The organism is Acidobacteriota bacterium, from assembly GCA_039028635.1.
Taxonomy (GTDB): domain Bacteria; phylum Acidobacteriota; class Thermoanaerobaculia; order Multivoradales; family JBCCEF01; genus JBCCEF01.
This window is the reverse complement of the sequence record JBCCHV010000031.1, coordinates 1-57,470: the sequence shown is the minus strand read 5'-3', so window position 1 is coordinate 57,470 and position 57,470 is coordinate 1. Positions and strand designations below refer to the sequence as shown.

At 66.4% G+C, this 57,470-nt stretch carries 48 protein-coding genes and 1 riboswitch (1 of these 49 running past the window's edge); of the genes, 26 read left to right on the top strand and 22 right to left on the bottom strand.

The window, feature by feature from the left end; genetic code table 11:
• The 6 genes from AAF604_13865 to AAF604_13840 form a co-directional block, all read left to right on the top strand.
• Positions 1–820, top strand: the 3' portion of a protein-coding gene (locus tag AAF604_13865; GenBank protein MEM7050748.1) for a DNA-directed RNA polymerase subunit alpha. Its footprint begins 167 nt before the window's first position; only the last 820 of its 987 coding nucleotides appear in the window; the start codon falls outside the window, past its left edge; it ends in the stop codon at positions 818–820.
• Between the two features lie 9 nt (positions 821–829).
• Entirely contained in the window at positions 830–1,213 is a 384-nt protein-coding gene (rplQ, locus tag AAF604_13860) for a 50S ribosomal protein L17 (protein ID MEM7050747.1), read from the top strand.
• A 4-nt stretch (positions 1,214–1,217) separates the two neighbouring features.
• Positions 1,218–2,618: a sulfatase gene (locus AAF604_13855; GenBank protein MEM7050746.1), complete on the top strand. Its 1,401-nt coding sequence runs from the start codon at positions 1,218–1,220 to the stop codon at positions 2,616–2,618.
• Positions 2,619–2,760: 142 nt separating this feature from the next.
• Positions 2,761–3,378, top strand: a complete 618-nt coding sequence (locus AAF604_13850) for a hypothetical protein (GenBank protein ID MEM7050745.1) — start codon at positions 2,761–2,763, stop codon at positions 3,376–3,378.
• 331 nt (positions 3,379–3,709) lie between these two features.
• Positions 3,710–4,321 (top strand): hypothetical protein, encoded by a 612-nt coding sequence (locus AAF604_13845; protein ID MEM7050744.1) that lies wholly within the window; start codon positions 3,710–3,712, stop codon positions 4,319–4,321.
• 351 nt (positions 4,322–4,672) lie between these two features.
• On the top strand, positions 4,673–5,278 hold the full coding sequence (locus AAF604_13840; GenBank protein MEM7050743.1) for a hypothetical protein: 606 nt from the start codon (positions 4,673–4,675) through the stop codon (positions 5,276–5,278).
• Between the two features lie 138 nt (positions 5,279–5,416).
• Here AAF604_13840 and AAF604_13835 read toward each other — a convergent pair whose 3' ends face one another.
• Positions 5,417–6,136 carry a site-2 protease family protein gene (locus AAF604_13835; protein ID MEM7050742.1) on the bottom strand — a complete coding sequence of 240 codons (720 nt, stop codon included), beginning with the start codon at positions 6,134–6,136 and terminating at the stop codon, positions 5,417–5,419.
• 88 nt (positions 6,137–6,224) lie between these two features.
• A complete protein-coding gene (gene fusA, locus AAF604_13830; protein ID MEM7050741.1) occupies positions 6,225–8,306 on the bottom strand; it encodes an elongation factor G in 2,082 nt (693 codons plus the stop codon).
• Between the two features lie 213 nt (positions 8,307–8,519).
• On the opposite strand from fusA, the gene AAF604_13825 reads away from it, so the two are divergent.
• Positions 8,520–10,451 carry a serine/threonine-protein kinase gene (locus AAF604_13825; GenBank protein MEM7050740.1) on the top strand — a complete coding sequence of 644 codons (1,932 nt, stop codon included), beginning with the start codon at positions 8,520–8,522 and terminating at the stop codon, positions 10,449–10,451.
• Between the two features lie 4 nt (positions 10,452–10,455).
• Here the strand turns inward: AAF604_13825 and AAF604_13820 are convergent, their stop codons facing one another.
• Positions 10,456–11,814, bottom strand: coding sequence for a pitrilysin family protein (locus AAF604_13820; GenBank protein ID MEM7050739.1), 1,359 nt, complete (start codon positions 11,812–11,814; stop codon positions 10,456–10,458).
• Complete coding sequence (locus tag AAF604_13815; GenBank protein ID MEM7050738.1) at positions 11,811–13,091, bottom strand: pitrilysin family protein; 1,281 nt, start codon at positions 13,089–13,091, stop codon at positions 11,811–11,813. The genes AAF604_13820 and AAF604_13815 overlap by 4 nt, the downstream gene beginning before the upstream one ends.
• A gap of 141 nt (positions 13,092–13,232) precedes the next feature.
• Between AAF604_13815 and lexA the strand changes: the two genes are divergently transcribed.
• Positions 13,233–13,859, top strand: a complete 627-nt coding sequence (lexA, locus tag AAF604_13810) for a transcriptional repressor LexA (GenBank protein MEM7050737.1) — start codon at positions 13,233–13,235, stop codon at positions 13,857–13,859.
• Positions 13,860–14,261: 402 nt separating this feature from the next.
• Here the strand turns inward: lexA and AAF604_13805 are convergent, their stop codons facing one another.
• Positions 14,262–14,792, bottom strand: coding sequence for a methylated-DNA--[protein]-cysteine S-methyltransferase (locus AAF604_13805; protein ID MEM7050736.1), 531 nt, complete (start codon positions 14,790–14,792; stop codon positions 14,262–14,264).
• 146 nt (positions 14,793–14,938) lie between these two features.
• On the opposite strand from AAF604_13805, the gene AAF604_13800 reads away from it, so the two are divergent.
• The gene (locus tag AAF604_13800; protein MEM7050735.1) at positions 14,939–16,408 is read left to right on the top strand and encodes a PilT/PilU family type 4a pilus ATPase; all 1,470 of its coding nucleotides are present in this window, start codon (positions 14,939–14,941) and stop codon (positions 16,406–16,408) included.
• Here the strand turns inward: AAF604_13800 and AAF604_13795 are convergent.
• Positions 16,405–17,676 carry a hypothetical protein gene (locus AAF604_13795; GenBank protein ID MEM7050734.1) on the bottom strand — a complete coding sequence of 424 codons (1,272 nt, stop codon included), beginning with the start codon at positions 17,674–17,676 and terminating at the stop codon, positions 16,405–16,407. The two genes, AAF604_13800 and AAF604_13795, sit on opposite strands and share 4 nt — an antisense overlap.
• Positions 17,677–17,861: 185 nt before the next feature.
• On the opposite strand from AAF604_13795, the gene AAF604_13790 reads away from it, so the two are divergent.
• Together AAF604_13790 and AAF604_13785 are read left to right on the top strand one after the other, a co-directional pair.
• The gene (locus AAF604_13790) at positions 17,862–19,565 is read left to right on the top strand and encodes an N-acetylmuramoyl-L-alanine amidase (protein ID MEM7050733.1); all 1,704 of its coding nucleotides are present in this window, start codon (positions 17,862–17,864) and stop codon (positions 19,563–19,565) included.
• 170 nt (positions 19,566–19,735) lie between these two features.
• Positions 19,736–20,416, top strand: coding sequence for a DNA alkylation repair protein (locus AAF604_13785; protein MEM7050732.1), 681 nt, complete (start codon positions 19,736–19,738; stop codon positions 20,414–20,416).
• A gap of 787 nt (positions 20,417–21,203) precedes the next feature.
• Here the strand turns inward: AAF604_13785 and AAF604_13780 are convergent.
• The 4 genes from AAF604_13780 to AAF604_13765 all read right to left on the bottom strand — a co-directional run bounded on the left by AAF604_13780 (position 21,204) and on the right by AAF604_13765 (position 25,136).
• Positions 21,204–22,208, bottom strand: a complete 1,005-nt coding sequence (locus AAF604_13780; protein ID MEM7050731.1) for a sigma-54 dependent transcriptional regulator — start codon at positions 22,206–22,208, stop codon at positions 21,204–21,206.
• Between the two features lie 263 nt (positions 22,209–22,471).
• Positions 22,472–23,773, bottom strand: coding sequence for a fumarylacetoacetase (gene fahA, locus AAF604_13775; GenBank protein ID MEM7050730.1), 1,302 nt, complete (start codon positions 23,771–23,773; stop codon positions 22,472–22,474).
• Positions 23,770–24,639 carry a hypothetical protein gene (locus AAF604_13770; GenBank protein ID MEM7050729.1) on the bottom strand — a complete coding sequence of 290 codons (870 nt, stop codon included), beginning with the start codon at positions 24,637–24,639 and terminating at the stop codon, positions 23,770–23,772. Before AAF604_13770 ends, fahA begins: the two co-directional genes overlap by 4 nt.
• Positions 24,640–24,686: 47 nt before the next feature.
• The gene (locus tag AAF604_13765; protein ID MEM7050728.1) at positions 24,687–25,136 is read right to left on the bottom strand and encodes a MarR family winged helix-turn-helix transcriptional regulator; all 450 of its coding nucleotides are present in this window, start codon (positions 25,134–25,136) and stop codon (positions 24,687–24,689) included.
• A 228-nt stretch (positions 25,137–25,364) separates the two neighbouring features.
• On the opposite strand from AAF604_13765, the gene hppD reads away from it, so the two are divergent.
• The 5 genes from hppD (at position 25,365) to AAF604_13740 (ending at position 31,355) form a co-directional block, all read left to right on the top strand.
• Entirely contained in the window at positions 25,365–26,498 is a 1,134-nt protein-coding gene (gene hppD, locus AAF604_13760) for a 4-hydroxyphenylpyruvate dioxygenase (protein MEM7050727.1), read from the top strand.
• 120 nt (positions 26,499–26,618) lie between these two features.
• Complete coding sequence (locus AAF604_13755; protein MEM7050726.1) at positions 26,619–27,785, top strand: homogentisate 1,2-dioxygenase; 1,167 nt, start codon at positions 26,619–26,621, stop codon at positions 27,783–27,785.
• A gap of 5 nt (positions 27,786–27,790) precedes the next feature.
• Positions 27,791–29,788: an acetoacetate--CoA ligase gene (locus tag AAF604_13750; GenBank protein MEM7050725.1), complete on the top strand. Its 1,998-nt coding sequence runs from the start codon at positions 27,791–27,793 to the stop codon at positions 29,786–29,788.
• Positions 29,789–30,007: 219 nt separating this feature from the next.
• On the top strand, positions 30,008–30,451 hold the full coding sequence (locus AAF604_13745; GenBank protein ID MEM7050724.1) for a biopolymer transporter ExbD: 444 nt from the start codon (positions 30,008–30,010) through the stop codon (positions 30,449–30,451).
• Positions 30,452–30,509: 58 nt separating this feature from the next.
• Complete coding sequence (locus AAF604_13740) at positions 30,510–31,355, top strand: DUF6544 family protein (GenBank protein MEM7050723.1); 846 nt, start codon at positions 30,510–30,512, stop codon at positions 31,353–31,355.
• Between the two features lie 33 nt (positions 31,356–31,388).
• Here the strand turns inward: AAF604_13740 and AAF604_13735 are convergent, their stop codons facing one another.
• Positions 31,389–32,738, bottom strand: a complete 1,350-nt coding sequence (locus tag AAF604_13735; GenBank protein MEM7050722.1) for a hypothetical protein — start codon at positions 32,736–32,738, stop codon at positions 31,389–31,391.
• A 198-nt stretch (positions 32,739–32,936) separates the two neighbouring features.
• Here AAF604_13735 and AAF604_13730 point away from each other — a divergent pair, with 198 nt between their 5' ends.
• Together AAF604_13730 and AAF604_13725 are read left to right on the top strand one after the other, a co-directional pair.
• Positions 32,937–33,110 carry a hypothetical protein gene (locus AAF604_13730; GenBank protein ID MEM7050721.1) on the top strand — a complete coding sequence of 58 codons (174 nt, stop codon included), beginning with the start codon at positions 32,937–32,939 and terminating at the stop codon, positions 33,108–33,110.
• Positions 33,111–33,147: 37 nt separating this feature from the next.
• A complete protein-coding gene (locus tag AAF604_13725) occupies positions 33,148–34,125 on the top strand; it encodes a carbon-nitrogen hydrolase family protein (protein ID MEM7050720.1) in 978 nt (325 codons plus the stop codon).
• 20 nt (positions 34,126–34,145) lie between these two features.
• Here AAF604_13725 and AAF604_13720 read toward each other — a convergent pair whose 3' ends face one another.
• Complete coding sequence (locus AAF604_13720; GenBank protein MEM7050719.1) at positions 34,146–37,310, bottom strand: error-prone DNA polymerase; 3,165 nt, start codon at positions 37,308–37,310, stop codon at positions 34,146–34,148.
• Between the two features lie 154 nt (positions 37,311–37,464).
• Between AAF604_13720 and AAF604_13715 the strand changes: the two genes are divergently transcribed.
• Entirely contained in the window at positions 37,465–38,898 is a 1,434-nt protein-coding gene (locus AAF604_13715; GenBank protein MEM7050718.1) for a tetratricopeptide repeat protein, read from the top strand.
• A gap of 44 nt (positions 38,899–38,942) precedes the next feature.
• Here the strand turns inward: AAF604_13715 and AAF604_13710 are convergent, their stop codons facing one another.
• Positions 38,943–39,218, bottom strand: a complete 276-nt coding sequence (locus tag AAF604_13710) for a hypothetical protein (GenBank protein ID MEM7050717.1) — start codon at positions 39,216–39,218, stop codon at positions 38,943–38,945.
• 123 nt (positions 39,219–39,341) lie between these two features.
• The gene (locus tag AAF604_13705; protein ID MEM7050716.1) at positions 39,342–40,070 is read right to left on the bottom strand and encodes a metallophosphoesterase family protein; all 729 of its coding nucleotides are present in this window, start codon (positions 40,068–40,070) and stop codon (positions 39,342–39,344) included.
• A gap of 289 nt (positions 40,071–40,359) precedes the next feature.
• Between AAF604_13705 and AAF604_13700 the strand changes: the two genes are divergently transcribed.
• On the top strand, positions 40,360–42,909 hold the full coding sequence (locus tag AAF604_13700) for a TonB-dependent receptor (protein ID MEM7050715.1): 2,550 nt from the start codon (positions 40,360–40,362) through the stop codon (positions 42,907–42,909).
• A gap of 354 nt (positions 42,910–43,263) precedes the next feature.
• Positions 43,264–44,274, top strand: a complete 1,011-nt coding sequence (locus AAF604_13695; GenBank protein ID MEM7050714.1) for a 1-aminocyclopropane-1-carboxylate deaminase — start codon at positions 43,264–43,266, stop codon at positions 44,272–44,274.
• 243 nt (positions 44,275–44,517) lie between these two features.
• Here AAF604_13695 and AAF604_13690 read toward each other — a convergent pair whose 3' ends face one another.
• Both AAF604_13690 and AAF604_13685 read right to left on the bottom strand, forming a co-directional pair.
• Positions 44,518–44,985 (bottom strand): DUF3465 domain-containing protein, encoded by a 468-nt coding sequence (locus AAF604_13690; protein ID MEM7050713.1) that lies wholly within the window; start codon positions 44,983–44,985, stop codon positions 44,518–44,520.
• A 2-nt stretch (positions 44,986–44,987) separates the two neighbouring features.
• Positions 44,988–47,435 carry a prolyl oligopeptidase family serine peptidase gene (locus AAF604_13685; protein MEM7050712.1) on the bottom strand — a complete coding sequence of 816 codons (2,448 nt, stop codon included), beginning with the start codon at positions 47,433–47,435 and terminating at the stop codon, positions 44,988–44,990.
• Between the two features lie 344 nt (positions 47,436–47,779).
• Between AAF604_13685 and AAF604_13680 the strand changes: the two genes are divergently transcribed.
• The 3 genes from AAF604_13680 to AAF604_13670 all read left to right on the top strand — a co-directional run bounded on the left by AAF604_13680 (position 47,780) and on the right by AAF604_13670 (position 49,686).
• A complete protein-coding gene (locus AAF604_13680; GenBank protein MEM7050711.1) occupies positions 47,780–48,052 on the top strand; it encodes a DUF4190 domain-containing protein in 273 nt (90 codons plus the stop codon).
• A 220-nt stretch (positions 48,053–48,272) separates the two neighbouring features.
• Positions 48,273–48,659, top strand: coding sequence for a RidA family protein (locus AAF604_13675; protein ID MEM7050710.1), 387 nt, complete (start codon positions 48,273–48,275; stop codon positions 48,657–48,659).
• A 187-nt stretch (positions 48,660–48,846) separates the two neighbouring features.
• On the top strand, positions 48,847–49,686 hold the full coding sequence (locus tag AAF604_13670) for a transglutaminase-like domain-containing protein (GenBank protein ID MEM7050709.1): 840 nt from the start codon (positions 48,847–48,849) through the stop codon (positions 49,684–49,686).
• Here the strand turns inward: AAF604_13670 and AAF604_13665 are convergent.
• Together AAF604_13665 and AAF604_13660 are read right to left on the bottom strand one after the other, a co-directional pair.
• Complete coding sequence (locus tag AAF604_13665) at positions 49,679–50,311, bottom strand: methyltransferase domain-containing protein (GenBank protein ID MEM7050708.1); 633 nt, start codon at positions 50,309–50,311, stop codon at positions 49,679–49,681. The genes AAF604_13670 and AAF604_13665 overlap by 8 nt on opposite strands.
• Positions 50,312–50,379: 68 nt before the next feature.
• Positions 50,380–51,033 (bottom strand): alpha/beta hydrolase-fold protein, encoded by a 654-nt coding sequence (locus AAF604_13660; GenBank protein MEM7050707.1) that lies wholly within the window; start codon positions 51,031–51,033, stop codon positions 50,380–50,382.
• A gap of 36 nt (positions 51,034–51,069) precedes the next feature.
• On the opposite strand from AAF604_13660, the gene AAF604_13655 reads away from it, so the two are divergent.
• The gene (locus tag AAF604_13655; protein MEM7050706.1) at positions 51,070–51,501 is read left to right on the top strand and encodes a hypothetical protein; all 432 of its coding nucleotides are present in this window, start codon (positions 51,070–51,072) and stop codon (positions 51,499–51,501) included.
• A gap of 9 nt (positions 51,502–51,510) precedes the next feature.
• Here the strand turns inward: AAF604_13655 and AAF604_13650 are convergent, their stop codons facing one another.
• Positions 51,511–52,836, bottom strand: coding sequence for a saccharopine dehydrogenase C-terminal domain-containing protein (locus tag AAF604_13650; GenBank protein MEM7050705.1), 1,326 nt, complete (start codon positions 52,834–52,836; stop codon positions 51,511–51,513).
• Between the two features lie 191 nt (positions 52,837–53,027).
• On the opposite strand from AAF604_13650, the gene AAF604_13645 reads away from it, so the two are divergent.
• Positions 53,028–53,621, top strand: coding sequence for an outer membrane beta-barrel protein (locus tag AAF604_13645; GenBank protein ID MEM7050704.1), 594 nt, complete (start codon positions 53,028–53,030; stop codon positions 53,619–53,621).
• 57 nt (positions 53,622–53,678) lie between these two features.
• Here the strand turns inward: AAF604_13645 and thiC are convergent, their stop codons facing one another.
• From thiC to AAF604_13630, 3 genes are all read right to left on the bottom strand, one after another.
• A complete protein-coding gene (thiC, locus tag AAF604_13640; protein ID MEM7050703.1) occupies positions 53,679–55,115 on the bottom strand; it encodes a phosphomethylpyrimidine synthase ThiC in 1,437 nt (478 codons plus the stop codon).
• A 67-nt stretch (positions 55,116–55,182) separates the two neighbouring features.
• Positions 55,183–55,289: riboswitch (TPP riboswitch) on the bottom strand.
• Between the two features lie 55 nt (positions 55,290–55,344).
• On the bottom strand, positions 55,345–56,415 hold the full coding sequence (locus tag AAF604_13635) for a prephenate dehydrogenase/arogenate dehydrogenase family protein (GenBank protein ID MEM7050702.1): 1,071 nt from the start codon (positions 56,413–56,415) through the stop codon (positions 55,345–55,347).
• 129 nt (positions 56,416–56,544) lie between these two features.
• Positions 56,545–57,087: a hypothetical protein gene (locus AAF604_13630; protein MEM7050701.1), complete on the bottom strand. Its 543-nt coding sequence runs from the start codon at positions 57,085–57,087 to the stop codon at positions 56,545–56,547.
• Positions 57,088–57,470 lie beyond the last annotated feature (383 nt).

Here is a 57,470-nt window from a genome sequence, read left to right as displayed (position 1 = left end):
GACGGCCCTGCACATCGAAGGGGTGCTGCACGAGTTCTCTTCGATTCCGGGAGTCGTCGAGGACGTCACCGACATCATCCTCAACGTCAAGCAGGTGCCGATTCGTCTGCACGCCGACGAGTCCAAGATTCTCACCCTGGGCGTCACCAAGAGTGGCGACGTCACGGCCACCAGCCTGGACGAGGATCCGCAGGTCGAGGTGATGGACAAGGATGTCCACATCGCCACCCTCAACGAGGAAGGCACCCTCAAGCTGCAGCTCCAGGTCAAGGCCGGAAGGGGCTACGTCAGTGCCGATCGCAACTTCGACGAGTCGATGGGCATCGGTTGGATTCCGCTCGATTCCGCCCACAGCCCGGTGCGGCGCGTCAACTACAAGGTGGAAGCGGCCCGTCTCGGCCAGACCACCGACTACGAGCGTCTGATTCTCGAGGTCACCACCGATGGCACGGTCACGCCGGAGGAAGCGGTGGCGCGAGCCGCGATGCTGCTCAAGGATCATCTCGGCATCTTCATCGACGCCGAAGAGAGCATCCGGGATACCGGTGAGGAGGCTCCCAACGAGGAGCTCGCCGGCATGGATGCGCTGTTGGCCCAGGCCATTGACGAGCTCGAGCTCTCGGTGCGTTCCGCCAACTCCCTGAAGAACGCCAACATCCACACCCTGCGCGATCTGGTCCGCAAGAGCGAGAAGGAGATGCTCGAGACTAAGAACTTCGGCAAGAAGTCGCTCGAAGAGGTGCAGGAAGTGCTCGGCGGTCTGGGCCTGTCCTTCGGGATGGATGTTCCGGAGGCACCGTCCGTCGGAGTCGGATCCTAGGAGAGCCCCATGCGTCACGGAATGAAGAATCGTAAGCTGGGGCGGACGAGCGCGCACCGTCGCGCCATGTTCCGGAACCAGCTCCACGCTCTGATGGAGCACGAGCGCATCATCACCACGCTGCCGAAGGCCAAAGAGCTGCGTCGCTTGGCCGAGCGGGTGGTCACCCGCGGCCGTACCGACTCGGTGCAGGCGCGGCGCTGGGTGCGCACCTGGATCGACGATCGGACGGTGGTGAAGAAGGTCTTCGACGTCATCTCGCCGCGATTCGAGGATCGTCCCGGTGGCTACACCCGCATCATCAAGCTCGGGCCTCGCCAGGGCGATGGTGCCGAGATGGCGGTGCTCGAGTTCGTCGACTACGACGAGACTCGGGGCGAAGCCGACAGCTAGGACGTTGGCGAAGGAGTTTTACCGCGGCGGGCTTTCGAGCCCGCCGTTTTTGTTTCTGCTGTTGGCCGTCTTGGCCTTCTGGCAGTGTGCTCCTCGGCCGGAGGCCGAGCGCACGTCCGTCGTCTTGGTGATCATTGACACCCTCGGCGCCGAGAACGTCGGTGCCTTCGCCGGCTCCTTCCCTTCGCCAACGCCGCGGCTCGATCGCCTCGCCGACGAAGCAGTGCTTTTCCGGCGGGCTTACTCTCCGGCCCCTTGGACCCAGCCGTCGGTGGCTTCGCTGCTGACCTCACGGCTACCGTCGGAGCACGGCGTGCTGCGGCTATTCGATGTTCTGGCGGAGGACCGACTCACCCTCGCTGAGGTGCTGACGCAGGTCGGCTATCGCAGCGGCGCGATCGTCAGTCACCGCCTCTTGTCTGCGGATCTGGGTTTCGGCCAGGGCTTCTCCCATCACGACGACTCCTTGGCCGGTGGTCATCGCACCATCACCTCCGAGGCGGTGACCGCGGCGGCCCTCGCCTGGCTCGATGAGCAGCCCGACGGGGCCCCCTTCTTCCTGCTGGCTCACTACTTCGATCCCCACTACGTCTACCAGCATCGGCCGGAGTTCGATCGCACCTCCGGCTATGGCGGTGCGCTGGTGCCGGACATGCCGATCTGGGATCTGCGGAATGCCGGTGCCGACTTGTCCACCGCCGACGTCGCCTACCTCGAAGGACTCTACCGGGAAGAGGTGGCGGCGACCGACGCCGCCGTCGGTGCCCTCGTCGACGGCCTCGTCGAACGCGCCCTGGTCGATCGCTCGCTGCTGGTGGTCACCGCCGACCACGGCGAGGAGATCCTACGTCGCGGCTGGCTCGGTCACACCCGCACCCTCTACGAGGAGCTGATTCACGTTCCGCTGCTGATGCGCCTGCCGGGCGGCGGCGCCCAGTCCTTCGACGAGCCGGTTTCTCTGATCGATGTCGCCCCGACGATTCTCGACCTGGTGGGAGTGGCGCGTCCCGAGGGCTTCGCCGGCAGGTCCCTCGCCGGCTGGATTCGCGGCCTAGAGGAGCCGACCAGCCAACCGGTTCGTGCCGAGGTGGCCTTCGACGATCTGACGGCGGCCGCCGGGCGGGCGGGGCGGAAGACGGCCTTCAAGACCGCCGTCGTGGACGGCTCCTACAAGGTGATCCACGATCTCATCGCCGACCGCTGGGAGCTTTACGACCTCGCTTCGGACCCGCTCGAGGAACACAACCTGGCGGCCGATGAGGCCGCCGAGAGCCATCCCGAGGAGCCGCGTCTCCGGCGCTACCTGCTGCGCTGGGAGCAGGCCCGTGGCGAGCTCTCCAATCCGCGAGCGAAGCCCTCGGCGGAAGCGCTCGAAGAATTGCGCGCCCTCGGCTATCTGCGCTGATCGCCCCCCACCCCAGCGCAACACGGACTCCTCGGCCCAGTGATTTTCTGCGCAACTAATTACTATTGATTATTCGAAATAATTGTATATAGTGATCGGCGAGTGGGGAATGAGCCCCCTCAGCTCTCCGAAAGGAGCTCTCATGAAGCGCCTCTCCCTTATCGCCGCCATCGCCCTTCTGGGGGTCGTCGTGACCACCCCCGCCTTCGCCTGCATGCAGTCCTGCTGGCCGTTCTGTATCAATGAGACCATTCCGACCGCAACTATCATGTTCCCGGAATCGGGCAAGGCGATGATCTCGATCACCGGCTACGAAACGACCGACGTCGAACCGAACAACAGCTGCATCGTGGCGTTGCCGCCGGTGGACGGGGTGCTGGCAGTCGAGACCGTCGTCAACTACGACAGCACCACCGGCCAGCCCTTCGATTGGGTCGACTTCGGAGCTGCGAAGATTCCGGGCCGCGAGCTGGCTCGTCTCGCCGAGGATCAGGGCTTGGTACCGGATGACACGTCCTGGCACGGCTTCCTCACCCGAGTCACCGCCTCCATCGAGGCCGGTACGCCGAATCACTTCATCCTCGAGGTGACGCTCGATCCTCGAGTGTCACCGTGGGATTTCGTCCAGGCTCTGCGCTCGGACGGTATTTTCGCTACCAGCTCGTCCGATGCCATTGGCAACCCTACGTCGGACCACAACCATTTCGTGCACGTCTCCAGTCTGGAGCTGGTCGTGATCTTCCCGCCGGTCCAGCCGTAGCCATCCTCTCTTCGGAGCCGGAGTGTCCGTCGAGGGGCACCTCCGGCTCCACCCCCAAAACTTGCCAGGACTGACTCGAGGATGGACGGCACGAGGCCGATGACCCTCGAAGGGATGTGCACTCCTCCCGGCCAGCTGCAGGTGCCGCGAGGCGACGGGCAAGAGCCCTCGTGCACGCTCTCCTATGCCCCGTGAGGCCCTGCTTCCTTGGTCGCGGAATCCGGGCCACCGGGAGGGCTATCTTTATTTATGCATTATTGACATTTCGAAAAATCTGGATATTATTTCGGCGAGTGGGAATGAGCCCGCTGCTTTTGAAAAGGAGAGATTGATGAAGTCACTCATCCGCACCGCCATCGCCTGCGCCATCGCCCTCTTCGCTGCCCCCTCCGCCTTCGCCTGCATGATCATCATCATCATCATTCCCACCGAGGGTGGAACTCCGACGACCACCGTCAACTTCGTCGAGCCGGGCAAGGCGCAGATCTCCTTCAAGGGCTACGAGACCACGGAAGTCGAACCCAACGACTCCTGCATCGTGGCCTTGCCGCCGGTGGACGGCCTGTTGGCGGTCAATCGCGTGATCAACTATGACACCGCCACCGGTGAGCCCCTGAGCTGGGTCGACTTCCGGTCCTCCAAGACACCCGGTCGCGAGATCGCCGACATCGCCGAGGATCTCGGCCTGGCCGCCGACGACACCAACTGGCACGGCTTCCTGACCCGCGTGACCGCCTCCGTCGAAGCCGGTTCACCGAACCACTTCGTCCTCGATGTCACTCTCGATCCGGATGTCACGCCTTGGGAGTTTGTCCAGTCGCTGCGCGAGGATGGAGTCTGGGCCACGAGCTCGTCCGACGCGCTCGGCAATCCGACCCCGGACCACAACCACTTCCTGCGGGTTGCGGATACGGAGCTGGTGGTGACCTTCCCGCCGAACTGAGGCTGTGGCGACTTCATGAAGTCGACCCAAGTGCCGGACTTCTGCTGAGATTCCAGCAGAGTCAGGTCGCCGAGGGCCGCCCGCGGGCGGCCCTTTTTCGTTTCCCACGCCGCGTCGCCGGGATTGAAACGGTCACCGACGGAGCCCGATTGGGGAGCCCTTTCTGATCATTCAGGCTTCTGGCGGAGGCCGTCGTTTGCTGCCCCTCGTGCAGTGCTCGTCGAGCGTGGGCGGCCTGCCGGATCGCCGGAAATGCGAATTCGTTTAAACAGTTACTATTGACGTTTTAAAAATTATGTATATCCTTTTGATAGGTGGGAATCTCCCCACTCGATTCAAAAGGAGAGACTGATGAGTTTATTCACCCGCATCGCGATTGCTTCCGCCATCGCTCTCTTCGCTGCTCCTGCCGTCTTCGGCTGTATGGGACCTGTGATCGACCCAAATGGGTTCACAGGCACCACGACGGTGGAGTTCGATGGGCCGAACAAGGCGAAGATCGTCTTCAAGGGCTATGAAACCACCGAAGTCGACCCCAACGACTCCTGCATCGTGGCCTTGCCACCGGTGGAGGGACTGCTGGCGGTCACCCGCGTGATCAACTACGACACCGCCTCCGGTGAGCCCCTGAGCTGGGTGGACTTCCGGTCCGCCAAGACCCCCGGTCGTGAGATCGCCGATCTCGCCGAGGACCTTGGATTGGCCGCCGACGACACCAACTGGCATGGCTATCTGACGCGCGTGACGGCCTCGATAGACGCCGGTGCATCGAACCATTTCGTCCTCGATGTCACCCTCGATCCGGAGGTCTCGCCGTGGGACTTCGTCCAGGCACTGCGCAAGGACGGCGTTTGGGCGACCAGCTCGTCCGACGCCCTCGGCAATCCGACCCCGGACCACAACCACTTCGTACGGGTTGCGGAGACTCGGCTGGTCGTCGTCTTGCCGCCGGGCTGAGGTTCTTTTCTGAGCTCGTAATGCCGACCAGAGTGCCGGACCGCCGCTGAAGCTCGAGCAAGGTTCGGCTTCTGAGGGCCGCCTGCGGGCGGCCCTTTTTCGTGGTCGCTGCGGCTCGAATCAGAGGCGGGCGCCGGTCTACTGGTAGTCGACGCCGGGGTAGAGCAGCTTGAGGGCGATGAGGAAGACGCGATCGAAGACCGGGTTGAACAGGCGCCAGGCGATGAGCAGTCCGACCAGGGCGAGGCCCGGCTGACCGGCGAGGAAGTCGCGGTAGCGCATGGCCGTTTCCTCCGGCATCAACAGCGTGATCACCGAGCTGCCGTCGAGGGGTGGCAGCGGGATCAGATTGAAAACGAAGAGCAGAAGGTTGAGGCCGAACAGGATCGACAGCACCATCGCCGCTCCCGATGCCAGGCCGGGGGAGGCGGCTTCGGTGAGCATGCCGAAGGTCACCGACTGCGGTGCCACGAACCAGCCCATCGCCAAACCCAGCACGATGGCGGTGCCGGCGAGCAAGACCAGCAGCAGATTGGCCAGCGGGCCGGCGAGAGCCATGATCGCTTCGCGCCGCGGGTAGCGCCGTGCCCAAACCGGGTCGTAAGGCGCGCTGGCCCAGCCGATCATCCAGCCGCTGGTGGCGAAGACCAGCAGGGGCACGATCACCGTGCCGAAGGGCGATCGCCGTATGTGGGGCACCGGATTGAGGGTGACCTGACCACCGTGATAGGCGGTCGGGTCTCCGAGGCGCAAGGCGGCGAAGGCGTGGGCGGCTTCGTGCAGCGTCAGGGAGAGCAGGAAGACCGCGTACCAGGCGACCCCGAGCATGATCTGTTCTTGCAGGGCCGGGTCCATCATCGGATCTCCATCGGACGGCAACGCAAAGATCCCGCGCCACTCGCGCAGCGCGGGATCGAAATCGGCGAGCCAGCCATTCGGCTCGGAGTCAGCCTTCCGCTTCCTCTTCGCGACGGCGCTCGGCGATCAGCTTCTCCTGCTCTTGATGGGGCAGCTCTTCATAGTGCGAGAAGTCCATGGTGAAGCTCGATCGGCCTTGCGTGATGGCCCGCAGGGCGCGGGCGTAGTCGAGCATCTCGGACATCGGCGCCACCGCCTGGATCACCTGCTTCTCGTTCTTGACGTCCATCCCCTGGGGGCGGCCACGGCGCTGCGAGAGGTCGCCGATGACGTCGCCGGTGAACTCTTCGCTGGTGGTGATCTCGACCGACATCATGGGCTCGAGGATGGTCGCCTTGGCCTTGCTCATGGCGTCCTTGTAAGCCAGCGAGCCGGCCACCTTGAAGGCCATTTCGGACGAATCGACATCGTGGTACTGGCCGTCCTTCAGGCGAACCCGGAAGTCGACCATCGGGAAGCCGGCGAGAAATCCCTTGTGGCGCGCTTCCTGAATACCCTTTTCGACCGCCGGGCGATAGTTCTGAGGGATCGCCCCACCGAAGATCTCGTCGATGAAATCGAAGTCGTCGCCGCGCTCCATCGGTTCGATGCGGATCTTGCAGTCGGCGAACTGACCGCGCCCACCGCTCTGCTTCTTGTGGCGGCCGTGGCCATCGGCCGGCACCTTGATGGTCTCGCGATAGGGAATCTTGGGCGGATGGAGGATCACCTCGACGTTGAAACGGCTCTTCAGCTTGGCGACGGTGATCTCCGCATGGCGGCCGCCGGACCCCGAGAGCAGGAACTCGTTGGTCTCCGAGTCCCGCCCCGCCTGCAGGCTGATGTCCTCCTCTTTGAGGCGGTTGAGGGCTTCTCCGATCTTCTCCTCGTCACCCTTGGCCTTGGGCTCGATGGCGAAGGACATGGCGGGAATCGGCAGGCGGATCCAGGGCAGGGTCAGGGGCTTTTCCTTGGCGCAAAGGGTGTCGCCGGTGACCGAATTCTTGAGCTTGGCGACGCCGCCGATGTCGCCCGCCACCAGATGGGGAACCTGGGTGCCCTGCTTGCCCTGGAGGCTAAGTAGATGGCCGACCTTCTCCAGACTCTCGAGGCGCGGATTCCAGTAGGGAGAGTCCGAATGCAAGGTTCCGCTGGCCACTCGCAGAATCGAGATCCGGCCGCTGAAGGGGTCCGAGAGGGTCTTGAAGACCAACACCGAAACGGTCTCGTCACCGCCGCTGATCTCGATCGTTTCGCCGCCAACGTCCTTGGCTTCGAAGGTCCGGCTCAGCGGCGATGGGGCGAGATCGACGACCGTGTCGAGCAGCGCCGACGGACCGATGCCATGGGCGCCGGAGGTCATCGTCAATGGAAAGATCGAACGGTTTTTCACCGCCGAGCGCAGACCTTTGACCAGCTCCTCCTCGGTGAGGGTGCCCTTCTCGAAGAATTCCTCCATCAGGAACTCGTCGGTTTCGGCAATGGCCTCGATCAGCTGGTTGCGCCATTCTTCGATGGCGTCGGCGAGCTCTTCCGGCGGATCTTCGACTCGTCCCTTGCCGTTGCCGTCGCGATCGAAGTAGTGAGCCTTGCCGGTCAGCAGGTCGACGACGCCGGCGAAATCGTGCTCTTTTCCGATCGGGATTTGGATCGGAGCGACGCTGCGGCCGAAGCTTTTTCGCAGGTCTTCCACGACCTCTTCGAAGTTGGCTCGCTCGCGGTCCATCTTGGTGAGATTGATCAGCACCGGCCGCTCGTGATCGGCGGCCTTGGCCCACACCTTCTCGGTGGTCACCTCGACGCCGCCGACGGCGTTGATGCAGAGCAAGACCGCATCGGTGGCCGCAATGGCGGATCGGGTCTCGGGGAAAAAGATGCCGTAGCCGGGGCAGTCGATGAGGTTGATCTTGTGTTTTTGCCAGGGGACGAAGCAGGGGGCGAGGGAGATGGAGATGCCGCGTTCGATCTCTTCGGAATCGAAGTCGGTGACGGTGTTTCCGTCTTCGACCTTGCTCATGCGGTTGACGGCGCCACCGGCATAGAGCAGAGCGCTGATCAGGGTGGTTTTGCCGGTGTCGTTATGGCCTGCTACAGCGAGATTTCGAATCTTCTCCGAGCTGTCGACCTGCATTCCGCGCCTCCTCGTGGTTCCCCAGACGGCCTCTCTTCAGCGAAAGTAAGAGGCCAAGCATATACCACCCTGGAGGGCCTTTTTGACGGTCCCGGTGGGGTGCATCTAAGCACTGACTCTGCATGGATTTACGTGTTGTTGAGCGGGGCTTTCGGGTTTGACGCGAGGGACCTTCGCCCCCTACAATCGGATGTTCCCTCCCGAACGCTGAATATGTCGTCTTCATCGAATCGTCTCGGCCGGTACGAGGTCCTGCGGGAGCTCGGTCGCGGTGCCATGGGTGTGGTTTACCTGGCGAAGGATCCGCTGATCGGTCGCCTGGTGGCCCTGAAGACTTTTCAGCTCAGCTACGCTGCCGATTCGGAGGAGCTGCGGCAGCTACGCTCACGCTTCATCCGCGAGGCCCAGAGCGCCGGCATCCTGTCGCAGCATCCGGGCATCGTCACCATCCACGACGTCGCCGAAGCCGGCGGCGGAGGTGGTGCCTTCATCGCCATGGAGTATGTCGAGGGCACCAATCTCAAGGACATTCTGCGGCGCGGTGATCCGGTCGATCTGCCGTTCATCGGCGACATCGTCGGCCAGATCGCCGATGCCCTCGACTATGCCCATTCGAAAGGGGTGGTGCATCGCGACGTCAAGCCGGCCAATGTCCTGATCACTCCGGACAAGCAGACCAAGATCGCCGATTTCGGGATTGCGCGCATCAACACCTCGAACCTGACCCAGGACGGCCAGATGCTCGGCACCCCGAACTACATGGCTCCGGAGCAGGTTCAGGGGCAGGAGGTCGATCATCGCGCCGACATTTTTTCCCTCGGGGTCATCGTCTACGAGCTGCTGACTCGCAAGAAGCCCTTCCAGGGAGAAAATCTGACCACCGTCACGCACCGCATCGTGTACGACGAGTTCACGCCCCTCGAAGAGCATGTCGCGGGCCTGCCGAGTGGCTTGACGCAGGTTCTCGGCAAGGCCCTCGAGAAGAGCCCGGCGCGACGTTACGACGCCGCCGGCGAGCTGGCGGTCGAGCTGCGCCGGGTGATCGACGAGCACCTCGGCACGGCGCCGTCGCCGGCAGCGCCCTCGAAACCGGTGCCCGCCACCCCGGCCGCCGCGCCGGTCGCCCCGACGGTGACTCCGTCGCTGCCCGAAAGCCGCCCTGCAGCGGCCTCGGCGCCGCCTTCGAAAACCGCCGCGACCACCCTCTGGGGCGAGCGCCTGCGGCAGCTCTTGCCGGTTTCCGGAGGGGACCGCGGACGTCGTGTCAAAGTCGGTGCCGTCGCTGCCGGCGCGGCGTTGCTGGTCTTCGGTGCGCTGGTTCTCTGGGCGCGCGGTCAGATTCCCGAGGTTCCTCCGGAGGATTCTCAGCATCGCATGCGGGCCCAGTACCTGACCTTGATGAAGGAGGGGCGCCGCCATCTCGCGGCCGGCCGCGCGGGGGCCGCCTCGCAGGCCTTTCGACGGGCCGAGCGCCTGGCGCCGGACCCGGCGCGGGTGCGGGCCCTCGCCAACGATGCTCGGCGCTCCGTCGACGAGGGCGAGCTCCTGGCGACCCAGCTCGAGGCGGCTCGCCAGGCCCTCGAGGACAAGCGCTACCTCGAGGCTCGGGCCTCGGCGACGGCGGTCTTGGAGCTCGATCCGGACCATGCCGAGGCGGCCGAGATCCTCGCCGCCGCCACCGACGCCCTGGAGCGCGAAACCGCTGCCTCGACGGCGGTGACCAGCCCCGGTCGTCAACCGGTGACGCCGCGTCGCCGGCCCTCGACGATGCGCTCGCCGACCAATCGCCGGCCGGCGACGGCTCCCCAGGCGGTGGCGCCGGCGACGATGGCGATCGAGTTCACCACCGATCTCCCGGAGGGAACGTTGGTGATCACGGCCAACGGCGAGGAGGTCTATCGCCGTGCCTTCGCCTTCTATGAGAAGGGCGGCCTGTTCCGCAAGAAGAAGATTCCCCAGAGCGGCAAGATCACCGCGCCGCCGGTGCGGGTGCCGGCCGGCCAGCAGCGCTTGCGGGTGGAGGTCAGCCGTCCCGAGGCGCCGGCTCTGGTGCGCGAAGCACGCACCACACTGCCTGCCGGGGGCAGCGTTCGGTTCCGCATCCGCCTGGCGGCGGACGGCAGCCTCGGCCTACAAATCGATTGAGGCCTTATTCGAGGGAGTGGACGGTGACCGGGCCGAGGGGGGCGAACTGCGGCTCGAGCTCGGCCGCCGGGCCGACGGCGACGATCGCCAGGCGATCCGGCTGCAGAACCTCGCGGGCGGTGGCCTGGAGGGTCTCGCGATCGATCGCCCGAATGCGATCCGGGTAGGTGTCGTAGTAGTCGTCGGGAAGATCGTAGATGCCGAGGTTCTCGAGGCGGAAGGCCAGGTTGCCGACCGTCTGGAGGGTGTAGGGAAAGACCCCGATCAGGTAGTTCTGCGTGTCTTCGAGCTCGTCGACCTCGACCACTTCGTCGCGGATGCGCTGCAGCTCGTAGAGCACCTGGGTGGCGGCGGCGCCGGCGACCGGGTTGGCCACCGCCGTGCTGACCGTCCAGGGACCCGGTCCCCGTCGGCCGGCGAGGCTGCAGGCGGCGCCGTAGGTGTAGCCGTGTCGCTCCCGCAGATTGAGATTGATGCGGCTGGTGAATTTGCCCCCGAGGAGCGAGGTGAGAACCGCTGTGGCCACGAAGCGATCATCGCTGCGGGCGATGCCGGCGTGTCCCATCAAGAGCTGGGTCTGGGCGGCACCGGGCCGGTCGACCAGGTGCACCTGGGTGTGCCCCAGGGGAGTCGGCACGATCTCCGTCGACGAGCCCGAGGGCTGGTCCCCCGGGCGATCGAAGAGGGTCGCCACCTCTTCGATCAGGGCTTCCGGCTCGTCGTCGCCGACCACCACCGCGAGAGCTCCGGAGAGCTTGTATCGACGCTGGAAGAAGCTCTCCACCCGCTGGCGATCGAAGCGTTCCAGGCTGCCGCCGGTTCCGATCGGAGAGCGGCCGTAGGGAAGGTCGCCGTAGACGACTCGACGGAAGCGATCGCGGGCGAGAAAGGCCGGATCCGAGGTCAGGCGGATGAGCTCCGCGGCGCGATCGGCCCGCAAGCGAGCGATCTCTTCCTGCGGGAAGGCGGACTCGGTCGCCAGCTCGGCGAGGAGCGCCAAACCTTGCTGGCGGTGGTGGGCGAGCAACTCCACCGACAGGGAGCCGACATCCCAGGTGGCGCCGGTCGCCAGGCGAGCACCGAGACGCTCCGCGGTGGTGGCGATTTGGTGCGCGCTGCGTGAGCTGGTGCCGTCGTCGAGAAGCAATGCCGTGAAGGTGGCGAGGCCGGCGTCTCGCGGTGCGTTGAGGGCCGCGCCGGCGGGGAAGTCGAGCTCCAGGCGATAGAGGGCGCTGCCGCGATGGCGGGTCGCCAAGACGGTCAGTCCCGAGCTCAAACGCCGGCGCTCGAAGGTCGGGAAGCGGAACGGCTTGACGGCGGCAGCCGCCGGCGGCCTCGAGCGATCGACCAAGGGTGACGTCATGCGGCCCTTTTCGGTACGACCTGAACCACCACGCGCTGGTCCGAGTCCAGGAAGCGGCGCGCGAAGGCCTGCAGGTCGTGGGTGGTCAAGCGACGGTACTCTTCGATCTGGCGCGTCGCTCTGCCGGGATCGTCGAACAGGGTGGTGAACTGCGAGAGCAGATCGGCTCGGCCGTCGAGCTTCTGGAGCTCGGCGAAGGTGCTGTGCAAGTGGGTGTTGCGAGCGCGCTCGAGGTGCTCTTCGGAGACGCCGTGACGAGCGCAGGCCTCGATCTCGTCGGTGATCGCCGCCACCAGGGCGTCCGGATCCGTCGCCGGCCGGGCGGTGGCGGCGAGGTAGAAGGTGGCGCAGAGCTCGGTGGGAAAAAGCGCCGACCCGATGTCCTGGGCGATCTGGTCGCGATAGACCAGGCGATGGTGGAGCAGGCTCGATTTGCCCGTCGACAGGACCGTCGAGAGCAGGTCTCCGGCAGTCCACGTGGGATCGCCGAAGCGCGGTCCGCGGTAGCCCAGGTAGACCCGAGGCAAGCGCACGTCGTCTTCCAACACCACCCGTTGCTCTCCCGGTAGTGGTGGCAGGTCGACTTCCATCCTGGCGACCTCGGGGCCGCGCGGAATCGCCCCGAAGTAGTGCTCGATGCGGGTGAGGGCGTGCTCCGGATCGAAGTCGCCCGCCAGGGTCAGGACGGCATTGTTGGGGGTGTAGAAGCGGCGGAAGAAATCGGTCACGTCGTCGAGGCTGGCGGCGGCGATGTCGTCCATATAGCCGATCACCGGCCAGTGGTAAGGATGCTCCGCCGGATAGAGGTTCTCGTGCAGACGCTCGAAGGCCAGCCCGTAAGGCTGATTGTCGATGCGCTGGCGCCGCTCGTTCATCACCACCTCGCGCTGGGTGTCGAGCTTCTCCTGGGTGACGCCCGGGAGGAGGAACCCCATGCGGTCCGACTCCAGCCACAGTCCGAGGTCGAGGTGGTGCGCCGGCAAGGTCTCGAAATAGTTGGTGCGGTCGAACCAGGTCGAGCCGTTGGTCACTCCGCCGACCTGTTGGATATAGCGGAAGTGCTCCTGCGCTTCGACGTGCTCACTACCCTGGAAGAGGACGTGCTCGAAGAGATGGGCGAAGCCCGTCCTCCCCGGACGTTCGTTCTTCGAACCCACGTGATACCAGAGGTTTAGGGTAACCAGCGGCAGCGCCTCGTCGCGGTGGAGGATGACCCTCAGACCGTTCGAGAGGGTGTGGCGCTCGAAGGTGAGGTCGAAGGGTGCCTTGGAGCGCATCGCCCGATTCGGTGAGGTAAAAGATCCGACGCCAACAGGTGCTGAAGTTGCGGCAGTGTAGTTCCGTGGTTTGTGGAGTGTCAAGCTGAGAATCCCTGTGGGGCCTTGACATACGCCCAATTACCGCCGTACCATTTTGCCATGGCAGAACGACCGAACTACCTCACCGAGCGGCAGAAGGAAATCCTCGATTTCATCCTCGAGTTCCAGCGCGACCGGGGGGTCTCGCCGACCCACCGGGAGATCTGTGAGCATTTCGGGTACTCCTCCTACGGCACCGTCTACAAGCACCTCAAGCTCCTGCAGGAAAAGGGTTTCCTGCGGCGTGAGTGGAACCAGAAGCGGGGTATCGAGGTGGTCGATCGGCAGACCGAGGAAGGCAGCGGCGACGACCTGCCTTTCTTCGGTCGCATCGCCGCCGGCCAGCCCATCGAAGCCCTTCCCGGGGACGAGCGGATCGGCGTCCCGGGGCATCTCATCGGAGCACGCCGCAGCGATCACTACGTGCTCGAGGTGGTCGGCGATTCGATGATCGACGAGGGGATCCACGAGGGCGATCTGGTGGTGGTTCAGCGCCAAGAGGTTGCCCGTCCCGGCGAGATGGTGGTGGCCCTGGTGGGCAGCGACGCGACCCTCAAGCGCTTCCATCCGGAAGGCGATCAGGTGCGATTGCAGCCCGCCAACAAGAACATGGAGCCGATTTACGTGTCGGCCCGTGAGCTGCGGATTCAGGGGGTGGCCGTAGGACTAATGCGCCGCTTCGAATGACTGGAGCGCGGATGCACCCCCAGCTGCGGCGTCTTGCGGGGGTTCTGCGCTCCTCGGCGTACTACCTGTACGCCTGCGGTGCTCGCCCCCCGCAGTCCTTGCATCTGGAGGCACCTCCACGCTCCAGTTCCGCTGCAGAGTGGGGTGGTTGCTGAGGGGGGCTTGCGCTCCTCGACGTACTACCCGTACGCCTGCGGTGCTCAGCCAGCGCAGTCCTTGCATCTGAGGGCACCTCCACCCTCTCATCCCCGCTGCGAGTCTCGGTATGCCTGCGGTGCTCGCCCCCCGCAGTCCTTGCATCTGAGGGCACCTCCACGCTCTCATCCCCGCCGCGAGTCTCGGTCGTTTTGGGAGCGGTGCTCGCCCCCCGCGGTCCTTGCATCTGGGGGCACCTCCGCGCTTTTAGAAGAGCTCCAACTGCCTCGTGACCTCGGCGCCTTCTAGCTCCAGGAGTTGTTTTTTGCGCTCTAGGCCGCTGGCGTAGCCGACGAGCTTGCCGCCGCTGCCGATGACTCGGTGGCAGGGGATGATGATGCCGATGGGGTTGTTGTGGTTGGCCTGGCCGACGGCGCGGGCGGCGCCGGGGCCGCCGTGGGCGGCGGCGAGGTCGCCGTAGGTGCGGGTTTCGCCATAGGGGATTTCGAGGAGCTGGTCCCACACCTGAAGTTGGAAGTCGGTGCCGCGGGGCGCGAGCGGCAGGTCGAAACGGCGGCGCTCGCCGGCGAAGTACTCATCGAGCTGGCCCTTGGCCTCGGCGAGCAGGGGATTCTCGGGCTGATGCTCAGCGCGCCGGCGTTCGCCTTCGGCGCGCGCCTGGGCGGCCGAATCGTGCTGCGAGAGCTGAATCAGGACGTCTCCCTCGGCGATCAGCAGGACCCGACCGGTGGGAGCGGCGAGATGCACCGAGATGCGCCCGGGGTGGTCCTTACTCACCGATCCTCCGGGGGCTCCTCTCGGCCAATGTGGAGCGCTGGGCTGGGCTGGTTTTCGGCGGCGATGGCCGCTGAACGAAGGGCGTCGGGGGCACTTGCATGAGCATCGAAAGAGAAGGATACAATCAGCGGTCGGGGAGAGATGGGATGACCGCGGATCAGATCGAGCAACAAGAGCAGGAAAAGGAGGGGCCGGTCAAGGTTCTCGACCGGCTGCTGCGCTATACCACCAAGAAGGGCGCTTCGGATCTCCATCTGAAGCCCACCCGTCCGCCGCTGCTGCGGGTCAATGGCAAGCTGATGCCGATCGACGCGGCACCGCTCGGCCCGCGGGATATCGGTCGCATGGTGTTGCCGGTGCTCAACCCGCAACAGAAGGCCCGCCTCGAAGAGCGCATGGCGGTGGATTTCGGCTACGGAGTCAGCGGTCTGGCGCGCTTCCGCGGCAATCTCTACATGCAGCGTGGCACCTTGGCGGCCTCCTTTCGGCGGATTCCGTACGACATTCGGACCGTCGACGAGCTCGACCTACCGGAAACACTGCTCGACTTCTGCGACATGCCGATGGGGCTGGTGCTGGTCACCGGACCCACCGGAAGCGGCAAATCGACGACCCTGGCAGCGCTGGTCAAGCACATCACCCATCGCCGACCGGTGCACGTCATCACCATCGAAGATCCGATGGAGTTTCTGTTCACCGATGGTGTGGCGACCCTTTCGCAACGCGAGCTCGGCACCGACACGGTGAGCTTTCGGGAGGCCCTGCGCAACGCCCTGCGCCAAGATCCGGACGTCATCATGGTCGGTGAGATGCGGGATCCGGAGACCATCAGCACGGTGATCACGGCGGCCGAGACCGGCCACCTGGTGTTCTCGACCCTGCACACCAACAGTGCCTCCCAGACTGTCGACCGGATTCTCGATGCCTTCCCGCCGGAGCAGCAGTCCCAGGTGCGCGCCCAACTCGGCCAAGTGCTCAAGGGCGTGGCATCGATGAAGCTGGTGGAACGCAGCGACGGGCGCGGCCTGGTGGCCGCGATGGAGATCATGAAGGCCTCGCCCAAGATCAGCAAGATGATCGAAAAGGGCGAGACCACGAGCATCCTCGAAGAGATCGAAGACTCGGTCGGCTACTACCGCATGCAGTCGACCAATCAGTCGCTCCTCGCCCTGTTGGTGCACGGCACGATTCCCTATGCCGAAGCGATGCGTCAGTCTCCGGATCCGGAGGATCTTTCCCTCAAGCTGCGCAAGATGTTCCCCAAGATCGAAGACCTAGGAGCGGACATGAGCCCATCGACTGCCGATTTCTCGCAAATCCTCGAGCTGCAGGAGTTCCGCCGTCTCTACGAAGAGCAGGAAGAGAAGGTCAAGATTCGGATTGCGGACAAAGACCAGGCGATCGCAGAGAGCCAGGCAATCGTCTCGGACCGCGATGAGCGGATTCAGGAGCTCTCGGACAAGGTCGACGAGATGAACGAGGAAGCGGAGCGCATGCGCAACGATTACAACCGCCTGCGGCAGGAAGCGCAGGAGAAGATCGACAAGCTCAACAAGCGCATCAAGGAGCTCAATCAGAAGCTGATGGCGGACGATAAGAAGGGCTTGTTCCGCTAAGGGTCTTCTTCCTCTTTCCGCCAGCCTTCCAGCCAGCGAATCGCCTGCTCGCGGTTCGTCAGATCGCCGTCGACCTGGGCGACGCGCAGGGCCTGCTGGGCTCGGCCGATGCGCGGGCCGGGCGTGGCTCCGAGGAGCTTCTGCAGGTCGCGGCCGCTCAGCAGTGGCGACGGCCGCTTGATCTCGTCGCCGTGCTCGGCCTCGAGGGTTTCGAGGGCCTCGAACGCTTCCCGCCAACTGACCTTCGGCCTTCCTGCGAGATCCGCCTGCAGAACCGCAATCTGCAGCATTGCCGAGGGCCAGAGGTCCGCGAAACGATGCAGGAATCGCCGTCGGCTTCGCTCATTGGCCGGCTGCTTGTCGGCGGTCAGGAGGAGTCGGACGGCGGCGGCTCGGCGCCGGCTCATCAGTCCGTTCTCGACGAAGCGGTCGAGGGCCGGGAGAGAGTTTCCCGCGCCATCTCCCGAGGACCAGCTCAGGGCCCAGCGAACCGCTGCGCGGTCGATCGCCAGGTGGGCGACCCCTGCCGCCAGGGCGTCGAGGCGGCGGAGTCGCTGCGCCGAGATCCTGCCCTGGTCGCGGTCTGCCAGTGGTCCGAACCAGAGCCGAGGATAGATCTCGAGCTCGACCAGGCAGGCCAGCCCCGCGGCGGCTGCGGGACTGTCGAAGAGCAGGTCGAGCTCGACGCGAATCCGCTCTTTGGCGACGGCGGACAGTTGGGATACGGCGCTGCGGGCTTGCTCGAGGGTTCGGGCTTCTGCCTCGAAGCCCGGTAGCTGGGCGACGAATCGGGCGAGTCTCAAGACTCGCAGGGGATCTTCTGTGAAGACTCCCGGGCGTGGGGCTCGCAGGATGCGCTCTTCCAGGTCCTGTCGACCGCCGGTGGGGTCGAGCCAGCGTCCGGAGGGCAAGTCGACGGCGATGGCGTTGATGGTCAGGTCCCGACGCCGCAGGTCTTCTTCGAAGGAGAGACCGCCGCGGTCGAGGATGTCGAGCACGAAGTCCGCCCCCACCAGGCGGTAGGTTGCCTGCTCGTGATGACCGAGGGGCACCAGGCGCGCCGAGGTGCTGGCGGCGACCGCTTGCGCGATCTCGCGTCCGCCGCCGGAGACCACGACATCGAAGTCGTGGCTCGGACGGTCGAGCAGAAAATCGCGGGGATATCCGCCCACCAGGTAGACGTCGTACTCCTTGGCCGCCGCTACCAGGGCGGCGAGGGGAGGCCGGTCGAGGGGGAGCGGGAATGCTGGTTTGCCCTGGGTTCTCACGGGGGTTTGCCTTGGGTTCTCATTGGAAGTTAAACTTCCGCCTGAGAAAGCCTGTCCTAAACATGGATAATTCCAGAAAAAATGCCGTCCGCGACCCTTGGTCTCGGCAGCATGGCGCCAGAACCCGATCGCGTCGTCGCCGGCAAGATTATCCCGACGCCCCCTCTTGGATTCTGATCGGCTTGGTGCTCCTACTGCTGGGCACCGGTCCAGCTCTGGCGGTCGATCGGGTCGAGATCTCGCCGGGCCTGGTCGCCTCGGTGATCGGTCAGGATCTCTTTCTCGAAGCTTATCCGGAGAAGGGCGAGGGGTTGCTGGCTTTCTCCCGCCGCCTTTGTGGCACCAGCGAATCAGCGAAGGCGATCGCCGCCGCCAACGGCGATCTCGGTGTTCTCAAGGCCGGGCTGCGCTACCGAGTGCCCTTCGACTTGCTATTGCCGGAGCACCAAGAAAAGGTGATCGTGGCTCTCTTTCCGGACGATCGGGTCGAGCCCGCCGGCTGGGTCCACAAGGTCCGAGGTTTTGGCGACTTGCGGCGCGAGAGCTTGTGGCAGCTTGCCGAGTGGTTCACCGGCGAGGGCAGCCACTTCCGCGAGATTCGCCGCCACAACGGCTTCTCCGAAGGCGAGCTGGCCGCCGGCCAAGAGGTGGTGATTCCCGCCGCCTTGCTGCGGGCGCCCTTCGACACGGTGATTCCGGCGGCACCGCTGCACTCGGCCGAGGAGTTCGATCTTTCCTACGGGCGTGATGGCGAAGGCGAGTTCGCGGTCTACCGTCTCAAGCCCGGTGAGGCGCTCTATTCGAGCGTCGTGGTGCGCTTCACCGGTCGTGTGCTGGCGGTCGACGTCAACGCCCTGGCGCGCGACATCGCTCAACGCAGCGGCATTGCCGACGTCACCGACATTCCGGTCGACTACGCGGTCAAGATTCCGACCGACCTCCTTCTGCCGGAGTTTTTGCCCCGCGACCATCCTCGGCGCCGGGAGTACGAGCAAGGGCTGCGCGCCAGCGCCCGCTTCAGCAATCGCATTCGGTCGCGCGATCTCGAAGGCATCACGGTGATTCTCGATCCCGGCCATGGCGGCGGCGACCCCGGGGCCTCGCTCCACGGCGTCTGGGAGAGCGTCTATGTCTATGACATCGCGCTGCGGGTTCGGCGCCTGCTCGGCGACAAGACGGCCGCCAAGGTCGAGATGACGGTTCGGGACGGCGATCGTTACGAGATTCCGAAGCGCGATGTCCTGCCGATCTCCCGCTCCCACGCGGTGATGACCGACCCGCCCTACGTGATCGCCGATTCGAAGGTCAGCGCCCACCTGCGCTGGTACCTTTCGAACAGCCTGCATCGCAAGGTGGTGAAGGCGAGCGGTGATCCGGACAAGGCGATCTTCGTCTCCATTCACGCCGATTCGCTCCACCCCTCGCTGCGCGGCGCGACGGTCTACATCCCGGCGGCCGACATGATCGGTGGCGAGTTCGGAAAGCGAGGCGAGATCTACCGCTCTCGGCGCGAGGTGCGCGAGAAGCCACGGGTGCTGTACAGCTACCGCCAGCGGGTGCGCAGCGAAGGCTTGTCGCGCCAGCTCGCCGAGTCGATCCTCGGCCAGTTCCGTCGCCGCGATCTCGAGGTCCATCCCTCGAAGCCGATTCGCGAGAAGATCATCCGCAAACGCAGCGCCTTCGTACCGGCGATGCTGCGTTACAACTCGGTCCCTGGAAAGATCCTGCTGGAGGTCTGTAATCTCGCCAACGGCAAGGACCGCAAGCTGCTGCAGACTCAGGCCTTTCGCCAGCAGGTGGCGGAGGCGATCGTGGATGGCATTCTGGCCTATTACGACTCGAGCGGAAGTTCGGAGGAATCCGTCCAGGTGGCGGCCCAGACCGAGTAGCGGACAGCGCCGCCCGTCTTTGGACTGGCTTTTCACCCAAAATCTACCGGTCTTCGCTCGCTTCTTGAACTGCGCGATCGAAGGGATGCTGGTTTGGGAGAAGCCCACCACTGCTTGGGATCGCTAGGATGCCGCGGAAATTCGCGCCATCAACCAGGGAGGCCGAGGCCTTGAATACGAAAGAGATTCTCACCGAGCTCGAAGGAATGGCCGACGAGCGGACTTTGTCGAGCTGGTCGAAGATGGGCATGGACACCAGCAACTACTTCGGCGTTGCTTTGGGAGCGGTCAAGAAGTACGCCAAGACCTTGGGGAAGGACCACGAGCTGGCCTTGGCTCTGTGGGAGACGGGCAACCACGACGCGCGGTTGCTCGCGACCTTTGTCGAGGTGGCCAAGGCGATGGATGCGGAGCAGGCGGACCGTTGGGTTGGCGAGGCGGGGTTCTGGGATCTGTCGGACAAGGTGTGCTCGGTGCTGGTGGCCAAGACCAAGTTCGCGGGCGAGAAGGTGGCCCCCTGGATCGCCAGCGACGGCGAGTTCACGCGCCGCTCCGGCTGGGTTCTTCTCGGAGAGCTCGGCAAGTCCGGCAAGGGAGTGAGCGACGAGGAGCTCTTTTCCTATATCGAGCAGATCGAGCGTGAGGTTCACCAGGCGCCGAACTGGACGAAGGACGCCATGAATGTCGCCCTGTGGGGCATCGGTAGTCGCAGCAAGGCGGTCAACGAGGCCGCCGTCGAGGCCGCCCGGCGCATCGGGGCGGTCGATGTCGACTATGGCGAGACCACCTGCAAGGTGCCCGATGTGTTGGCGCTCCTGACCCACGAGCGGCTGCAGAAGAAGCTCAAGTAGGACTGAGTTTCTTGCCCTGCGGGCCTTTGGTGGTGGTGGGCATCCTCGGTCCGCTGCGCTTCGAGGGCGAAACTCGCAGGGCGGTCTCCGCTTTCGCGGGCTGGATTCTTGGGTGAGTTGGTTCTCCGTTTCGCAGTCTCTTCTGCTCAGACAGTCGCCCTCGAGTGCTCGCTGGCCCGAGGCTGCCTGGGACCTTTGAGGTATCGCCGACCGGGGGTTGCTGGTTGTGGTTGGTTCGGGGTTCCGTGTGGGCATCCTCGGTCCGCTGCGCTTCGAGGGCGAAACTCGCCGGTAGGTTTCCGCTTTCGCGGGCTGGATTCTTGGGTGAGTTGGTTCTCCGTTTCGCAGTCTCTTCTGCTCAGACAGTCGCCCTCGAGTGCTCGCTGGCCCGAGGCTGCCTGGGACCGACTTTTTCGAGAGCGGCCGGGGTCGGGTTGATGGTGGTCTTGACGTCTTCGATGCGGCCCCGATGGTCGGTGAGGCGAGGCGGGGTGGACGAGCATTGGGTCGCTGTGTTCGAGCAGGAAGAGGTCGTGCGCGGAAGGGGTCTTGGTCGGCGCGTTAGCCACGCGTCCACGATTCCGGTGGGGCGAGTTCGGCGACCCAAGCGCAGCCACCCCGTCTCGCCGTTTCCCGCGCAATTCCCATCTCGGGGTTTGGCAAGCTTGTCCCCTCTCTAGAAGGGAGGGGGCGTTCGGCGATCCGAGCGCAGCCTGGCCGCCTCGCCGTTTCCCGCGCCTTTTCGATCTCGGGCTTGGTGGCCTGGCTCCCCGCGAGAACGGATGGGTCAGGAGACCGAACGCCGGAAGCGGTTGGGATCGATGTTGTGCTTCCGGATCAGCTCAAAGAAGGAGCGGCGGTCTTTGCGCGCGGTGCGGGCGGCATGGCTGACGTTGCCTCCGCAGCTCGAGAGCATGCTTTCCAGGTACTGGCGCTCGAACTCGGCGACGACCCGGCTCTTGGCGGCCTGAAAGGAAACCTGGCTGGCCGCGGCCGCTTCGAGCACCAGGTCGCGACTGCGAATCGAGGCGGCGGAGCCGGCGTTGAGGATGACGGCGCGCTGGACGACGTTTTCGAGCTCGCGGACGTTGCCGGGCCAGCGATAGGTGAGCAGCTTCTGGGCCGCCTCCGGTGCGAATTCGTGAATCGCCGCGCCGCTGGAACTGCGATAGCGCTCCAGGAAGTGCTCCGCCAGGAGCAAGATGTCACCGCAGCGATCGCGTAGCGGTGGTAGGTCGAGCTGCACGACATTGAGGCGGTAGTAGAGGTCGCTGCGAAAGGTGCCCTTCGCCAAACGGTCCTGGAGGTCGCAGTTGCTGGCGGCGACCACGCGCAGATCGGCCCGTCGTAAACGTGCCGAGCCCAGTCGGCGGTACTCTTTCTGCTCGAGAAAACGCAGCAGCTTGACCTGGGCGGCGAGCGGGAGGGAGTCGATCTCGTCCAGAAACAGAGTGCCGCCTTCGGCCTCCGAGATCAGGCCGTGGGTGGCGCGGTCGGCGCCGGTGAAGGCGGCGCGGGCGTGGCCGAAGAGCTCGTTCTCCACCAGCTCCATCGGAATGGCCCCGCAGTTGATCGGCACGAAGGGGCCGCTCGCTCGCGGGCTCAGCAGGTGGACGGCGCGGGCGAAGAGCTCCTTGCCGGTTCCCGTCTCGCCGCGAATCAGCACTCCAGCATCGCAGGCGGCGACCGCCGGTAACTTCTCGACCTCGTCGAGAAAGCTGCGGCTCTGACCGACGAGCTCGCCCAACCCCAGCGCTTTGCGCAGGCGAGATCGAACATTGTCGTGACTCACGACGAAGCCCTTTCGGCGTATCTCGGCAGGCCGGTGATCGGCCCAGGGAAGATCCAGCGCTCTCTTGAAATGAGATAGGCGGATTCGCAATTGTGTTTGTTACAGCGATCGCTGTTTTTTTGAACAGGATCCCGTCGAACGGGGCCGAGATCTGGCCGTTCGCGCAGGGGGGCGCTCGGGCAGCCCTGATGGGAGTCCGAAGGCGCCCGGGGAAGGTGGGGGAGTCGCTGAGAAAGCCGCTCTGGGACTTTCTCAGCGTCGAGCTATCCGACGATCTTGCCGCGGCACTCGCCGAAGCCGATCCGCACGCGATCCGGCGCCTCACAGAAGCCGCGCAGGATGACTTCGTCGCCGTCCTGGAGGAATCGGCGCTCCTCGCCGCTGGGCAGCTCGACCGGGTGCTTGCCGCGCTGCGTGATCTCGAGCAGGCAGCCGCGGCTCTCGGCAGAGGCCCCGGAGACGGTGCCGCTGCCCAGCAGGTCACCGGGCCGGAGGTTGCAGCCGTTGCTGGCGTGGTGGGTGATCATCTGCCCCGTCGTCCAGTAAAGATCTCGGAAGCTCGCGGCGCTCAGGCGCACCGGCTCGTGGCCTTCGGCCGCCATCTGGGCGGTCTGCAGCCAGGCTTCGACGGTGAGATCGATGCCGCCATGCGCTTGCTCGCGATCGGAGAACAGATAGGGCAACGGGCGAGGATCGCCCCCAGGGCGCTCGAAGACCGGGCCGCGATAGGGCGCCAGGGCTTCCGCCGTCACCACCCAAGGCGACAGGCTGGAGGCGAAGCTCTTGCCGAGGAAGGGACCGAGGGGTTGGTACTCCCAGCCTTGGATGTCGCGTGCCGACCAGTCGTTGAGCAGGCAGAGGCCGAAGAAGTGCTGGTGGGCATCGGCGAGGTCGATGATGGTGCCGAGGTCGTTGCCGGGGCCGACGAAGATGCCGACCTCGAGCTCGTAGTCGAGGAGGCGGCTGGGGCCGAAGCTGGGCTCGGTGGCGTCCGGCGCCTTGCTCTGGCCGTGGGGGCGATGGATCGCCTGGCCGCTCGCCACCAGCGACGACGAACGGCCGTGGTAGCCGATCGGGATGTGCTTGTAGTTGGGCAGCAGCGGATTGTCGGGCCGAAAGAGCTTGCCGACGTTGGTGGCGTGGAACACCGAAGCGTAGAAGTCGGTGTAGTCGCCGACTTCGGCCGGCAGGTGGAGCTCGGCGTCCCGGGAAGGCAACAGGAGGGGGCCGACGGCGCCTCGAAAGGACTCGTCGGCGTCGTCCACCAACAGCTCGAAGAGGCGGTGCCGCAGGGCTCGGCGCGACTTTGCCGGCAAGGCCATCAGGCCGTTGAGGTCGGTGCCGCGGCAGGCCATGGCGAGCTCTGCCTTCAGCAGGCCGGTGGCGGCGACGGCGGTGAGATCGAGGATCTCGTCACCGATGGCGACGCCGAGGCGTTTCTCTTGGTTGCTGGTCGAGAAGACACCCAGCGGGAGGTTTTGGAGCGGGAAGTCTCCGGCCCCGTGGGCCGACTCGATCCAGCTTCGACGGTCGGGATCGTGGGTATGGTCGACGGTGTAGCTCACAGCAAGCCACTCCTTTCGAGGGATTCGATGGGTTCGGTGAAGGAACAGGAGCCGAAGGAGCGAGCGAAGTGCTGGCGCGCTTCGGCGAGCTCGGCTTCGCCGAGGCTCCAGCTCTGCCAGTCGAGGCGGCCGGCCGCCTCGCTCCAGGTCGGGGAGCCGGACTGGGCCAGGAGGTCCGCTACTCCAGCTTCGTCGATGCGACGATGCCAGAGCAGAGCGGCGGCGAAGAACACGTTGACGAAGCCGTGCATCACGGCCCGGTCGCTGCCCTCTTCATAGGTCAAGGCATAGCTGCCGGGGAATGGGTGATGGAGTCCGGCGGTGGCCTTGAAGGCCACCTGCTGGTCGCGGCAAGCGGTGAGGAATCGGGCGACCTCGGAGCGCTGCGGGATGGCGTCGGGGACCACGCCGCCGGTGCGAATCTTGACGGCTCGTCGGTGGCCTGCGGCGGCCGCGATCAGCTCTCGCGGATCCTGCCGGTGATCGATCTCGTAGAACACCTCCCAGCCCTCGTCGACCTTCACCGCGAAATCTGTCGGCTCTTCGGCGATGGCTTCGAGGGCGGTGACCACCAGGTCCGAGCGACCGGCGAGGGCGCGGCGCAGAGTGGCGACGCCGGCGGCGACGTCGCGCCCCACCAGGACGCTGAGCTCCCAGGGAGACGTGATGCCCGCCGGCAGGTACGAGATCAGCTCCGAAACTCGGGCCGCCGGCACCACCAGACGACCGAGCAGGGGGCGCCGGGGGCCTTGGCGATAGGAGGCGTAGTTGGCGACCACCGTGGCGAGGTCGAGGGAAGCCGGCGGAAACAGGCCGGCGTAGTCGATCAGGCCGTCGAGGAGACCTTGGCTGTAGGTCGAGTTCACGACATGGCTCCTGCTTCTAGTCCGCCCGACGCGGGCGGAGCGATGGATCAGAGGGTGTCGGCGAGGTCCTGCAGCAGGGCGAGGAGTTGGCGCTGCTTTTCCGCCGGCAGGCCAGAGACCAGCTCGCGATCGACCTCTCGGATGCGGCGCTCGATCTCGACCACCTGGCGCTTGCCGGTGGCGGAAAGGGAGACGCGGGCTCGTCGCCGATCGGCGGCTCCCCGGAGGCGCTGAATCCAGCCGCGCTTCTCGAGGCGCTCGAGGGGCGAGACCAGGGCCGACGGAGCGGTTCCGATATGGCAAGCGATGTCCTTCTGGCTGCACTCGGGATTGTTGGCGATGAACTCGAGGGCCGCGAACTGGATCGGAGCCAGGTCGAGGTCTGCGAATGCCTTGCTGAACAGGAGCGCCGCCCGGTTGTAGGTGAGGCGGAGGTTGAAACCGACGAGATCGCGCAGCAGTCCGAGATCGGCCGCCGGCTGAGGGGCGTGCTCCATGGACCGAGTGTACCGGAGTCGGTCTGGGTTCGAAAATAGTTTACCTTCATAACCATTCATGGTATATATCATCTCCGACGCGGGGACGAAAGCTCATTCCCGCCCCCGACATCACGGCTCGTCAGCAGCGCAAACCGCGACTCCGAAGAATTGGGCGCCGAGCGAGTCGACCAGGCCAGACCAGCCGGACCCGACGAACGGTTCGGCCGAACGATGGAGGATATGCCGATGACCGTTGTTGCTGAGCCCCGCACGTCCGCTCAAGAGAAGAAGGCCCTGAGGAATCCTCTCGGGCTGAAGCGTTTGCACCACGTCGAAATGTGGGTCGGCAACGCCAAGCAGTCGTCCTTCTACTACCGCGACGCCTTCGGCTTCTCGCAGTCCGCCTATCGCGGCCTCGAAACCGGCTCGCGGGAGGTCACCTCCTACGTTCTCGAGCAGAAGAAGGCCCGCCTGATCCTGACCACGCCGATGTCGGCGGAGCACCCGATCAACGAGCACTTGGTCAAGCACGGCGACGGGGTCAAGGACATCGCCTTCGAGGTCGAAGACGCCGATCAGGCCTTCGCCGAAGCCCTTGCCCGCGGCGCCAAGGCGGCGGCGGAGCCCCACGACCTGACGGACGAGCACGGCACCCTGCGTCGCGCCGTCATCCACACCTACGGCGACACGGTGCACTCGCTGATCTCGAACAAGGGCTACGACGGCCCCTTCATGCCCGGCTTCGTGTCCAAGCCGGTCGCCGGGGAGAGCGTCGGCCTGGTGCTGATGGACCACATGGTGGGCAACGTCGAGCTCGGCAAGATGAACGAATGGGCCGACTGGTATAGCAACGTCCTCGGCTTCGAGCGCTACATCACCTTCGACGACGAGGACATCTCCACCGAGTACTCGGCGCTGATGAGCATCGTGATGTCGGACGATCGCCAGGTGATCAAGTTCCCCATCAACGAGCCCGCCGAAGGCCGCAAGAAGAGCCAGATCGACGAGTACCTGGACTACTACAACGGTCCCGGCGTGCAGCACATCGCCATGCTCACCGGCGACATCCTGACGACGGTGGAGAAGATGCGCGCCAACGGCATCGAGTTCCTCACCGTGCCGGACACCTACTACGACGAGCTGCCTTCGCGCGTCGGCGACATCGACGAAGCCGTCGAGGCGATTCGCCAGCTCGGCATCCTGGTCGACCGTGACGAGGACGGCTATTTGCTGCAGATCTTCACCAAGCCGGTGGTCGATCGGCCGACGCTGTTCTTCGAGATCATCCAGCGCAAGGGCAGCCGGGGGTTCGGCAAGGGCAACTTCAAGGCCCTCTTCGAGGCCATCGAGCTCGAGCAGGCTCGCCGCGGCAACCTGTAAGAACGGCTGTTAGGCTTTCGGGGCGGCGCCGGTCGAGCGTGTCGGTCGGCGTCGCCCACGTGGTTCGGTTTGCGAGCCCGTCATCCCGGCGCCTTTTGGAAGATCCCTCAGGAGCACGCCATGCCGTACTACGTTCGCCAAGGCAAGATCCCGCGCAAGCGGCACAGCATTTTCCGTTCCGAGAGCGGTCAGCTCTTGCCGGAGCAATTGGTCGGCAACAAGGGATTCGTCGGCATTTCGTCGCTGCTCTACCACCTGCGGCCGCCGACGACGGCACTTTCCTCGGAGCATCTGCGCGACGTCGCCCTCGAGGCCGACCCCGAGCGGCGTTTGCGGCACCGGCACTTCCGGCTCCATCGCTTGCCCACCGGCGGTAGCCCGGTGCTCGACCGGGTGCCGCTGATGTTCAACGGCGATGTCGCCTCCTATCTGGTGCAGCCGGACCGCGAAGACGACTTCTTCTATCGCAACTCCCAGGGCGACGAGCTGATCTATGTCACCCAGGGAGAAGGGGTGCTCGAGACTCAGTTCGGCGAGCTGCCGTTCGCGGCCGGCGACTACCTGGTGATTCCGCGCTCGGTCCTGCATCGCTACCGCTTCACCAGTGAGAACGCCATATTCCTGATCCTCGAGGCCGGCGGGTACTTCCGGACACCCGGTCGCTACCGCAATGAGCACGGCCAGATGATCGAAGGAGCGCCGTTCTCGGAGCGCGATATCCGAGCCCCCCAGAACCTTCGCACCCACGACGAGACCGGCGAGTTTCCGGTAGTGGTCAAGCAGTACGATGCCCTCACCCGCATCGTGCTCGACCACCATCCCCTCGACGTCGTCGGCTGGGACGGGTTCTTCTTTCCCTGGGCCCTCAGCATTCACGATTTCGAGCCCCTCGTCGGGCGCTTCCATCAGCCGCCGCCGGTGCACCAGACCTTCGCCAACGATGGCTTCGTGGTCTGCTCCTTCTGCCCCCGGCCCTACGATTTCGATCCCCAGGCGGTGCCGGCGCCCTACAACCATTCGAACGTCATGTCCGACGAGGTGCTCTACTACGTTTCGCAGGAGTTCATGAGCCGTAGTGGCATCGAGTTCGGTTCCCTGACGCTGCATCCGGACGGCGTGCCCCACGGCCCCCATCCCGGTCGCGCGGAGGCCTCCATCGGGGCCCAAGGGACCGACGAGCTGGCGGTGATGTTCGACACCTTTCGGCCCCTCCAGGTGGCCCAGAGCATCCTGACGGTGGAAGACGACGAGTACTTCCAGAGCTGGGTGCACGGCGACCACGGCTAGGTCCTGTGCAGGATTCTCGAGAGTCCGGCGAGGCGTCGCGGCCGACCGCCGCCGGTGACTTGCTCTGGCAGCCTTCGGAAGGGCAGCGATCCGCGACCCGCCTGGCCGCCTTTCAGCACTGGCTGGCGACCGAGAAAGGCATCGATCGGCCGTCCTACCAGAGCCTCTGGGAGTGGTCCGTTACGGATCTCGAGGCCTTCTGGCGAGCGATCGCCGAGTACTTCGAGGTTTCGTTCGAGGAGCCGCCGGCGCCCGAGGCCTGGACCTTCGACATGCCGGGAGCGCACTTCTTTCCCGGCGCGCGCCTCAACTACGCGGCCGAAGTCCTGCGCCATCGCGGCGACCAGCCCGCCTTGATCGCCCGCCGCGAAGACGGCGCTCGGCGCGAGCTGTCCCGCGACCAACTGCGCGACGCCGTTGCCCGCGCCCGCCGGGGTCTCGAAGAGCTCGGCGTGAGCGCCGGGGACCGGGTGGTCGGCTTTCTACCCAATGGCGTCGAGGCGGTGGTCGCATTGCTCGCCACCGCCAGCCTGGGCGCCGTGTGGTCGAGTTGTCCGCCGGAGTTCGGGGTGCGCGGCGTCCTCGATCGCTTCCAGCAGATCGAGCCCAAGGTGTTGATCGGAGCTACCGGCGAGCATCACAACGGCAAGCGCTACGACCGCTCCGAGACCCTCCGCGAGATCGTCGCCGCCTTGCCAACGCTGACCGCCGTCGTCACCGTCGGGGAAGGCGGTCCGCCCGGCGCACTTTCCTGGGACAGCCTGTGCCGGGAAGCGGCGGCGCTCGATTGCGTCGCCGTCGACTTCGACCACCCGTTGTGGGTTCTCTACTCGTCCGGCACCACTGGGCCACCGAAGGCGATCCTCCAGGGGCACGGGGGCATCGTTCTCGAGCACCTCAAGCAGCTCGCCCTGCACAGCGACCTGAAAGCCGGCGATCGCTTCTTCTGGTTCTCCACCACCGGCTGGATGATGTGGAACTACCTGGTGGGCGGATTGATGCTGGGTGCCACCATCGTCCTCTACGAGGGCAGTCCCGGCTATCCCGATCTGATGAGCCTTTACCGTTTGGCGGCGGAGGAGCGGGTGACCTACTTCGGGGTCAGCGCGCCCTTCATCGACGCCTGCCGCCAAGCCGGAATCTCGCCGGCGGCGGAGCTCGATCTGTCCGCCCTGCGAGGCGTCGGCTGCACCGGCTCGCCGCTCTCGGCCGCCGGCTTCGCCTGGGTCTACGATCACCTCGGGAGTGATCTCTGCCTCGGTTCCCTGAGCGGTGGAACAGACGTCTGCACCGGCTTCGTCGGCCCCTGTCCGCTGCTGCCGGTGCGTGCCGGCGAAATCCAGTGCCGCTCCCTGGGGGCCAAGGTCGAGTCCTTCAGCCCCGCAGGGGAGACCTTGGTCGGCGAGGTCGGAGAGCTGGTGCTGACCCAGCCTTTGCCCAGCATGCCGGTGGGCTTCTGGGACGACCCGCAGGGCGAGCGCTATCGCCGCGCCTACTTCGAGCGCTTTCCCGGGATCTGGCATCACGGCGACTGGATCGCCATCGATGAAGGCGGCAGCTCGGTGATCTACGGCCGCTCCGACGCCACCCTCAACCGCGGTGGCGTGCGCATGGGGACGGCCGAGTTCTATCGCGTGGTCGAGGCCTTGCCGGAGGTCGTCGACAGCCTGGTGATCGACACCAGCGGCGCTGCCGGTCCCGCTGACGAGGATGCCGGCAAGCTCTGGCTGTTCGTCGTTCTGGCCGAGGATGTCACCGACGCCGGAGAGCTCGCCGGCCGCATCAAGGCCACCCTGCGGCGCGAGCTTTCGCCCCGCCATGCGCCCGACGCCATCTGTCCGGTCACCGCCATCCCGCGCACCCGCAGCGGTAAGAAGGTCGAGGTGCCCCTGAAGCGCCTGCTCGCCGGCACGGCGGGTCTGGAAAGCCTCAACCGCGGCGCCCTGGTCAACCCCGAGGCGGTCGATGCGCTGCTGGCGGTCGCTCTCGGGCAGCCGGGATAGATCGCCGCCGGCCTTCCGACGAGCCCTCGAACGACTCAGCATTCGCCTGCGAGTCGCGCTCGTGGTTTCGGCCCCTGGCTCGCCCGGTGCGCCATCTAGCCGGGAACCGTCTCTCTCAATGCCGGGTCCAATGTCCTGAGAAACGGTGGAGCGGATCGCGGAACGCGGCGTTCCTGCTGAGCGCATCCAGCGTGGGAGGAGACCTGAGGGGGACGCGAGATGGCATCCTTGAAAAGCTCTGGCGTGACGGACGAGATCCCGACCTCATCGATGGCCGATATCGCCTTTCTCTTGATCATCTTCTTCATGGTGACGGTGACCTTCACGGCCACCCGGGGACTCGACTTTGCCCTGCCCCAGGACGAGCCCGAGCCCCCCGTGATCGATCCCATCGAGTCCGTCTTGATCGAGATTCAGCCGACGGGAGCTCTGCTGGTCGACGGCTCTCCGCGTCGCCTGGATCAGGTGGTGGAATACCTGCGGCCCAAGCTGCAAGCGAATCCGATGAAGCCGGTCATCATCAATCCCGATGGCGCGGCCCCCTACGGAGCGATGGTCGACGTCTACGACGAGCTGCGGGGAGCGGCCGAGCGGGGTGTCGAGATCAAGGTCATCTCGATTCCGACCCAGCGCGAGATCGATGCCTTCTGGGATTTGAGATAGCTTTCCTTCCTCGATCAAGGAACCCACGGACGGCCGGTTGCTGCGGAGGCGGTTCTCTATGTTGATCCTCGGGGGAGTCATCGTCCTCGTCGCGGGAGTCTTGGCGTTGCGCCTCTGGCGTTTTTCCGATGGCCGCGCCGATCGGCGGTTGTGGGATTCGCTGGCGCGGACTGTCCCGACCGGGGAGCAAGTGCGCTTCGATTCCGCGATGGTCGACGGCCTGCCGGCGGCGGCGCGGCGTTACTTCTCGTACTCCATCCAACCGGGGACACCTCTGGTCTCGGCCGTGGAGCTCGAGATGGAGGGCGAGATCGGGTTGGGGACTCGCGACAAACCGGGCTATCGGCCGATGCGGGCGCGGCAGATTCTGGCGCCGCCCCACGGCCTCGTATGGCGAGTGCGCTCCGGATCCATTGCGGGGTCCGACGGCGCATCGACGAGCCAGTCTTGGACGCGCTTCTGGCTATTCGGAGTCTTGCCGGTGGTGCGTGCTGGTGGCAATGCCGATCACCGTCGCGCCGCCTTTGGCAGAGTGGTGGCGGAAGCGGCCTTCTGGGCGCCGGCCAGCTTGTTGCCGGGGCCTCACGTCACCTGGCATGGGGTCGACGAGGCCACCGCCCGCGCCGAGGTCCGATTCGGCGGCCTGGCGCAGGTGGTGGAGGTGACGGTGGACGACTCCGGCGAGCCACGGCAGGTGGTCATCGAGCGCTGGAGCAACGCCAATCGCGACAAGGTCTATCGCCTACAGCCCTTCGGCGGGGTGCCCTCGCGCTTTCGCGACTGCGAGGGCTACCGTTTGCCGACCCGCGTCGAAGGAGGCAACTTTTTCGGCACTGAGGACTACTTTCCGTTCTTCAAGGCGACGGTGACCACTTTACGCGCCGCGGTTCCGCTCTCTCGATAGCGCGCCTCATGCGAGCCTGGCCGATCGCTGAAGCTACTGCACGTCCGCCGTCCATGCGTTGGTGTTGCCGGACTCGAAGCCGTCGCGGAAGAGCAGGGAGAAGTTAGGCAGGGCGATGAAGGCGCCGGCCGAGCCGCTGCCGACGTTGAAGACGGTGAAGATGCCGAAGGCTTCGCCGGTGACCAACACCGCCGCGTCTTCGCCCCCGGCGATCAACGTGCCGTCGGCCCGCAGGTCGAGGTCGACGAAACGCTCGGTGGTGATCTGACGTTTGATCTCGTTGCCGTCCCGATCGAAGTGGAACAGGGTCGCCCCGAAGGGCACGGCGAAGATCTCGCCGGCGGCGTTGATCGCAATCGCCCGGACGTCTTCGCTCAGGGTGATGGTGCCGAGGGCGCCCATCGTCGAGGGATTGAAGAAGTCGAGGGTCCTCTGGTCCGAGCGCAGGGCATAGAGAAAGCCATCGAGGCCGAGGTTGAGATCGATGTAGTCGGTGCCCGGCTCGAAGCGCTCGGCGCTGAAGCCAGAGCTCGAATCGAAGCGCACGATGCCGTTGTCACCGTCGAACATGTCGGTCACATAGACAAAGTCGGCGAAGGTCGCGATGCCGCCATAGGTGAGGTTGTTGACCGTGTCCCAGTCGGCGAAGGTGTCGTGGCGCCAGGTGGCGGTGGCGGGCTCTCCGGTGCTCAGCACCGGATCGAAGGTGCCGTTGTAGACGTGGACTCGGCCATTGCGACCGATGGCGACGTCGCGGGCCGACTCGGTGAGGGCGGGCGGAGCCGCCGGGTTGCCGAGAATCGGAATCACCTGTCGCCGCTGGCCGAAGATGGTGTACTCGTAGAGGCGGTTCTGGAAGGCCACCACGATGCTGTCATCGGCGATCGCCCGGCCGCCGAACTCGAGATCGAACTCGAGGCTGCCATTGAGGGCCGGCGTCGCCTCCTCGCAGTGCTGCTCGAAGGTCGCCGAGAAGCGTACCGGCTCCCGAAACCAGTCGTAGAGCGCCTCGCTGACCGAGAACTCACCGCTCAGCGTGTTGCAGCCCCGCCCCTCGCCGCTGACCGCCAACCCGGGGCGATTCGCAGCCTGAAAAGGAAAGCGTTCGGCGTTCGGGAAGTCACCGATGGTCAGCTCGATGCCGCCTGGGGCGGCGAAGTCGAGGCTCCAGGTGCTGGGCCCCGGCATCTGGTCGAAGTCGAAGGAGACGCCGCCGGCACCGTTGCGCCCAATGGTCCAGGTGCCGTCCCGGTCGGTCCAGGTGGCGGACTGACCCTGGCCGATGAAGTCGCCCGGTTCGCTGTCGTAGGTGTAGGTCACCGAGTGGGCCGAGGCCGCGGTGGAGAAGATGAGGCAGGCCAGCATGGAGATGGCGAATCGCATGAGTTTCTCCCGGATGTCGTCGGTCCCGATGCCGGCGTTTCAGATGCCGGCGTTCCTGACGTCAGCGGCGACCCGCTCTGGCGGTCGACCGACGAGATCGACGATGTCTTCCCAGTCCCCCGTCTAGCATCGGACAAGGCGGCGCTCGATGCAAGGCCAGACGGTGGAATAGGACGAGCCGTGCGCCGTAGGGAGGGTATGAGTCACTTTTCGAGACCCCTCGGGCCTTTTGCTGGCGGCTGGGTTGCCATCGGTGTCGGCATCGGCACGGCGGTGTGTGTCGGCTCGGACGATGCTGGCCTTGGAATCGGCGTCACCGTCGCCGTCCTGGTGGTCGCGTGGGTTGCTTGGCGCTTCGGGAGCGGTTCCTGAGGCGTTGAAGGCGAGGCAGGCGCTGTAAGCTCTCGCCATGCCGAGCTCCGACACCGTTCCCGTCGCCCTGATTCAAGCCGAAATCGCCCCCTCCCTGGAAGAGGGGCTGGAGCGCTCCTCCAAGCTCGCCCTTGAGGCGGCGGGTCAAGGGGCCCGCCTGTTGGTCTTTCCCGAAACCTGGCTGCCGGGCTATCCCGCCTGGATCGACCTCTGCCGCGATGCCGCCTTGTGGAACCATCCGCCGACGCAGCGCGCCTTCGCCGGTATCGTCGAGGAGAGCGTGACCGTGCCGGGGCCGGCCTGCGGCCGCTTGGCGGCGCTGGCCCGGGAGCTGGCGGTGACGATGGTGGTGGGGGTGAGCGAGCGGGTGGACTCCGGCCCGGGACGCCATACCCTCTACAACTCGCTCCTCACCTTCGGCCCCGAAGGCGATCTCCTCAACCATCACCGCAAGCTGGTGCCGACCTACACCGAGCGACTGATCTGGGGGCCTGGTGACGGCGATGGCCTACGCGCCGTCGACACGCCGGCCGGCCGGGTGAGCTCGCTGGTCTGTTGGGAGCACTGGATGCCGCTGCCGCGGCAGGTGCTGCACGAGAGTGGCGAGGACATCCACGTCGCCGTCTGGCCGACGGTGCACGAGATGCACCAGGTGGCGAGCCGCCAATACGCCTTCGAGGGCCGCTGCTTCGTGCTCGCCTCCGGCGGTCTGATGAAGGCTGCCGCTTTGCCAGTGGAGCTCGAGCCGCATCCCGAGCGCGTCTCCGGTCCCGACGACTGGGTGCTGCGCGGCGGCAGCGCCATCATCGGCCCCGACGGCTTCTACCTCACCGAGCCGCTGTTCGATGAGGCGGCGGTGATCGTCGCCGAGCTCGACCTGGCCCGCATCCGCGAGCAGTCCATGACCCTCGACGTTACCGGCCACTACCACCGGCCGGAGCTCTTCGATCTCTCGGTGCGACCGAGCGGACGAACGGTCGAGCGGGCGGCCAACGAGTTGCTGCCGAACGACTGAGCTCGCCGGGCGCCGGGCGCTCAATGAAAATCGTGGCTCGGGATGGTGGCCAGCGACGACAGCGGTCGGAAGGTCTCCGCCTTGACCGAGACGGAGCCGTCCCGCTGTTGCAGGATGCCGTCGACGATCAAGCCCGTGGAGCCGACGATCAGGGAGCGGAACTCCTCCAGGATCGGCGGGCTGACGATCGCCTGGCTCATGCCGGTCTCGTCCTCCAGAGTCATGAACAGCATGCCCTTGGCGGTGCCTGGACGTTGCCGCACGATGATCGAGCCGGCGGTCTGCACGCGCCGGCTGTCGGGGACCTTGTCGAGGTCGGCGGCGGCGGTGATGCCGGCCTGGTCGAGGAGTGGCCGCAGATGCTTCATCGGGTGGGGGCCGGTGGTCAGGCTGGCGATGCGGAAGTCCTCGAAGGTCTCTTCGAGGGCGCTCATCTCGGGCAGCGGCGAGGGCGACTCGTCTGGCAGGGGGGCGAGCAGGGGGCCGGCGTCGCGGCTCGCCCGCGCCGCTTGCCAGAGGGCCTGGCGGCGGCTCAGGCCGAAGGTGGCGAGGGCGCCGACGGCGGCCAGGGCCTCGAGCTCGCCGGTGCGCAGGGTGGCGCGGCGGGCGAGGTCGTCGGTGTCCCGGAAGGGTTGCTCGCGCTCGATGGCTTCCGCCGCCTGGCGCCGCAGACCCTTGACGTAGCGCAATCCGAGGCGCACCGCCCCCTCTTCCCAGCGACAGCGCACCGTCGAGCGGTCGACGTCGATCGGGCGCACCTCGACGCCGTGACGCTCGGCATCGCGAATCAGCGTCGCCGGGTGGTAGAAGCCCATCGGCCAGGCGTTGAGCAGGGAGAGGAAGAAGGCCGCCGGATGGTGCGCCTTGAGGTAGGCGCTGGCGTAGGCGATCAAGGCGAAGCTGGCGGCGTGGGATTCCGGGAAACCGTAGAGGGCGAAGGAGGTGATGGCGTGGGTGATCTGCTCCTGTGCCTTGCCGGTGATGCCGCGGGCGGTCATGCCGTCGCGCAGGCGCTGCTCGATGGCGTCCATCGCCTCCACCGAGCGCTTGAAGCCCATCGCCCGGCGCAGCTCCTCGGCTTCGCCGCCGGAGAAGCCGGCGGCCACCATCGCCACCCGCAGGATCTGCTCCTGGAAGATTGGCACGCCGAGGGTGCGTTCGAGGATCGGCTTCAAGCTGGGATGGGGGTAGGTCACCTCCTCGCGCCCCATACGGCGCTCGAAAAACGGATTGGCGAGGTTGCCGACGATCGGTCCCGGGCGAATGATGCCGACCTGGATCACCAGATCGTAGAAGGTGCGCGGCGCGTTGCGCGGCAGCGAGGCCATCTGGGCGCGGCTCTCGATCTGGAAGACGCCGACGGTGTCGGCGGCGCGGATCATGCGATAGGTCTTCGGGTCGTCCGGGGGCAGGTGCGAGAGGTCGACCCGCACCCCTTCCTCGCGCCGGATGATGGGCACCGCCTCTTCCAGCGCATTGAGCATGCCGAGGCCGAGAAGGTCGATCTTGATGATGCCGAGGTCGGCGCAATCTTCCTTGTCCCACTGCACCACCACTCGACCGGGCATCGATGCCGGTTCTAGCGGCACGACCTCGTCGAGGCGGCCGTCGGCGATCACCATGCCGCCGGAGTGCTGACCGAGATGCCGCGGGCTGTGCAGGATGCGCTGCCAGAGGTCGGCGAAGTGGCGCACTCGCGGTTCCGCCGGATCGAGGCCGGCGGCGCGGATCTCCTCCGCCAGGACCTTCGGCTGGCCGGCGTGGACGTCGCGATGCCAGCTCCCCAGACGGCGCGCCAGGCGGTCCTCCTGGGTGGGGGAGAAGCCCAGCGCCTTGGCCACCTGACGGGCGGCGGAGCGCTCGCGGTAGGTGATGACGTTGGCGGTCATGGCGGCGCCGTGGGGGCCATAGCGCTGGTAGACATACTGGATGACGCTCTCGCGGCGCTCGCCGGAGGGCAGGTCGAGGTCGATGTCCGGCCACTCGCCGCGCTCTTCCGACAGGAAGCGCTCGAACAGCAGGTCCATCTTCACCGGGTCGACGGCGGTGATCGAGAGGGCGTAGCAGACGGCACTGTTGGCCGCCGAGCCGCGTCCCTGGGCGAGGATGCCCTGGCGCTGGCAGAAGCGCACGATGTCCCACACGATCAGGAAGTAGCCGGCGAGGTCGAGCTTTTCGATCAGGGCGAGCTCGCGCTCGAGCTGCCCCTGGGCCTTGGCGGTGAGCGGCCGGAAGCGCGCCTGGGCGCCGCTCCAGGTGATCTGGCGCAGGTACGAGGCGGGGGTCTCGCCGGGGGGCAGCGGGTAGGCCGGGAAGCGGTAGCCGAGGTCTTCGAGGGTGAATGGCAGCGCGGCGGCGAGGGCGGCGCTCTCGGCCACCGCCCGCGGCAGGTCGGCGAAGCGCCGGGCCATCTCCTCGGCGCCCACCAGGTGGCGCTGTCCCTGGGCGGCGAGGCGGCGGCCGGCGGCGTCGAGGGTGGTGCGGTGGCGGATCGCCGTCTGGACGTCGTGGAGGGCCTTGTCGTGGCGCTCGGCATAGCGCACCCCGTTGGTCGCCAGGAGCGGCAGGCGCAAGCGTTGCGCCAGGCTCTGGGCGGCCTGGTTGCGGTGCTCTTCGTGGCGCTGGAAGTGGCGCTGCAGCTCGACGTGGAGGCGGCCGTCGAAGAGCCCCGCGAGGCGCTCGAGAGTGCGTTGCCCGGCTTCCAGGCCATCCCGGGTGAGGCTTTGGGCGAAGGGTCCTTCATCGCCTCCGGAGAGGGCGTGGAGGCCGCCGGCATGCTCGGCGATGAGGTCCCAGGTGGCGACCGCCTGACCCTTGGGGCGGTGCCGTGCCGCCGCCGTCAGCAGGCGACAGAGGTTGCGGTAGCCGGAGCGATCGCGGACCAGCACGGTCAACCGGGGCCGGTCGGCGTAGTCAGGGTCCGCCTTACCGGCAGTGCCTCGCCGATCGGCGGATTCGTCCGCCAGAGTGATCTCGGCACCGACCAGCGCCCGCAGACCTCGCTCGCGGGCCGCCTTGAAGAAACGCGGAGCGCCGTAGACCCCGTTGCGATCCGCCAGGGCGACGGCGGGCAGGTCGTGGCGCGCGGCGGCTTCGGCGAGCTCTTCCGGTGGCGAGGCGCCGTCGAGAAAGGAGAAGGCCGAGGCGGCGCGCAGCTCGACGTAAGGCGGCGGGCGGCGTCTCATGGCTCGAGGTTAGCGTAAATGGGGCGTAAATTCGAATGTCGGGAGCGTCGCTATCGGGGGGCCGGGAAGCTCAGAGGTCGCCGCCGAGAGCGGGTCCACAGGTCGGGCTAGAATGCTCCTCTCGAACTCGCAGTCTTCTTGCGGAGGTGTCTCCATGGCCCGTTTGCTCGTCTTCGTCCTGGTTCAACTGCTGATCGCGGCACCGCTCTTCGCCACCTGCGGCGGTGGCGGCGGTGGCGGTGTTGGCGGCATCACCCCCAACCTCGGAAACGGCCAGACCGAGCAGGTCTATCGCGTGCCCTGGATCGTGATGCCCGACGGCACCACGCGCCTCGATGGCGATCTGGTGCTGTTCTGGTTCCCGACCTCGCCGGAGCAGGCCCGATCCTCGGGCCTGCAGACCTCCCGCAACCTGAGCGTCTGGGCGTCGCGCTGCGTCGGCATGGGCGTGGTGCCGACGGACAACGGCACGTTGCGAGAGAAGTTGGCCGTCGCCGGTGAGCATCCCTCGGCGGTCCTGCTCGATGGCGGTGGCGAGGAGATCGGCCGGGTGAGCGGCGACAACGGCTCGCTGGCGCTGCGGGCGGTGGAGAAGCTGGTCGGCGGCGAGCTCGAGGCGCGTGAAGAGACCGTCAAGGGACTGCTCGCCAGCGCCACCGCGAAGCGCAAGGGCGGCGAGACGGAGAGCGCCGCCGGGCTCTATCGCCAGGTCTGGGAATCCCGCTGTCAGTTCCCCGGTCCGGCCAAGAAGGCCGCCAAGGGGCTGAAGAAGATGGGATTGGCCACCGACGAGCAGATCGGCTGGCGGGGGGACGAGGCGGATCTCTCGCCGGCCACCACGCGGCGCGTCGACGAGCTGATGACCGCCGGTCTGATCGCCGAGCGGGCGCTGCGCATCGACGAGGCGGAGCGCCTCTATCGCCGGGCCTGGAAGGCCGATCCGGCGGATCCCGTGCCGCTGCGTTTCCTCGCCGAGCTGCATCGCCATCACAGCGGCGACTGGCAGCAGGCGACGGAGCTCTTCGAGCACCTGCTGGCGGGCCCGGTGGACCCGCTGTCACGGGCCGTCGCCCTCCACGGTCTCGGCAAGATGACCATCCACAGCGGCGACTTCGATCGCGGTCTGGCCTACTTCGAGCAGTCCGTCGCCGCCTTCCCCCTGGCTCTGACCTACCGCAACCTGGCGGTCTACTGGAACTCCGAGGCCGAGCTCGAGAAGGCCTACGGCTATGTCGAGAAGGCGATGGCTCTGGAGCCCCACGACCTCTACAACCAGGTCTTTGCCGCGACCTATCTGGTTGAGCTCGGCCGGCCCGACGAGGCCGAGCGCATCGCCCGTGCCAACCGCGGATTCCTCGAGGCGTCCTACAACCTGGCGGCGATTCACGCCCAGCTCGGCCAGCGGGCCGAGGCCTTCGAGCTCCTGCGGCGTCATTTCTACGAGTACGAGCGCTATGACGCGGTGCGCTCCAAGGAGATGCAGGAGGCGCGCGACGACATCGTCTTCGCGGCCTACCACGACGACCCCGAGTTCATCGCCCTCACCGCCCTGGCGGACGGCCTGGGAGCTGCTGCCGGCGGGCGCTGATTCGTTGCGAAGATGGCCCCGGGAGAGCCCGGGGCCGGTGAGAGTCAGTTGGAGGCGGTGCGAGTATCGGGCACCTGCGGGCTGAGTGGCTCGACGGGCACCACCATCGCCGGGTAGCAGTAGTTGAGGCACTCGCGCTCGCTGAGCTCACCATCGTGGTAGTTGTCGCCATCCCAGGCGTCGCAACCGTCATAGCTGCCGTCGATGTCGTAGTAGGTGACGGTGGTGCAGTCGCCTTCGACGGTGACCACCGAATCACGGGCGATGGCGAACGGGGCGAGGACCAGCAGAACGAGAGCTAGAAAGAGCAGTTTTTTCATCGCAAGAGCTTCCTTGGGTTGAATTTTCGAAGCGACGGGCATGTCTCGGATGTCCGTCTTCAGGAAGATGCGGAAAACCGCTTGCCAACTCCCTCACCGAAGCGCCTGGCTTCAGAGCGCGGGCTAGCCTAGGCCGGTGCGCAGCCAGCGTGCCCAGTCCGGGCGACCGCCGCGCTCGGCCTGGCGCGCCGCCCCTTCCCAGTCGTAGGTCACCTTTCTCGGCTCGATCCGCCAGCCGCCTCCGGGCCGCCGCTCGAGCAGCGCATAGCGGGCATGGGGGGTGCCGGACTCCATGGCGTGGGGATGAGGAGAATCATCGGTGTAGGCGGGAAGGCCGACGCTGCCCGGGTTGAGCACCTGGCGCCGGGACGGGAGGTGGCGGTGACTGTGGACGTGGGTGTGGCCGCAGGCGACGTAGGGCGCCGCGACGGCGTCGAGGAGAGCCTCTACCTGTTCATCGGGGCGGTCGCCGCTACCGGCGGCGGTCACCATCTCGAGGAGCGGTTCGAGATCGCTGCGTGGCGTGCCGTGACAGAGGAACCAGTCCTCGACGGTAGTGGTGGCCGGGAGCTTCGCCAGCCAGGCGAGATCCTTCGGCTGCAGGGCGGCGACGACGGCCCGGGCTCTGGGATCGAGGTTGTCGGCGAGCAGATCGCGGTCTTGGTTACCGAGGACGGTCACCGCCTCGAGGGGCCGGAGGAGCTCGGCGGTGCCGGCCGGGTCCAGCGGTCCGAAGAAGCAGTCTCCGAGGTTGATCCAGCGTTCGATGCGATGTTTCGAGGCATCGGCGATCACGGCCTCGAGGGCCCGTCGGTTGCCGTGAATGTCCGCCAGCATGGCCCAGTAGGTCATGTCCCTCTCCCGATCAGGGCGCGGTGCGGCGTGGAATCCGTTCGCCGCGGGCGCGATTTCTGTACGTACTTACGTAAGTGAGATTCTGCAGACCTCTGCGGAGGAAGTGGTTTTTTGGTGGTACGATTTTGCCTTAATTGTTATGACGGCGAGTTTTCTTGGGGCGAGCCCACGAGATTTGTGGGTTCGAAATCTTCTATGATGAATTTAAGCGATCACGCACTAACGATGGAGGATCGGGACAATGACAGGAGTTCGAGCGAGACGATTTTGGTGGATTCTGGCTTTGGTGAGCGTGCTCGCCATGGGCTGGTCGGTACAGGTGATGGCCCAGGACGAGCCGGCGGACGCGCAGGCCGAGGAGGCCGAAGGACAGGAGGAAGAGGCCCAGCCGGAAGTCTATGGCGAAGAGATCGTCGTCACCGGTAGCCGAGCCGGTGGGCGTACGGCCACCGAATCGATCGTGCCGATCGACGTCATCTCGGCCGACGACTTCGCCAACCAGGGCGAGTCCGACGTCAGCACCCTGCTCCGTACCCTGGCACCGTCTTACAACGTCAATACCCAGCCGATTTCCGACGCGGCGACGGTGGTGCGGCCGGCCAATCTTCGCAACCTCGCTCCGGACCACACCTTGGTCCTGGTCAACGGCAAGCGCCGCCATCGTGCGGCGGTCATCTACTGGCTCGGCAACGGCGTCGCCGACGGCGCCCAGGGGCCGGACATCTCCGCCATTCCGGCGATCGCCCTGCGCCAGGTCGAGGTGCTGCGCGACGGTGCTTCGGCGCAGTACGGCTCCGACGCCATTGCCGGCGTGATGAACTTCATGCTCAAGGACGACCGCTCCGGGGGCAGTCTCGAGGTGCGCACCGGTGGCTACACCGAGGGTGACGGCGACACCTCGTCGATCGCCGGCAACGTCGGCTTGCCCCTTGGCGAGATCGGCTTCTTCAACCTCAGTGGTGAGTATGGCTTCGCCGATCCCACCAGCCGCAGCGTGCAGCGCGACGATGCCGCCGGCCTGATCGCCGCCGGCAACTCCAACGTTCGCAATCCGGCCCAGATCTGGGGCTCGCCGGAAACCGAGGACGACCTCAAGCTGTGGGCCAACTTCGGCCACTTCATGAACAACGGCATGCAGTTCTACGGCCATGCCAACTACGTCTCGAAGACCGTCACCGGCGGCTTCTACTTCCGTAACCCCAACACCCGTAGCGCCGTGTTCAGCGGCGACGGTGGCGACACCCTGCTGGTCGGCGACTTGGTCGATGCTCAGGACGGCGTGCTCGACGGCTCCGCGGGCTGCCCGATCGTGCGGATCAACAACAACATTCCGGATCCGGTGGCCCTGCAGCAGGTGATCAACGATCCCAACTGCTTCTCCTTCCAGGAGATCTTCCCGGGTGGCTTCACCCCCAATTTCGGCGGTGACCTGGAGGACAACTCGATTCTTCTCGGCCTGCGCGGTCAGACCGACTTCGGTCTGTCCTGGGACGTCAGCCTGAGCAACGGCTCGAACGAGGTCGACTTCTTCATCAACAACACCGTCAACGCTTCCCTCGGACCGGACACGCCGACCTCCTTCGATCCGGGTCTCTACGCCCAGGAGGAGTTCAACTTCAACATCGACGTGTCCTACGCCCTCAACGACCAGACCAACCTGGCGGGCGGTGTCGAGTGGCGCGACGAGGAGTTCGAGATCGGCATCGGTCAGCTCGAGTCCTTCCAGATCGGACCGCTGGCCGAGCAGGGCTTCAGCGCCGCCTCGAACGGTTTCCCGGGCTTTGGTGACCTCGCCGCCGGTACCTGGAGCCGCAGCAACTACGCCGTCTACGGCGATCTCGAGCGCAATGCCGCCGACGATCGCTGGACCTTCGGCCTGGCGGTGCGCTTCGAGGACTTCGAAGACTTCGGCACCACCACCAACGGCAAGATCGCCGGCCGCTACCGCTTCAACGACAACTTCCAGGTCCGCGGCAGCGTCAGCACTGGCTTCCGGGCGCCGACGCCGGGTCAGTCGAATGCCTTCAACGTGTCGACCGAGTTCGATCTGCAGGCGATGGAGCTGGTCAACAACGGCACCATCCCGTCGTCGTCCCGCGTCGCCCAGTTGCGCGGCGGTGAGCCGCTGGTGGCCGAGGAGTCGACCAACTTCGCCTTCGGTGGCGTCTACGAAAACGGTCCCTTCACGCTCACTGCGGACCTCTTCCGCATCGATCTCGAAGACCGCCTGTCGGTCACCCAGCTCTTCACCCTGACCCAGGCGGAGGTCGACGCGCTGATCGCCGAGGGCATCACCAGCGCCGCCAACCTGCAGAACTTCCGCTTCTTCACCAACGACTTCGACACCGAGACCCAGGGCCTCGACGTCGTCGCCACCTATGCGCCGCCGGCGCTCAACGGCGACACCGTGTTCAGCTTTCTGTTCAACATCACCGAGACCGACGTGGTGGCGTTCAACCCGGCCACTCTCGACCAGACTCGCATTCGCGAGCTGCAGGAGGCCCTGCCGGAGAATCGCTGGGTGCTGTCGGCGACCCACGAGCTGAACAACGGCCTGCGTTTCCTGGGCCGGGTGAGCTACTACGACGACTGGTTCGATTCGGAGGACGGCCTGGTCTACGGTGGCGAGTACCTCCTCGACCTCGAAGCCGCCTACACCTTCAACGACAACGTCACCTTCATCCTCGGGGGCCAGAATGTCCTCGACACCACGCCGGAGGAGAACCCCAACGCGGCCGCCGGTGTCGGCAACCGCTACAGCCAGTTCTCGCCCTTCGGCTTCAACGGTGCGTTCTGGTACGCGCGGCTGAAGTACAGCTGGAAGACGGGCTTCTAACCAGCTCGCTCCGCGAGTCGTTGTTGCAGGGGGGCTTTTCAAGCCCCCCTCGCCTACGCGGCCTGGACCGCACGCGCATGTCGTGCGGCGCGGCCGGCCAGGCCTCACCCCCTCCAGGGCGGCCCCGAGACGAGCCTTTGGCTCGCGAGCCCTGCCTTCGCAGGGCTCGGTCGGTCTCGGTCCGATTCTTTGCTTCAAATTAGGAATCACCTGGCATGTAGGGCTTTTCAAGCCCCCCTCGCCTACGCGGCCCGGACCGCACGCACATGTCGTGCGGTGCGGCCGACGAGGCCTCACCCCCGGACTCTGCTGTCAGGCGCCTCCGCGATTCCGCTCTCCTGTGAGGTTGTTGCCATGAGCCTCGATGACTACCCCCGCCATCCGCTGACCTTCGGGCCCTCGCCGATCCACCCCCTACCGCGCCTCAGCGCCCATCTCGGCGGCGAGGTGGAGGTCTGGGCGAAGCGGGAGGATTGCAACTCGGGTATCGCCTTTGGCGGCAACAAGGTGCGCAAGCTCGAGTACCTGGTGGCGGAGGCGTTGGCGCAGGGCGCCGACACGCTGGTTTCGATCGGCGGAGTGCAGTCGAATCACACCCGCCAGGTGGCCGGCGTGGCGGCTCATCTGGGCCTGAAGGCGGTGCTGGTGCAGGAGGCCTGGGTCGACTGGCCGGACGTGGTGTACGACAAGGTCGGCAATCTTCAGCTCACCCGCATTCTGGGCGGCGATAGTCGTTTCGACAGCGCCGGCTTCGACATCGGGATCCGCGATAGCTGGCAGGCGGCGCTGGAGTCGGTGCAGGCCGAGGGAGGAAAGCCCTATGCGATTCCAGCGGGGGCTTCGGACCATCGGCTGGGAGGTCTCGGCTTCGCCCGCTGGGCGCGGGAGGTGGCGCAGCAGGAGGCCGAGCTCGGTCTCTTCTTCGACACCGTCGTGGTCTGCACCGTCACCGGATCGACCCATGCCGGAATGATCGCCGGCTTTGCCCTTGAAGATCGGCCGGACCGGCGGGTGATCGGGATCGATGCTTCCGCAACCCTCGACCAGACCCGTTCCCAGGTCGAGCGCATCGCCCGCTCGACGGCCGACCTGATCGGCCTCGGCCGCGCCCTGCGTGCCGACGAGATCGAGGTCGTCGACGGCTACAGCGGTGGTGTCTACGGGGTGCCCGATGAAACGACCATCGCCGCCATCCACACCTGCGCTCGCCTCGAGGGCATGCTCACCGATCCGGTCTACGAGGGCAAGTCGATGGCCGGCCTGATGGATCTCGTGCGACGTGGCGAGATCGCCCCCGGCTCGCGGGTGCTCTACGCCCACCTCGGCGGCCAGCCGGCCCTCTCCGCCTACGCCGGCGTCGTTTAGCAGGCTGCTGAAAAAGTCTTGACTCGGCGCATCTTTGGTACTCAAGAGTTCCCGAGCCCAGCGGGCGAGGCGGCGCCTTCGGCGCCGAGGACGGACCGCCCTGGACGGGGGTGAAGGCGCACGACATGTGCGAAGCCGGGCCGCGAAGGCCTGAGGGGGGCGCGTTTAGCCCCCCTGGCCGGGCGCCCCTGAAACAAACAGCAGGCGCTGAATAAGCCGCCACGCGGCTTTTTCAGCAGCCTGCTAGCGAACGCGCTGACCGTCGATCTCGACCCAGCCGCCCTGGTGGCGACCGTCGGGGTCGTGGTGGGTCCAGTGGACGACCCCGCCGCGGTCGTTCCACTCGTATCTGCCGCGGAAGCGAATGGAGTCGCCGACGGCGATGTCGAGGCGGTCGGCGAGGTCGATGTTGTGGCTCAGCAGGATGGTTTGCTCGGGGGTCACCTGGACGATCATGCGCTGGTGGCGGGAGCCCTGGAGGTCGTCCGGTAGCCGGCGCACGACCTCACCGCCGGCTTCGACCCACAGGCCCGAACGTTCCCCCTGGTAGGCCTCGGCGATGGCTCCGGCACCGCTTTCCGGGCCGGCGGTGCTGGAGCCGCCGCGGGAAAGCCAGCCGGAATCCCGAATCACCCAGATGCTGGCGAACAGGATCATCAGGAAGAGATATCGCTTGCGGCCGAGGCGCCGCCGCGGGTGCTTCGGGCGCATCGTCATCTGGCGGCGGCCTGGGCCTCGTCTTGGGGCTTGTTCTTGACGTAGGTGTCGAGCCAGCGCTCCGTTTCCCACAGCATGTGGAGAATCGACTCGCGGGCGCGGTAGCCGTGGCTCTCGTGCGGCAGCATCACCAGCCGGGCGGTCGCGCCGAGGCCCTTGAGGGCGTTGTAGAAGCGCTCGCTCTGCATCGGGTAGGTGCCGGAGTTGTTGTCCACCTGACCGTGGATCAGCAGGATCGGCTCGTTGACCTTGTCGGCGTGCATGAAGGGCGACATGGCGAAGTAGATCTCCGGCGCCTGCCACACGGAGCGCTCCTCGGCCTGGAAGCCGAAGGGCGTCAGGGTGCGGTTGTAGGCGCCGCTGCGGGCGATGCCGGCGGCGAAGAGGTCGGAGTGGGCGAGCAGATTGGCGGTCATGAAGGCGCCGTAGGAGTGGCCGCCGATGACCATCCGGTCGCGATCGCCGACGCCGCGTCGCACCAGCTCGTCGATCGCCGCGGCGGCGCCGTTGACCAGCTGCTCGACGTAGGTGTCGTTGGGCTCGTCGTCGCCTTCGCCAATGATCGGCAGAGTGGGGTCGTCGAGGACGGCGTAGCCCTGGGTAAGCCAGAGCATCGGCGACCACCAACCGATGCGGGTGAAGCGATGGGGCGAATCGGTCACCTGGCCGGCGGCGTCGGCGCTCTTGAACTCCTGGGGATAGGCCCACAGCATGGTGGGGAGGGGGCCATCGCGCTCGGCCTCGTAGCCCTTCGGCAGGTAGAGGGTGCCGGTGAGCTGGACGCCGTCCGCCCGCCGGTAGCGAATCAGCTCCTTCGACACGCCGAGGAGCTGCGGGGTGGGGTGGGGCATGTCGGTGATCTGCTGCAGCGAATCGCTGGTCAGATCGCGCACGTACAGGTTGGGCGGCTCTTCGACCGACTCGCGCAGGGTCAGGAAGCGCTGGCCATCGGCGCTGAGGATGTCGAGGGGGCGCTCGTAGTGCGGTGCCTGGGAGCGGAACAGTCGTTGTTTCTCGTCGCTGTCGAGGTTCCAGAGATCGAGGAACGGACGATCACCCTCTTCCGACGCGCCGTCCCCGATCATCACCAGGGACTTGCCGTCGTCCAGGGTGAGGAGCTGCTGGCGGCCGCGGGCGTTGGCTTGCATCACCGGCTCTCCGGGATCGCCGTAGCGATCCTCGAAGGAGCCCTCGTGAACCAGCTTCGGAGCCTTGGCCGGCGAGGCCGGATGCACCCGCCAGGCGCGGGTCTGGCGCGATTTCCACCACCAAGTGCTGACCAGGGCGAGGTCGTCGTGGCCCCATTGCACGGAGCTGAAGCGCAGCTCGAGGTCGGCCAGCTTCTGAGGCTCGCCGGTGAACGGTGCGGCGAGCAGGTAGAGGCGGTCCCGCAGCTTCGCTTCGGCGCCGGCATCGCCGCCATCGAGGGCCTCGGCCCAGGCCAGGGAGGCGTCGACGTCGGCTCGCCACATCGGCTGCCGGGGGCCCGTCACGACGCTGCCGAAGGCCGTCGGCACACCCTCCATCAGCGGCCGGTCGGCGAGCTCGTGGACGACTTCGCCAGAGCCGTCGAGGATCGCGATGCGGCGCGGGAAGCGAAACGCCGGCACCAGGTAGGAGTAGGGCCGGTGGAGGGTTTCGAGGAGCAGGTAGCGGCCGTCCGGCGACGGATCGACCTGCCAGACGATTGCCGGGTCGGTCAATCGCTCGACCTTGCCGTCGAGACCGATCCGGGCGACTTGAGAGGTGAAGTAGTGATCGAACAGAGCCTCGTCGTGACGGCTCTTGAGGAGGTCTTGGTAGGTGCGGGCCGGTGCCGCCTTGCCGGTGGTTTCCTGAATGACCGGTCCACTCGGCACGGTCGGCGCGCTCGGCACCGCACGCTGGTTCGCCGGCCGCACGGTGGTGACCAGGGCGGAGCTGTCCGGCAGCCACGAGATGCCGCGCGCCATGGCGAGATTGAGGATCGGGCCGGTGAGGCGCCGGGCCTCGGCGTCGGCGAGAGAGGCGGTCCACAGCTCCAGGCCGTCGGCCGTCGTGTGGGTGAAGGCGAAGTGCTCGCCATCCGGTGACCAGCGGAAATTCTCGAGGTGGGCATCCGGCGGCAGGCTGGTGACCGGCCGGCTGCGGCCTTCGAGATCGACCAGCGTGATGCCGCGCGAGTAGAGGGTCCAGCTGCGCGCGTTGCTGCGCGTCTTCACCCGGATGCCGGCGAGGCGCAGCTCCGGCTCGGCGAGGGTGGCGATGGTGGGCTGGCTCGGGCGATCGAGCAGAGCCACCGCCCGGCCCTGGGGATGAATGCGCAGCCGCGGCGTGAGAGGTGCGTCGAGAAGATCGACCAGGTCCTGTTGCGGCTGCTGATATTGGGCCGTCGCCGGCTGTGTCGTGAGCAGGCCGCCGAGAAGCAGGCAGAGGGCGGAAAGGAAGGGGGCTCGGAAGCTCATGTCGGACAATCTCCTCAGGTCTGATGGCAGCTGCGATTCTACTCCTGCCCGCGGACGCCGGACGGGGGCGCCGTGATGCGAGCCATCGAAGTTGGTGCCGCCGGTGCCCATGCGATACGAGAGCGAGCGTCCGAAGTTGCCCGCGGCTGGCCTGAGCCGCTGAGCGGCCCGCGGTCTGCCGCCGTCGAACCGGAGCGACCTCGGATTAGATGAGCGAATTCGATGGTAAATGGCGCTGGAAAGGGCGTAGGTTGCGCCTCGCGGCTGCGAGCGGTGGTCGCGGCTCCTTGCCGGCACCCGCTGGGGGCCGGTTATTCACTGATGTGTTGATGGGAGGGAAAACCATGAGTCAAGCCTCGAACGAGATCATGAAGGCGGTTCTTCCGGTCGGACGCTCGGCCTGGGCGATCGCCGCCGGCTATCTCGCCTTCTTCGCCATCTTTCTGATTCCGGCCCCGATCGCCCTGCTCTGTGGGCTGATGGCCCTGCGCGATCTCCGGCAGCGTCCCGCCGTCGGTGGCCGTGGGCGGGCTTGGTTCGCCATCATCAGCGGCGGCTTCTTCACCCTTTTCGGACTCTTCGTCGGCGGCGTCCTGCTGTTCGCGCCCGCCGCCTGAGGCGGGGATCGGTCCCGGCAGCGCCGATTCCCCGAGACGCTTCGGGGAGAGGGGCTCGCTGGGATGGAGCGGCATCTTCGAGGGGCGCTCCCTCTCCGTCCCTCATTCCTTTTTATCTCTCGTTTTATCGGTCGTTGACCCTGACCGATGTCGTGCGCCTCGGCGTTGGCGATAGCATGGGCCGAGTCAACGGCCGGGGCGCAGGCCCCAGAGGGAGTGAATGGCCTTCGAGCGCGTCTTCTCGGGAGCTCCGTGGGAGCAAAAGGTGGGCTATTGCCGCGCCATCAAGGCGGCGGGGCAAATCTATGTCACCGGCACGGTCGCGGTCGGGGATGACGGGCAGAGTCTGTTCCCGGACGATCCTTTGCGGCAAACGCGGCGCTGTCTCGAGCTGATCGACAAGGCCTTTCGGGAGCTCGGAGCCGATCTCTCGAAGGTCGTCCGCACTCGCTTCTTCGTCACCGACATCAGTCGTTGGAGCGAGATCGGCGAGGCCCATCGAGAGGTTTTCGGGGATCATCCGCCGGCGACCACCATGGTCGAAGTGAAAGCCCTGATCGCGCCTGACTTCCTGGTCGAGATCGAGGCCGATGCAGTGATCGAGTAGCCGCTCGAGCGAAGTTCTGGCCGCCGGGGGATTCGAGCCCTCGGGAATCGTGGCGGCACGGAATTCGTTCCCACAGGAGGACGAACCGGACGCCCGGGGCCGAGAGCGCAGCCGATGGCATTTTGCTCTCAGGGCGTCGGAGATGGAAAATGCCGGGCTCTGGACCGACCGGGGCCGGAACACCACTATGGAAAATTTCGGGGACAGCTCAGCGAGCCGCCAGCGATTCGCCCGTCTGGTCGCACGACCGGACGGCCAGATCGACCTCGCCGAAGGGGCATTGCTGATCGCTGCCGAGGAGTATCCGGAGCTCGATATCGAGGACCAGCTACGCCGCCTCGATGGGCTCGCCGACGCTGCCCGAGGAGCTCTCGCCGAGGTCGAGGACGATCCCCTCCTGAGGTTGCAGCGCCTCAATCGCTTCCTGTTCGTCGAGAGTGGATTCCGCGGCAACCGCGAGGATTACTACGATCCCCGCAACAGTTTTCTCAACGAGGTACTCGAACGGCGATTGGGGATCCCGATCACCCTTTCCCTGGTGCTGATGGAAGTCGGCCGGCGCGCCGGTGTCGAGCTCGAAGGGGTGGGGTTCCCGGGCCACTTCCTGGTGCGCCATGGGCAGACCCTGCTCGACCCCTTCGACGGTGGCCGTTTTCTCAACTGCCACGACTGCCAGGATCTCCTGGCCTGCATGACCGGCGGCCGGATGCCCTTCCACGACGGTCTCCTGCGCACCGCCAGCAATCACGAGATCTTGTTGCGCATGCTCAACAATCTGCGCGGTATCTACTCCGAGATCGGCGACCAGGAGCGCGTCATCGCGGTGCTCGATCGCCTGCTTCTGCTGGCGCCGGAGGATGGCATCTTGCGGCGAGATCGCGGCCTGCTTCTGCTCGAACGCGGCGAGTGCAGTCGCGCCTTGGCGGATCTCCAAGCCTACCTGACGGCGGAGCCGGGGGCCCTCGATCGCTGCCGGATCGAGCTCGCGGCGATGCGAGCGCAGCGCCGGGCCGGCTTGGTCAATTAGCCGGTCGACGCAGAATCAGACAGTACATATCGTCGCGCCCATTCCAGGGGGAGTGGTGCGCGACCACTTCGAACCCAGCGGCGAGGGCTTCCTTCTCGACGATGTCCGGTCGAACGCTGTGCGACTCGCGGTCTGCCGGCACCCCCTCGATCGGCGAGCCATCGTAGGTCGAGTAGTCGACCACGGCGAGTAGCCCACCGGGCTTCAAGGCCTCGAAAAGGCTTCGATTCATCGCCCGCGGTGCCACGAAGTGGTGGTAGACGCGGCGTAGCAAGAGGGCATCGCAGCAACCCGCATCGAGGCCCGTCGAGGTGTCGTCTCCGAGCACCGCCCGGGCTCGACGCAGACCGGCCGCGGCGAAGCGCTGACGGATCTCGTCGAGGCGCTCTTGATCGACCTCCGTCGCCAACACGGTGCCGCCGGGCGCGACCGCCTCGGCGAGAGCCAGGGCCCACTCGCCACGGCCGGCTCCGACGTCGGCGAAGGTCTTGCCGGCGGTCAGGTCCATCACCACCGTCAACTCGCGCACCTCGGCCGGATCGGCCTGGCGTGGCTCCAGGCTGTGACAGCCCGCCAGGATCGAGGCGAGAAGGACGGCGGCGAAGAAGGGACGGAACGCGCTCACATTCATTCCTACGTATCGCGGACGCCAGGCGTTTTCATCGTCAGCTTGCGGCAACTCGACGCCGGCCCTCAGCCGGGAAAGACCCGACGGCCGAGCCAGTCTGCGAGCAAGGCCAGGGCCTCGGGGCGAATCTCGTGCCCCATGTCGAACTCCCGGTAGGTCAGCGAAACCCCGAAGGGGCGCAGGGCTTCACGCGATTCACGGGCGCGCTCGACGGCGATCACGGAGTCCTCGGTGCCGTGAACAACCAGGGTGGGCAGCTCCTGATGGTCTTCGGCGGCAGCATGGCTGGCGGCGAGGCTTTCGGGGAGCCAAGAGGACAGAGCCGCCAAGCCGCAGAATTCCTGCGGCGCTCCCAACACCAGGTCGTAGGCCATCACGCCTCCCTGGCTGAAGCCCAGGACGGCGACTTTCCGGCGGTCGATGGGAAAGCTCTCGAAGGCGCCATCGACGAACTGCCGAAGCTCACGCCGGGCTTGGTCGAACACCTCCTCGGAGGGTGGTCCGCCGGGGTCGAGGGGGAACCAGCCGTAGCCTTCGACGCCACCGCCGAGGGGAACCGGGATCGAGCCCTGGGGACTGAGCACGAGGGCCTCACCGCCGTGCAGCCAGGGGGCCAGGCCGAGGAGATCGTGAGCGCTGGCGCCCCAGCCGTGAAGAACGAAGAGAGTTGGAAACGGTCCGTCGCCGGCCGGGATATGAGCGGTATGAAGCAGATTCATGGGCGGGATGATAGCCGAGCCGATAGACTGCCGGCCATGCGACTTCCATCTCTTGGCTTGTTGTCCGGGTTGGTGCTGGTGGCCGGGATCACCTCGGCCTGCGGAGGAGTTCCTTCGACCCCCCCGGCTACGGCCGCCGCCGAGCCCGCTCCGAGCGCCGAGTCGGCGGCTGCTGAGACCCTCGACGTCTCGAGCTTGGCCGACTGCGACACGGTCATCACCGCCTACAAAGGCCTGATGGACGATTCCGCTGCCTGCCAGCAGGACTCCGACTGCCGCGTCGAGGCCGGCAACTGCGACACTGGCCTCGGCGGATGCTGGTACGCCGTGGCGACGGACTTCGACACCGAGCTCAAAGGGCGGCTGGTCGAGCGCCACCGGGAGCTGGCCTGTGGCGGTGGCGTCTGCCGCTGCCCGGCACCGCCGGAAGCGGCGCGCTGCGAAGCCGGACGCTGCGTCGCTCCCTGAGGGCCGAAGTTACGCCGTGCGCTCCGTGAAGCGCACCCCCGCTTGCTCCAGCTCAGCCAGGATGGGGCGGTAGAAGACCGCTTCCGTCGGAATCCGCACGCCGCTCTCGCGCAGGTCGCCGGTGAGGATGAGGCGGGTCGCGATCGCCGCCGGCAGGCCGACCGTTTTCGCCATCGCGGTGATGCCTTGTGGTTCCCCGTACTCGACCATGGTGGAGGTCAGCTGCTCCTGCCGACCGTCGCGATGACGGAGGCCGAGCTCGTGGTGCAGGATGACCATGTCGCGGCCTCCCGGTGGCAGGGTGAGTCGGTCTTGCAACAGGGCGACGAGGGCATCGCAGGCGGTCTCGCCGCCGCCAACGGCGGCTTCCTGGTCGAACAGTCCGAGCCATTTCAAGGCCGCCAGCTCCTGACTGTCGGAGGCCAAGCCGAGGAACGATGCGGCACGCTCTTCGACGCTGCCACCGGCCACGTCGTCGGGCAGGAACAGATCGGTGAGGGCGCCGTAGCTCATCTCCCCGAGGCCCGGGATCGGCAGAGCGTCGTTGGGCAGGCCGAGGCGCACCAGATGGCGCCAAATGGCGCAGTAGCCGGCATGGCGCAGGGTGCCTCGGATCAGGGTGCGGCTGTGGTGCAGGCCGAAGATCTCGCGATAGGCCAGGGAGTCGCGGTTGGGGTAGGCGTCCATCGCGCCGATGCCCGGCACGTCGACCGTCCAGGCGTCCTCGAAGATGCGGTTCCAGGGAGTGATCTGCCGCCTTCCGGCGCGCAGGAACTGGGCGCCGTCGCGGGCGGCGAGGGCGACATTGATCGGATTCCAGGTGATGGCGTAGCCGAGCGGATTCGAGATCGAGTCCGGGGCCGGCACGCCGCTGCCGTAGGAGGCGAAGGACTCGACCGTGGTGCCGGCGGCCTGCAGCCGGTCGAGGAGCTCCATCGTCGACATGTGGTCGATCCCCGGATCGAGACCGATCTCGGTGAGGATCAGGACTCCCCGGCGGCGTGCCTCGGCGTCGAGGTCGTGGGTCGCGGCCGCCGTGTAGGAGGCGGACACCATCGGCTTGCCGGCGGCGAGGCAGACTTCCGCCACCGGCGCCTGCAGGAACGGTGGGAGCAGATTGACGGTGATATCGGCCGCGGTCACCTCGGCAGCATCGGCCTCGAGGTCGAAGGCGATGGCTCGACCGCGCGGATGGTCCGCCACTCGCTGCTCGGCGGCCTCGCGGTCGCGGTCCGCGACGGTGACCTGCCAGTCGTGCTCGAGGGCGTCGGCGAGCAGGTTGCGGATCAGCAGGGGAGCGCTCTGGCCGGCGCCGAGAATCAGGACTTTCTTCATGGCGGTCTCGCTTCGTTGGGGTCGGCGATGGTGCGACGGAGGGCACATTGTAGCCCTCGATGACGAGCCGCGAAACGGCCGCGAGAAACCGGGTCGCGGCGTCGGCGAGTCGTCCGGAACAGAGGCTGCACCGATGGTGAAACACCAATTCGAGTAGGATGCGCCTCTGAACTCCTCAAGGGAGAAAGACCATGAAGAAAACAGCGATTTGGATCCTCACGGCCGCCCTCGGCGCGGCCCTCTGGGCGTCTCCGGCGCAGGCTGGAAACGTCGCCCTCTATGGCTCCTACTGGGATACGGAAGACACCGGTGAGAACATCGGCGGTGGCGCTCGCCTCGGCCTGATGTCGGTCGGTTCCCTCGAATTCGAGGCGCGGGTTTCCTTCTACGAAGAAGCAACCGACGATCTCTTCGACCGCATTCTCGATGGCGAGGACCCGCGCACCGGCAACGGCATCCAGGTGACGCCGGTCGAGCTCGGAGTGCGCTTCAACCTCGGTCGCCCGATCGGCTTTCGGCCCTATATCGGCGCCGGTGCCAGCTATTACGTGCTCGATGCCGACACCGGCGACGTCGACGACGAAGGTGGCTATTACGGCCTCTTCGGATTCGAGCTCGGCGACCAGAGCGGTCTGCGCTTCTTCGCCGAGGCCATGTACCGCACCGTCGAAGCGACGGTCGAGTTCGACCGCGACGACTTTCCGGACATCACCATCGACGAAGATCAGTTCGACATCGATCTCGGTGGCGTGGCGATCAACGCCGGCGTGACCTGGAGCTGGTAGAGGAGGTCTCCGGCGCTCCCGGCGAGGGCCCTCGAGCCACCGCCGGGAGCCGCCTTACTAACCGTGGACGCCGGTCAGTCCGCGGGCAAGCCTTTCCTTGCGGTATTGGGCGGCTTTCTCGGCCAGCCCCGTTTCCACCGCGCTGGTCACCTCCAGCCGGCGTTCGCCGGCGAACTCCCGCAGCTTGTGGGTGATCTCCATCGAGCAGAATTTCGGCCCGCACATGGAGCAGAAGTGGGCCACCTTGGCGGTTTCCTGAGGCAGGGTCTCGTCGTGGTAGGCGCGCGCCGTCTCGGGATCGAGGGAGAGGTTGAACTGATCTTCCCAGCGGAACTCGAAGCGCGCCTTCGAGAGGGCGTCATCGCGCTCCTGGGCTCCCGGGTGACCCTTTGCCAGGTCGGCGGCGTGGGCGGCGATCTTGTAGGCGATCAGGCCCTGCTTGACGTCGTCCTTGTTGGGTAGGCCGAGGTGCTCCTTGGGGGTGACGTAGCACAGCATGGCGGTGCCGAACCAACCGATCATGGCGGCGCCGATGGCGCTGGTGATGTGGTCGTAGCCGGGGGCGATGTCGGTGACCAGCGGCCCGAGGGTGTAGAAGGGTGCTTCCTGACAGACCTCCATCTGGCGATCGACGTTCTCCTGGATCAAGTGCATGGGCACATGGCCGGGGCCTTCGATCATCACCTGGACGTCGTGATGCCAGGCGATCTCGGTGAGCTCGCCGAGGGTGTCGAGCTCGGCGAACTGGGCCTCGTCGTTGGCGTCGGCGATAGATCCCGGGCGCAGACCGTCGCCGAGGGAGAATGAGACGTCGTACTGCGCCATCAGCGCGCAAATTTCCTCGAAGCGGGTGTAGAGAAAGCTCTCCTGGTGGTGAGCCAGGCACCAGCTCGCCATGATCGAGCCGCCGCGAGAGACGATGCCGGTGACCCGTTGGGCGGTCAGCGGGATGTGGGCCAGGCGTACGCCGGCGTGGATGGTGAAGTAGTCCACCCCCTGGCGAGCCTGCTCTTCGAGGGTTTCCATGAAGCTGTCGAAGGTCAGCTCTTCGGGGCGCCCGCCGACCTTCTCGAGGGCCTGATAGATCGGCACCGTTCCAATCGGCACCGAGGAGTGGCGCAGGTTGGCTTCGCGGGTCTCGTGGATCTGCTTGCCGGTGGAGAGATCCATCACCGTGTCGGCGCCCCAGCGGATCGCCCACTCAAGCTTCTCGATCTCCTCCGGGATCGACGAGCTGGTCGCCGAGTTGCCGATGTTGGCGTTGACCTTGACGCCGAACTTGCGCCCGATGACCATCGGTTCGAGCTCCGGATGGTGGATGTTGGCGGGGATGATGGCGCGGCCGCGGGCGACCTCCGAGCGCACCAGCTCGGGGGAGCAGCGCTCGCGCTGAGCAATGTGCTCCATCTCCTCGGTGATCACGCCGCGACGGGCGTAGTAGAGCTGAGTCGGGGTGGCGTCGCCCCGGCGGCGCTCGATCCATTCTTGACGCACGATGGCTCTTGCTCCTCTCGGACAGAGGGCGGAGGACCACGGCAGCGGCCATGGGGCATGGGCGGGTCTCGGCTTCGTTTCGCCTTCCCTCCGCCGGTATCAACCGGATCAGGTTCCTGGGTTTGATCTCAGTCCTGGCGGCCCTCGGGCCGCTAGGACACCCCCGCGAAACGCTGTCGAAGCCAGGCCGGAGCCTACGCCTGCGGCCCCTCGGGTGCAACCCTGGAGGCTAGATATCGGCGGCGGTGCGTCGTTTCCCCTCCGCCATCAGATCGGCGAAGGCGTCGGCGTCGCGGCCTTCGACGCTCGCCATCAGGCGCTCGATGGCGGTCGCCAGCTTGCCCAGGGAGGAGATTGAGTGCGGGTTGTCGGCCTGGATCTCGAAGTAAACCTCGGGGCTCTCGCGCACCGCCTCGGCGGCGAGCTTGGCGAGCGCCTGGAAGGTGGTGCTGCGCACCGGATGGTCGTTTTCCGGCAGCGAAACGGCGAAGGCAATGGCGGTGGCGTGGGAGAGGCTCAGCAGGTCGCCCATCAGGCGGTCGTGCTCGGCCAAGGGCAGGCGGATCCGCCGCGCGGTGGTGGCCCGGAAGAGCTCTTCGACCAGGCCCGTCGAGGCCTCGTCGCCGGTGTCGCAGATCACCACGTCGGCATCGCGCAAGAGTAGCCGTGAGGGGCCGAACATGGGGTGGATCGAGGCCACTCGACCGCCGGCGCGGCGCAGTCCCTCGATGGCGTCGACGAGGGGAGTCTTGATACTCGCGATGTCGACCACCACCCCTGCCGGTGGCTGCGCGGTCCAGCGTCGATACCAGTCGACGGCACCGCGCGGCGGCACCGCACAGACCACCAGATCGGCGGTCCCCAGGGTGTCTTCGCCGCGCCGGTTCTCGGGCGCCGAGGCGGCGGGATCGATCACCGCGGTGTCGTAGCCCTGGGTCTCGAGGAAGCGGCCCATCCAGCGGCCCATGCGGCCGGCGCCACCGACGATGACGGCGCTCTTGCCGGCTCCGATGGCGGCGTGACGGAGGTTTTCCTCCTCCTGAACGGTCACCGAGGCCTCGATCAGCCGGCTCACCAGATCCTGGGCGACGGCACTGCTCAGACCGCTGGCGCCGGCATTGTCGGCGGCCCGCTCGAGGACGCGTTTTTCCTGCCCGAAGTCGATCGTCGCGCGCCCGGCGGCGCGCTTGATCTCGGCGACCCGGCGCGCTAGCTGGACCCGCTCCGCGGCGAGGCCGACGAGCTGCCGGTCGATCTCTTCGATGCGTCGGCGAACGTCTTTCAGATCCGGTTCCGCCATCACTCCCTCCTGGCCGGTTTCTCGCGCCCGGAGCTCTCACCGGCCATCGGCTACGCGGTCGAAAGCGGTGGCGTTCCCGGGCGAAGGCCCGAGGAGGGTAGCAGGATTACCCCGCGGGGCGGCGTTGGCCTACCAGGGCGCCGTTTGGGGCGCCTCGATCTCGGGACGCGAGCCGTCCCACAGGAACTGGCGGCGATGGAGATGGTCCCAGAGCTGGCGGTAGCGCTGCGGCGCGGCTTGGTGGTAATGGCGGTCGATGGCTTCGCGCAGGCGCAGCTCGAGGGCGGCGTGGGGCACGATGCGGCGCCCGCTGGCGAAGGAGAGGTCGTCCTGGACGGCCAGATCGTCGGGGTCGAGCATGGCGACGCTGAGCTCGCGGCCGTCGTCGGCGAAGGGAATGGCGCAGCAGCGGACGGCGAGGCCGCTGGGGATCCGCGCGATCACCTCGGTGGGGATGCGCTGCAGATCGCCGGCGGAGGCGAAAGGGCGCCGAGATTGCAGTGAGAGGGCGGCCAGCACGGCGGCTTCGTCGATGGCGTCCACCTCCAGCAGGCAGGTTCCGAGGCGACCGCCGGCATCGCGCTGGCTCTCGAGGGCTTGGTCGATTTGTTGCTCGGTCAACTGGCGCAGGCCGAGCAGTAGATCTCCCAGCCTTCCCTTGCTTTCGTTCATGGTCATTCCCCCTTGCCTGGGCGAGTCCGTCGTCCGCATCGGTGCGCCCGAGGTCCCGAGTTTTGGGACACCTCTTCCGGCGCCGGATCGGCGAAGTTGTTACCTCTCGCAGGGTGAGAGTCGGGCTCGGGGTCAGGATTCCCAGGCAGCCGCCCTTTTGTCGACCGGGCGCGGCGATCGAGCTAGCAGGTTGCTGGCGCCTTTTAGCCCCCCTGGCCGGGCGCCCCTGGAATAAACAGCAGGCCAACTCGGGGAGAGAAGTTTTGGAAATGAGTACTCTCTTCATCTATCTCCGTTGTGTTTAGATACTTGGGCGAGGTCACATTTGGTTGGGGTAACACCGTCACCGAGACTAGAGAGCACATCTCCCATCTTCCGAGAGG

Excerpts from the sequence above, each read along its gene's own strand:
- AAF604_13680 (MEM7050711.1), top strand. The coding sequence starts at position 47,780 with ATGAGTCAAGCCTCGAACGAGATCATGAAGGCGGTTCTTCCGGTCGGA.
- AAF604_13630 (MEM7050701.1), bottom strand. The coding sequence starts at position 57,087 with ATGAACGAAAGCAAGGGAAGGCTGGGAGATCTACTGCTCGGCCTGCGC.
- hppD (MEM7050727.1), top strand. The coding sequence starts at position 25,365 with ATGACCGTTGTTGCTGAGCCCCGCACGTCCGCTCAAGAGAAGAAGGCC.
- AAF604_13725 (MEM7050720.1), top strand. The coding sequence starts at position 33,148 with ATGCCGAGCTCCGACACCGTTCCCGTCGCCCTGATTCAAGCCGAAATC.
- fusA (MEM7050741.1), bottom strand. The coding sequence starts at position 8,306 with ATGCAGGTCGACAGCTCGGAGAAGATTCGAAATCTCGCTGTAGCAGGC.
- AAF604_13635 (MEM7050702.1), bottom strand. The coding sequence starts at position 56,415 with ATGGCGGAACCGGATCTGAAAGACGTTCGCCGACGCATCGAAGAGATC.
- AAF604_13695 (MEM7050714.1), top strand. The coding sequence starts at position 43,264 with ATGAGCCTCGATGACTACCCCCGCCATCCGCTGACCTTCGGGCCCTCG.
- AAF604_13800 (MEM7050735.1), top strand. The coding sequence starts at position 14,939 with ATGACCGCGGATCAGATCGAGCAACAAGAGCAGGAAAAGGAGGGGCCG.
- AAF604_13815 (MEM7050738.1), bottom strand. The coding sequence starts at position 13,091 with ATGCGCTCCAAGGCACCCTTCGACCTCACCTTCGAGCGCCACACCCTC.
- AAF604_13705 (MEM7050716.1), bottom strand. The coding sequence starts at position 40,070 with ATGACCTACTGGGCCATGCTGGCGGACATTCACGGCAACCGACGGGCC.
- AAF604_13835 (MEM7050742.1), bottom strand. The coding sequence starts at position 6,136 with ATGATGGACCCGGCCCTGCAAGAACAGATCATGCTCGGGGTCGCCTGG.
- AAF604_13745 (MEM7050724.1), top strand. The coding sequence starts at position 30,008 with ATGGCATCCTTGAAAAGCTCTGGCGTGACGGACGAGATCCCGACCTCA.
- AAF604_13825 (MEM7050740.1), top strand. The coding sequence starts at position 8,520 with ATGTCGTCTTCATCGAATCGTCTCGGCCGGTACGAGGTCCTGCGGGAG.
- AAF604_13840 (MEM7050743.1), top strand. The coding sequence starts at position 4,673 with ATGAGTTTATTCACCCGCATCGCGATTGCTTCCGCCATCGCTCTCTTC.
- AAF604_13730 (MEM7050721.1), top strand. The coding sequence starts at position 32,937 with ATGAGTCACTTTTCGAGACCCCTCGGGCCTTTTGCTGGCGGCTGGGTT.
- AAF604_13820 (MEM7050739.1), bottom strand. The coding sequence starts at position 11,814 with ATGACGTCACCCTTGGTCGATCGCTCGAGGCCGCCGGCGGCTGCCGCC.
- AAF604_13645 (MEM7050704.1), top strand. The coding sequence starts at position 53,028 with ATGAAGAAAACAGCGATTTGGATCCTCACGGCCGCCCTCGGCGCGGCC.
- rplQ (MEM7050747.1), top strand. The coding sequence starts at position 830 with ATGCGTCACGGAATGAAGAATCGTAAGCTGGGGCGGACGAGCGCGCAC.
- AAF604_13850 (MEM7050745.1), top strand. The coding sequence starts at position 2,761 with ATGAAGCGCCTCTCCCTTATCGCCGCCATCGCCCTTCTGGGGGTCGTC.
- AAF604_13715 (MEM7050718.1), top strand. The coding sequence starts at position 37,465 with ATGGCCCGTTTGCTCGTCTTCGTCCTGGTTCAACTGCTGATCGCGGCA.
- AAF604_13845 (MEM7050744.1), top strand. The coding sequence starts at position 3,710 with ATGAAGTCACTCATCCGCACCGCCATCGCCTGCGCCATCGCCCTCTTC.
- lexA (MEM7050737.1), top strand. The coding sequence starts at position 13,233 with ATGGCAGAACGACCGAACTACCTCACCGAGCGGCAGAAGGAAATCCTC.
- AAF604_13650 (MEM7050705.1), bottom strand. The coding sequence starts at position 52,836 with ATGAAGAAAGTCCTGATTCTCGGCGCCGGCCAGAGCGCTCCCCTGCTG.
- AAF604_13720 (MEM7050719.1), bottom strand. The coding sequence starts at position 37,310 with ATGAGACGCCGCCCGCCGCCTTACGTCGAGCTGCGCGCCGCCTCGGCC.
- AAF604_13670 (MEM7050709.1), top strand. The coding sequence starts at position 48,847 with ATGGAAAATTTCGGGGACAGCTCAGCGAGCCGCCAGCGATTCGCCCGT.
- AAF604_13690 (MEM7050713.1), bottom strand. The coding sequence starts at position 44,985 with ATGCGCCCGAAGCACCCGCGGCGGCGCCTCGGCCGCAAGCGATATCTC.
- AAF604_13660 (MEM7050707.1), bottom strand. The coding sequence starts at position 51,033 with ATGAATCTGCTTCATACCGCTCATATCCCGGCCGGCGACGGACCGTTT.
- AAF604_13675 (MEM7050710.1), top strand. The coding sequence starts at position 48,273 with ATGGCCTTCGAGCGCGTCTTCTCGGGAGCTCCGTGGGAGCAAAAGGTG.
- AAF604_13710 (MEM7050717.1), bottom strand. The coding sequence starts at position 39,218 with ATGAAAAAACTGCTCTTTCTAGCTCTCGTTCTGCTGGTCCTCGCCCCG.
- AAF604_13655 (MEM7050706.1), top strand. The coding sequence starts at position 51,070 with ATGCGACTTCCATCTCTTGGCTTGTTGTCCGGGTTGGTGCTGGTGGCC.
- AAF604_13740 (MEM7050723.1), top strand. The coding sequence starts at position 30,510 with ATGTTGATCCTCGGGGGAGTCATCGTCCTCGTCGCGGGAGTCTTGGCG.
- AAF604_13755 (MEM7050726.1), top strand. The coding sequence starts at position 26,619 with ATGCCGTACTACGTTCGCCAAGGCAAGATCCCGCGCAAGCGGCACAGC.
- AAF604_13685 (MEM7050712.1), bottom strand. The coding sequence starts at position 47,435 with ATGAGCTTCCGAGCCCCCTTCCTTTCCGCCCTCTGCCTGCTTCTCGGC.
- AAF604_13735 (MEM7050722.1), bottom strand. The coding sequence starts at position 32,738 with ATGCGATTCGCCATCTCCATGCTGGCCTGCCTCATCTTCTCCACCGCG.
- AAF604_13765 (MEM7050728.1), bottom strand. The coding sequence starts at position 25,136 with ATGGAGCACGCCCCTCAGCCGGCGGCCGATCTCGGACTGCTGCGCGAT.